Here is a 57671-nt window from a genome sequence, read left to right as displayed (position 1 = left end):
CTCGTTCAGTAGGTGGATTTGAAAAGGTAGCACCGTATGCATCTATTAACGATGGGTTATTTGACCTATTAGTACTGAAAAAAGGTTCTATCGCTGATTTAATTAAAGCAGCAACACAAGCACAACGTGGTGAACATATTAATAATCCAAAAGTGTTATATACACAAGCGAACCGAATTAAAGTACATTCACCAGATAAACTAATGATTAATTTAGATGGTGAGTATGGTGGAGATGCACCGATGGAATTCGAAAATATATATCATTGTTTAGAACTATTTGTTCCTGAACATCAAGAGGATGCCCTGTAAAGGCATCCTTTTTTACTTTGTTAAAATGAATTGTAAATTGGGAGTTAGTTTGATTTTTATGGTATTTTTACAATTCTTTTATTTTACATCCATATTTTATTGATAAACTGGAGGAGATAAGAAACGAGAGGTAGGATGCTATGGAGAAGGTAAAAGCAATATTATTTGATAAAGATGGGACATTAATGGATTTTCATTCAATATGGATAAAAGTAGCTGAAGAACTTGTAGCTGAATGTATAAGTTTATATCATTTACCAAGTACAATAGGGCAGACCTTATTAGAAGAGATTGGTGTAGAGGGAGCATTTGTTAATCCGAGGAGTGCAATAGCTGCTGGAACAAGCCTTGATGTAGCGAAGGGGCTTTGTAATTATATTGAGTCTGCTAGAGAAGAAGAGATGCACCATTGGGTAAGTGAGAAGTTATTTTCCCTTATGTATGAGCATCGTTCGCATATGAAAATGACAGCAGATTTACCGAAAGTGTTACAGGCATTAAAAGATAAAGGATTTATATTAGGGGTTGTCACGGCAGATGATTTCGCACCAACAGAATTATTTTTAAAACAATATAAGTTGGAGAACTTTTTTGATTATATTATAGCCTCGGATACATTCCCTGCGCAAAAACCAGATAAAAAGATTATAGAAGTGTTTTGTGAGAAATTTAATTTAGAATCATGTGAGGTTGCGGTTGTTGGAGATACGCCAACTGATTTACATTTAGCCAAAAATGGCGATTGCTATGCAATTGGGGTGCTATCTGGTACGGGAGACCGTCCAACATTAGAACCACTTGCTGATTTAGTGTTAGATTCTGTTGGAGAGTTTATTTCTCAATCGGGTGAGTTTTTCTGGGAGAAAGAAAAGTCTAATGTGTAAGGAAAATAAGTCTATAAAGACTCTTAATGAGTCTTTATAGACTTATTTTTTATGCCTGGATACAAAGAATATAGGATAAATGCTAGAAAAGAAAGTTGGCATACATTTTGCAATAAAAAGAGAAAACAATGTAAAGAAAAGGATGGGGTACGCAATGAACACAAAAAAATTTGCTAAAGTAAATGAACAAATTCCAGGACCGAAAGCGGCATCTTTATTAGAACGCCGTCAAAATATAGTACCAAAAGGAGTAAGTAACGGCATCCCAACGTTTGTACAATCTGCCAATGGTGCTCTTGTAACGGATGTTGATGGTAATCAGTACATTGATTTTGCAGGAGCAATTGGGACAATTAACGTAGGGCATTGTCATCCAACGGTTAAAGAAGCGCTCCATAAACAAGTCGATCAATACATTCATACTGGATTTAATGTCATGATGTATGAGCCATATATTGAATTAGCGGAAAAGCTTGCGGCATTGGCACCGGGAAGTTTCGATAAGCAAGTCCTCTTTTTAAATAGTGGTGCAGAAGCAGTTGAGAACGCGGTGAAGATCGCTCGTAAATATACGAAGAGACCTGGTATTATCGCATTTTCTAAAGGTTTCCACGGGCGTACATTAATGACAATGACGATGACAAGTAAAGTGAAGCCATATAAATTTGGGTTTGGTCCCTTTGCTCCAGAAGTATATAAAGCGCCATTTCCATACGAATACCGTCGCCCAGAGGGATTAACGGAAGAGCAGTATGATGATTTTATTATTGAAGAGTTTAAGAACTTCTTCATATCGGAAGTAGCACCAGAAACAATCGCAGCTGTTGTAATGGAACCTGTTCAAGGGGAAGGTGGATTTATCGTCCCAAGTAAGAAATTTGTTCAAGAAGTACGCCGCATTTGTTCAGAGAACGGCATTTTATTTGTAGCGGATGAAATACAAACAGGCTTTAGTCGTACAGGAAAATATTTTGCAATTGATCACTATGATGTCGTTCCAGATTTAATTACAGTGTCTAAATCATTAGGGGCTGGTGTACCGATAAGTGGTGTCATTGGACGTAAAGAAATTATGAATGAATCTGCACCAGGTGAACTTGGTGGAACGTATGCAGGAAGTCCATTAGGATGTGCGGCAGCATTAGCAGTACTGGATGTAATAGAAAAAGAGAATTTAAATGATAGAGCGATAGAATTAGGAAAAGTCGTAATGAACCGATTCGAAGAGATGAAAAATAAATATCATTGCATTGGTGATGTGCGTGGGTTAGGAGCAATGTGTGCATTTGAGGTCGTTCAAGACCGTAAGACGAAAGCACCTGACAAAACGTTAACGGCTAATCTATGTGCAGAAGCAAATAAGCGTGGGTTACTGTTATTATCAGCAGGAACATATGGAAATGTTATCCGTGTGTTAATGCCTTTAGTTATTACAGATGAGCAACTTGAAGAAGGTTTAACAATAATTGAAGAATCATTGCAAGCTTGTTATGAGCAAACAAACATAGCTCGTGTTTAAAAACTGAAGGATAAATAGCAAACATTCTAGCTGACTCTATATTAAATACAGAAAATTCACTTTATAATAAAGGTAGTGAAGTGGATCGATGGATTTGAAGTTAGGGGTGGCTAGGATGGTTGCAGAAAAGGAACGAGTTTTAATGGATTTAAAAGATGTATTTGAATATGCGTTTGACGAAATTTTTGTTACAGATGAGCAGGGAATCGTTGTGCGTGTAAATAGTACATGTGAAAGGCACTACCAACTAGCTGCCGAAGAGTTAGTGGGTAAGCATGTAAAAGAACTACAAAAGGATGGAATCTTTTATCCATCAGCGACATTAGAAGTGATTGAAAAAAAGAGGCCAATTGAACTCGTTCAAACTACAAAATCAGGAGAGTATTTACACGTTCGTACAAGGCCTGTTTTTGATGATGAGGGAAATTTAAGAAGAGTGATTAGTTATTCTCGGGACCTTACTGAACTCTATCAATTACGTCAAAAGGTAGAGGAAATGGATAATCAGCTAAAAACATATAAAAAAGAATTAAGAGAAACATATGAGCATGAAGGACTTATTTTTAAAAGTCTAGCTATGCAAAAAATAGTCAATACAATTAAAAAAGTATCTGTAGTGGATAGTACTGTTCTCGTTTTAGGCGAAACTGGAGTTGGGAAAAGTCGATTAGTACGCCATTTACATGAAGTGAGTCACCGTAAGAATGAAAGTTTCTATGAAATTAATTGTGCGGCATTGCCAACTAATTTAATTGAATCAGAGCTTTTTGGATATTCAGGTGGATCTTTTACAGGTGCGAATCGTGAAGGGAAAAAGGGACTATTAGAATCCGCGCATAAAGGAACTCTTTTTTTAGATGAAATCGGTGAAATGCCGATTGAAATTCAAGCGAAGCTTTTGCAAGTATTGCAAGAAAAAACATTTCGTCCTATAGGCGGAAGAGAATTAAAAAAAGTGGATGTTCGAATTGTGGCAGCAACAAATAGAGATTTAAGTGAGATGGTGAAACAAGGAACATTTCGGAAAGATTTATACTATCGTTTGAATGTCATTCCAATTGCAATTCCCCCGCTTAGGGAAAGGACAGAAGATATTTTACCGCTTATTTATCATTACTTGCAGCACTTTAATAAAAAATACGGACGTGATGTGAAACTAGCGCCGAGTACGTTACAAATGTTTGTTGGATATCCGTGGGAAGGAAACAATAGAGAAATAGAGAATGTAATTGAGAGAATTGTTATTACTGTCGATGATGTTGTAACGGTAGAGGATTTGCCACTCTCTATGCAAGAGGCTGCAGTTGAACAATCGGGGCAAAGCCTTTATAAAATGCTGGAAGAGGTAGAGAGAAATATTATTCTTAAAGCGTATAAAACGTATGGATCAAGTTATAAAGTAGCTGAGTTTTTGCAAATTAGTCAATCTGCTGCTACTAGGAAAATTAAGAAGTTCATAGAGGAGGAAGAAAACATTGGATAAAAAGGCGACTTTCGTAAGTATAGATAGAAAGGCGATGTATATAAATGGTGAGTGGATTACACTACAAGAACAAATTGAAGTAAATAATCCTGCGACGAAGGAAATATTTGCAACTGTACCAAAAGGCGGAGTAACAGAGGCAAAGCAAGCTGTTGATGCTGCACATGAAGCTTTTAAAACGTGGTCTAAGTTAACGGCAGCAGATCGTGCAACGAAGTTAAAAAAGTGGTTCATGCTTATTGATAAAAATAAAGAAGAGATCGCAGCGATTATGACGAAGGAACAAGGAAAGCCGTTTGCAGAAGCGCTTGGTGAAGTAAATTATGCAAATAGTTTTGTTGAATGGTATGCAGAAGAAGGGAAACGTGTGTATGGTGAAATGATTCCTGCTTCTCATCCGAATAAGCGCATTTTAGTTATGAAGCAACCAGTTGGCGTTATGGCAGCTATTACACCTTGGAACTTCCCAGCTGCTATGATTACGAGAAAGGTAGCCCCAGCGCTTGCAGCAGGCTGTACAGCCGTTGTGAAACCGGCAAGTCAAACGCCGCTAACTGCATTAAAATTAGCTGAATTAGCTCATGAAGCGGATATTCCAAAGGGTGTAATTAATATCGTAACAGGTAGTGCAAAAGCAATTGCTGATACATGGATGGAAGATAGTCGCGTTCGAAAAGTGTCCTTTACAGGGTCAACGGAAATTGGGAAAGAGTTAATGGCTAGTGCGGCGCAAACGATGAAAAAAGTTTCACTTGAGTTAGGTGGTCACGCTCCGTTTATCGTAATGAATGATGCAGATTTAGATAAAGCAGTAGAAGCGGTGATTGGTTCGAAATTCCGTAACGCAGGACAAACGTGTATATGTACAAACCGAGTATTCGTTCAAGAAGAAGTATACGAAGTATTTGTAGAGAAGTTCCAAAGGGCAGTAGGGCAGTTGAAAGTAGGAGACGGTTTCGGTGACGGAACGACTGTCGGACCACTTATTGATGAGAATGCAGTTTCAAAAGTACAAGAACATATTGAAGATGCTATTCAAAAAGGTGGAACCGTTTTATATGGTGGTGAAAAGGTCGCAGAGTTAGAGGGACATTTCATTCAACCGACTGTAATTGGGTTGGCAAATGATACGATGCTTTGTATGAATGAAGAAACATTTGGGCCAGTGGCACCAGTTGCGAAATTTAAAACAGTTGATGAAGTAATCGAACGTGCAAATAATACACCATACGGTTTAGCTGCGTATATTTTCACGAAAGACATTAGCCAAGCATTCCAAATTAGTGAAGCGTTAGAGTACGGTATTATCGGTCTAAATGACGGTCTTCCATCAGTTGCACAAGCACCATTCGGTGGCTTTAAAGAAAGTGGTATCGGCCGTGAAGGAGGCCATTTCGGCATCGGGGAATATTTAGAAATTAAATATATTTCATTAGGACTATAAGTAGTATACTAGAATCTCTATAAGGTAACAGAGAAGGAGATTCTAGTATGGTATATTGGCTATTATTACTTGTTACAATTATTTTTGAAGTAGCTGGAACAATCGCAATGAAACTATCGAATGGTTTAACAAAGCTCGTTCCAAGTGTACTGATTTTCGTGTTTTATGGAATTTGTTTCAGCGTGTTCGCCATCGTTGTGAAAAAGATCCATTTAAGTATTGCTTATGCTATTTGGTCTGGCGTTGGAACATTACTTATTACAATCATTAGTGTTTATTTTTTTAAAGAGCATATTAGTTTATTCCAAGCATTTTGTATTCTTTTTATTGTTTTGGGTGTCATTGGGCTTAAGGTTTCATCGGCATCATGAAAGCTATCTTTTGTAGAAGATAGCTTTTTTCTATTTGTGCAGTTAGCAATTAATACGACAAAATATGACAAAAAAGCGTAAAGCATTTTGTTATAATACATATGAAATATTGTCTTATGTGGAGGAAAGAGTATGTTAAAAAAGGTAAGTCAAATTGTTTTAATTTTTGGCATAGCTTTTAGTTTAAGTGCTTGCACTGAGACTAAAGATAGTAATGAAAGTAAACAAGAAGATGTTCAAGATAAAGTGTATAAAATAGGGGAGACAGTAGACGTAGATGGTTTGCAAGTAACTATCGATTCAGTTAAATTAGGATATCCGGATTATGATGAGGATAAAAAGAAAGAGGAGATTTTGGGGATTATTTTCAAAGTAGAAAATAATAGTAAAAAGGAAATACCTTTTGCATTTTATGAATTTGAGATTACCGATAAGAAAGGTACAAGATTTAAAGAATATAATAACCCTGATAGCTTTATTAGTAAAAAGTTAGCACCAGATGAAAAAATTCAAGATATCATGCTATTTGACGTAGCGAAAGAAAATACGTATATCGCTACGTATAGACCGGAGTTTACGCGTGAAAATAGAACGATAAAATTTGAATTGAAACCAAATAAATAAAGAAACACATTGGATTATCCAATGTGTTTCTTTATGGTAATAGATTTAAAACGCCCAGTTACCTTTACGGAAGATAGGCTCATGTCTGCCATCAGCAGTAATACCGTCAATATCAAGCTCAGCTGATCCAATCATAAAGTCGTTGTGTGTGATACTAGCGTTTGCGCCGTTTTCAGCAAGTTCTTCTTTAGACATTGTTTTTCCGCCAACTAAGTTAAATGCGTAAGCATTTCCAATCGCAAGGTGGCAAGATGCATTTTCGTCAAATAGTGTATTGTAGAATAAAACATTTGTGTTTGAAATTGGTGAGTCATGAGGTACTAAAGCTACTTCCCCTAAGAAGTGAGAACCTTCATCTGTTTCTACTAAATGTTTTAAAGCTTCTTCACCAGCTTCAGCTTTATAGTCTACGATACGTCCGTTTTCAAATGTTAACGTGAAATTATCGATAATATTACCTGCAAATACTAACGGTTTTGTACTAGAAACTTGGCCGTTTACACCTGTTTTAAGTGGCATTGTAAATACTTCTTCAGTTGGAATATTAGCCATAAATGGTACGTTCTTTTCATTTAAGCTACCAGCACCAGCCCATACATGTTTTTCTGGAAGTTCGATTGTTAAATCTGTTCCAGGACCTGTATAGTGAAGAGCTTTATAATGCTTTTCGTTTAAGTAATCCACTTTTGTATGTAATGTTTCATCATGTTCTTTCCATGCTTCTACAGGGTTTTCTAAATCAGCACGAGTAGCTTTGAAAATAGCATCCCATAACTTTGCTTCTTGTTCTTCTGGCGCTACGTCAGGGAATACTTTCGCAGCCCATTCTTTCGTAGGAACAGAAATTACACACCAACTTACTTTATCTGCTTGTACGTAATCACGGTATACTTTCATTGCTTCTCCAGCTACTTTATGAGCTGTTGCGATACGCGATGGTTCTACACCTTTTAATAAATCAGGGTTTTCTGCATAGATAGACATAAATGCAGCGCCTTCTTTTGCTAATTCTTCACGAGCATGTGCTTTCCAAGATGGAAATTCAGCGAAAGCTTCTTCAGGAGCTAGATCGAATTTTAAGCGTGTTAACGTCTCATCATTCCAATCTACATATACGTGTTTTGCACCAGATTTATATGCTTTTTCTGTAACGAGGCGTACAAATTGTACAGCTTCAAGAGGTGCACTAATTGATAAAGTTTGTCCAGGTTGAATATTAACACCAACATTAACTGCAAGAGCAGCATATTTCTCTAACGTTTGTTCAAATGACATATGTATAATCTCCTTTAATTTGAAAGATTTCTTACTATATATAATACAAGAAAATTCTAAAAATATATATAAATATAAAGTAAAAAGAGAGCTCAAAATGTATTGAGCTCTTATATTTACTTAATTGAAGAAGCAAACTGCTCTACAGTCGTTGTATGGTGTATACGAACGCGCTTCATCTTTAACAATTCATCAGGTTCACCCTTCGTAATGAATTGGCCAGGCTTTGTCGTCGTCGCAAATTGATAATACTTCTTCGTTTCTGTAACAACCTTATCATCTACATGACCGAATGGATAAGCAATCGCGATAACAGGCTTACCTGTTATTTTTTCTAGCTTTTCTTTTGAACCTTTTAACTCTTCCTCATAGTTTGTAATTTTCGGTAAGTCTGCATGTGTTGCAGTATGAGATTGCACCGAGAAAATGCCGGAATCAACCATTTCTTTTATTTCAGAAGTAGACAATGCTCCTTCTACATCAACGTTATCAACAATCATATATTCTGTTGCTGCCGGTTTAAAAGTATCATCTTTTAGCTTTTGTAAAATGCGAAATGCATTCATATTATTTTTCATACCGTCATCAAATGTAACGAAAATCGGCTTATTTACTTTATTTATATCGCCCCAGCGTTCAAAGGTTAACAGCGTATAACCATTGTCCTTTAAATATTTCATTTGTGCTTCAAAGTTAGCTGGTGATACGAATAAGTCTTTAATGCCTTGACCATGATAATCATCAATTGCGTGATACATAAGAACAGGAACCTTTTGTTCGAAAGTAATAGTAGATTTCGTAAGCGGGATTGTTTTCCCATCTTCTTTCATTCCTGTTGCTTCAATTTGGAACTCACCGCGTTTTCCTTCAAATTCTTTTATGTCAAAAGGAATTGTAAATTGTTTCTCCTTTTCTTTAGAAGAAAAAGATTTAGCACGTTCCTTTCCATCAGCTGTGCGCCAAATTTTATATTGTACTTCATTTAAAGAATCTTTTAAGTCTGTAATATGAATACTTGTGTTTGTAGATTCGTGTGTGATGGGAGTATAAGAAATTTTACCTTGTTCGTGTAGAGTCTCTTTTTGTATAGCTACTTCTTGAACCTTTTTCTCTTTTTTAGGTTCTTGGCTTACATTGCTAGTATTGCAGCCTGCTAGAATGGCAGACGTACATAAAGCAATTGCTGCGTATTTTCTCATAAAAATCACCTTCTATTGTGTAGTATGTTGCATATTGACATTAAAATCCCCACCGCTATAAGAGTGGTGGGGATATACCCTTGTTCATCATATCATTTGAAGAAAATGAGGGGAATATGATTTTTAGGAGGCTATTAAGGTAATAGATTAGTGACTTTGAATAGATGTATTTTTTTGTTTCTTATTAGAATTAATAATAATATAACCGACTACAAAGATAAGAGGAATAATGAAGACATAGATAGGCATTCCCCATACATAATAGCTTTTCAGCGTTAAGACTAGTAAATGTAAGAAATCGAAAAGGGCGTGAATTTTCATAAGGTCCTCCAATGTTTTTTACAAATTATAACATTTAATACTTGTTATTTGTATAATTTGGAAAGTGATTTAAGCTAATTTTAAAGTAAGAAGAAGACTTATTAATATGCAATTTTGCATACAGATATGGATTTTATTAAAATATAAAGATTTTATACTATAATAAAAACCGCTATAAAACTAAGTAAGAACAATGTATGGAGTGGAGAATAGAAATGAAATATAAAAAAATAATATATATCTTTTTCATATCACTATTTATAGTTGGTTGCCAAAGTGAAGTGAGTAAAGCGAATAGTGTGGAAGAGTATATTCCATCGCATCTTATGAATGCGGAAGTGACGGCGGATATTATGACACTAGAGATGGAACCAGATACTCTTAAAAAGGTAGGGAGTATTGGTCAAAGAATGAGAGAGCATCTAGCGAGTAATATGGAATGGTATTTAAAATATGTAGAAGAACATGCAGAGAAAAAAAGTTTTCCATATCACCCTAATTTCGGTGTTACAAAAGAAGAGTATGAGTTTGTACTAAATGCAATTGATCAAAGTAAATTGGTTAATACAAAAGATGGAAAGCTGAAATTTAAGAAAAAAAATGATCATGAAGTAGAGATTTTTTCAAGTGAAAGTATAAAGCTCCTTAAATATGTAGTTATTAATACGAAGAAGAATACAGTAAAAACATCTCTAGGCGAATGTGAATATTTTGGAGAAATACTGGCGTCACCAGAACAGAAGTTAACTGGTCCTTGGCACGGAAAACAATGGATGTTAAAAAAAGATGATTTAATATATATATTTTCTTTAGGGAAAATGGAAGCAGAAAATAAATCAATTATTGATATTTCGGTGAAAGGTAAATATAAGGGGGAAATTATTAATAAGGAAGAGGCATTAGAGTTTTCTTCAGTTTCTTAAATGATGATAATAAAAAAATCACCTTGCTGTCTAAGCAAAGGTGATTTTTTATTAAATAAACAATCCAGCGATTGTCGCAGATAAAATAGAAGCAAGTGTTGATGCAAATAGCATTTTCCAACCAAATTTAGAAACAACGCTTCCTTGTTTTTCAGAAAGGGCACGGATTGTACCAACGATTGCACCAATTTGGCTAATACTTGCGAAGCTAATTAAGAATACTGTAACGATTCCAACTGTACGTGGAGCTAATGTTGTAGCTGTGTCTTTTAAATCAAGGATTGCTACAAACTCGTTTAAAACAATCTTCGTACCCATAATACCACCAGCTGGGATAATATCTTGAGTTGGAATACCCATTAAGAATGCGAATGGAGAAAGTACGTAACCGAAGATTTGTTGTAAAGTAACAGCATGTCCCATTGCGCCTGAAGCTGCACTAATTACGTAGTTTACAACTTCCATCACACCGATAAAGGCGATCATTAATGCGGCAACGATACCAGCTACTTTTAAACCATCAAGCGCACCGTTAATCATTGCGCCGATAAAGCTGTCCCCGAATAGAGTTCTATCAAATTTTTGAATCACTTCATCTTCTTTCTTCGTATCAACTGGTGTTAATAAAGAACAAACGATTAAGCTTGAGAATAAATTTAGCGGAAGAGCTGCTAGTACGTATTTTGCATCTAACATCATTACGTATGATGCTGTAACAGAAGCAGAAACGGAGCTCATCGCAGAACAACAAATAATAAACATACGGTTTTTATTGAAATGCTGTAAATCGTTTTTAATAACGATTAATGCTTCACTTGAACCGAAGAATACAGAGTTTACTGCGTGGAATGACTCAACGCGTGGTAAACCAGTAATTTTTGAAATTGCACCGCCGACAACGCGAACGATGAATGGTAAAACACCTAAATAACTAAAGATTGAAAGTAGTGCTGAGAAAAATACGATAATTAATAATACGTTTAAGAAAAAGACAAAATCTCTTTGAATTCCATTAAAGAGAAAATCGACACCTGTCGTACCAAGTTTAATTAGTTTGTTGAAAACTTTACTAATGAAAATAATGATTTGTTGACCAATCTTTGTAGCAAACATAAACCAACCGATTAAAATTTGGAAACCAATCATAATTGCAATTGCACGGAAGTTGATTTTACTTTTGTTGTTTGACAAAGCAAAACATAAACCTAACACGGCAATAATACCGATAATGCTCATTACATATTGCATGTAGTTGCCCCTTTCAGAAGTTCGTATAAAGTTTGTACATAAAACGCTCGTTATATTACTAAAAATAAAGGAATGAGGTTTTATGTCATACGTAAGATGTCTGACCTTTTAGAAAAATAAAAATAAAAAAAGACCCATATGGATTCACTTTCATCTATGAGAGAAAGCTAATCAATATGAGTCCTTTTTTGCGCATAGGCTAATATTCATTAGTTTTCCCCATAGTCCAGCAATTTAAGGTTGCCGGGTAGAAACTCTCGATCCATATTATCAAGTATATATGAGGTAACATCGTCCGTATTAAATTAGTAGTAGCGTAACATTAACAGAGAACTATCGTCAATAGCTTTTTTTCTTCCAATAGAAAAAGACTATATAAGTATGATAAAATGTAACGCAGTGTTATGAAAAAGAGAGGTCGGAAAATGAGTACTAAAATGACGCCACCAGTTGAGAAAAACGAGTTTATAGATGTAGTATTTGAAGATTTAACACATGATGGTGCCGGTGTTGCGAAAGTAAAGGGCTATCCTATTTTCGTTAAAAACGGATTACCAGGTGAAGAAGCGCAAATTAAAATTATTAAAGTGAAGAAAAACTTCGCATTTGGTCGTTTAATGAAGCTTCATACAGAAAGTCCATATCGTAAAGATGCAGAATGCCCAGTATATAATCAGTGCGGCGGTTGTCAGCTTCAGCACTTAACTTATGAAGGACAATTACAGGCGAAAGAAAAACAAGTACGTGACGTTATGCAGCGCATTGGAGGACTAGGTGATGTTCCTGTGCATCCTGTACTTGGCATGAAAAATCCGTGGGTATATCGCAATAAAGCACAAGTACCAATCGGAGAACGTGAAGGCGGACTTGTAGCTGGTTTCTATCGCCAAGGAACGCATGACATCATTAATATGGAATCATGCTTAATTCAGGCAGAAGAAAACGATACATTAATCCAAGAAGTAAAACGTATTTGTGAAAAGCACGGTATTACTGCATACAACGAAGAGCGTAATAAAGGAACACTTCGTCACGTAATGGCTCGTTACGGACAAGTAACAGGGGAAATTATGCTTGTCTTCATTACACGTACAGCAGAATTGCCGAACAAAAACGCAATCATTGAAGAAATTGCAGCGAAATTCCCAGAAGTAAAATCCATTGTTCAAAACGTAAATACGAAGCGTACGAATGTAATCTTCGGAGATAAAACGACAGTACTGTACGGATCAGAATATATTTATGACTTTATCGGTGACATTAAATTTGCGATTTCAGCACGTTCATTCTATCAAGTAAATCCAGAACAAACGAAAGTGCTATACGATAAAACGTTAGAATACGCAAAATTAAATGGTAACGAAACAGTAATTGATGCCTATTGCGGAATCGGATCAATCTCGTTATTCCTAGCGCAAAAAGCGAAAAAAGTGTACGGCGTTGAAATCGTCCCAGAAGCAATTGAAGACGCAAACCGAAATGCAACACTAAACAACATGACAAACGCTGAATTTGGGGTAGGAGAAGCAGAAGTAGTCATTCCAAAATGGTACAAAGAAGGCGTAATTGCTGACACAATGGTCGTAGACCCACCGCGTAAAGGCTGTGACGAAGCATTACTAAACACAATCATCGACATGAAGCCAAACCGCGTCGTATACGTATCATGTAACCCAGCAACATTAGCACGTGATTTAAAAGTACTAGAAGAAGGCGGATATAAAACACAGGAAGTACAACCTGTTGATATGTTCCCGCATACGACGCATGTGGAGTGTGTGGCTTGGCTTAAGTTAGTATAATAGGAAAGCAGTTGATATAGAAAAAATCTATACCACCTGCTTTTTGGTTTACAAAAATACCATTCATAAGCGATTTTAGTTAAAATAAATATTGCTGATTTTCACAAATTATAAATTGAGATTTTGAAATTGTATTCATAGTGAGAGGATTTGAATTTGAAATGATAGATAATTTTTGGCGTGAATTACCACGACCATTTTTCGTACTTGCACCAATGGAAGATGTGACAGACGTTGTTTTCCGTCACGTAGTAAGTGAAGCTGGTCGTCCGGACGTATTCTTCACAGAGTTTACAAACTCGGATAGCTATTGTCATCCAGAAGGTATGAAAAGTGTACGTGGCCGTTTAATTTTTACAGAAGATGAACAACCGATGGTGGCACATATTTGGGGAGACAATCCCGAATACTTCCGTCAAATGAGTATCGGTATGGCAGAGCTAGGATTTAAAGGCATCGATATTAACATGGGTTGCCCTGTACCGAACGTAGCATCAAGAGGAAAAGGTAGTGGTCTTATTCTACGTCCAGACGTTGCGGCAGAACTTATTCAAGCAGCAAAAGCGGGCGGACTACCTGTCAGCGTAAAAACACGACTGGGCTTTAAAGAGTTAAGCGAATGGGAAGATTGGTTAACGCATATTTTCAAACAAGATATTGCAAATCTTTCTATTCATTTACGCACAAGAGAAGAAATGAGCCAAGTAGATGCGCACTGGGAACTAATTCCGGAAATCAAAAAATTACGTGACCGCATTGCACCCAATACGTTAATAACAATCAATGGAGACATCCTTGATCGTAAAATGGGACTGGAACTTGCTGAAAAATACGGCATTGATGGCGTAATGATCGGACGAGGCATCTTCAAAAATCCATTTGCGTTTGAAAAAGAGCCAAGAGAGCATAGCAGTAAAGAACATCTAGATCTTTTAAGACTACAACTTGATTTACAAGATCAATATGCAGAAGTACTGCCACGCTCAATCACAGGGCTTCACCGCTTCTTCAAAATTTATGTGAAGGGCTTCCCAGGAGCTGCGGAATTGAGAAATCAATTGATGAGCACGAAGTCGACGGATGAGGTGCGTGCTTTGTTGGATAAGTTTGAGGATAGTGTTGGTGTGGCTCAGGATAGTGAGACGGTTTAACTTTTAAGCAGTTAAATCATTTCATATGTAGTGCATGACATGAGTGAGTTGAAAATAAGTGCAGAGCTGGAAAAGAACAGTGTATTTGAGAAATCAAAGCACTGTTTTTTTCTTTTAGTTAATGTTAAGAGAGAAATCTTTTTATAGGCATATAAAAAACATGTAAGAGCTCTGTAGATACAATGATAGAGAAAAGTTCGGGTAAGACTATAAAACATATCTTTAAAATGTTAAAGTATTAATTTAGCGGACAATAACTAAAAGGTTAGATTAAACATGATAATTTAAAGCAGGTTATAGCATAAACTTTAACCGCTGAATAAATAATCAACATTTCAGGAGGAAACCCAATGGCAATGAGCAACAACGATATATTAAAAAGAGTAAGATACGCTTTAGATATAAGAGATATAGATATGGTGGAAATCTTTAAACTTGGCGGGATGGAAGTAACGAAAGAAGATGTAGTTGATATGCTTACAAAAATAAAAAGAGAGCCTCAGCACGAGCCTGAAAACCCTGATGTAATCGAAGATGAGTACGTATTAACATGCGATATGATGATGTTAGAGGCGTTTTTAAATGGATTTATTACTTTAAAAAGAGGGAAGCAAGATCCAAAACCAGGGCAGCCTGCACCTGTACAGAGCAAGGAGAGTGCCAATAACCTTCTTCTAAAGAAAATGAAAATCGCACTATCTTTAACGAGTGAGGATGTACTTGATATATTAGATAGCGTGGGCGTTACGGTAACAAAAGGAGAGTTAGGCGCTCTGTTAAGAAAAAAAGGCCATAAAAATTACAAAGAGTGCGGCGATAAATACGCAAGGAATTTCATTAAAGGATTAGCTGTAAAGTATAGAGGATAATGAGTTCGTTAAAGCAGTAAATGATATAATAGGTAGAGTAGGACGTTTGTATCCTACTCTTTTTTATTTGTAAAAATACTATGCTAGGTGATGAAATGGTACATACATATTTAGGTGAGACAATTAATTTTCATATAACTTATAAGAAGAAAAAGTCCGTGCGTCTTTTTGTAGATTCATACGGAAATGTGGAAGTGCAAGCTCCGAAAGGAACACCTGTTGAATACTTAGTCCAGTTGCTAGAGGAGAAGTGGGATTGGATTCAGACAACACGTAAGGAAATGCAGGAGCGAGCGCATGGACCACAGGAAAAGGATTACGATCAAGGAGAGGGCTTTTTGTATTTAGGGAATACGTATCCGATACAGATTTCCCAAGATATAAGCATTGAGCAAGACAATGCAATTTTTGAAGGAGATAAGTTACATATTTATGTGAAAGAGCTTAAGGATGAGAAAATACAACAAGCTTTAAAACGATTTTATTATAAGCAGTGTAAAACTTTAGTAGAGAAGAGTATTAAAGCGTATCAAAGTAATTTCAAAACAAAACCACGTTCTATTCGTATTACAGATAGTAGTCGTACTTGGGGTACTTGCGATTCGAATTTACAACTAACATTCAATTGGAAGCTAGCAATGGCACCACAGCGAGTAATTGACTATGTAGTCGTTCATGAAATGTGTCATATGGTTCATTTAAATCATGATCGCTCTTTTTGGCGTCTTGTCGGGAAGATAATGCCTGATTATAAGGAAATGGAGAATTGGTTAGCGTTATCTAGTTGGAAGATGACGGTTTAGGAAGGGATATCGATTTTTGTCTGTAAATCGATATTTCTTGTCGAATCGTTGATATATTGTGAGTTTTGATAGATATATTTTAAAAATCGTTGATATAATTTCATTTACTACAGGATTGTTCAACAAATCGAAAAGAGAAGAGGTCACAGCAGACATCTCCTCTTTTCGAGTATATAGATTAGCGTCCAAACATCACAACAAAATCCCCATCCACTTTCTCCATCTCAAACCCACGATACCCCTCCGAAAGCAAAGCCTGCTGTCCACTAGCATCACTCATTAGAATACTTTGAACATCTGTCCAATCGTTTTCCTTATCTCTGCGCAATTCCTTCACAAAAACATACCGCAGACTACCACCATACTTCTCCTTCAGCGCAGCAATCTCCATCCCTTGCGTAAACTTATCCTTCAAGCTCGGAATGTTAAAAGGAGCAACGGTGCAGCATACGTAATCATATTTGCTTTCTTCTTTTTGCAATTCTTCCATAATGACTTTTGCTAATATTTTTTGCATACCATTTCCTCGGTAGTTCGGATGAACGTTTGAGATTTCTTGATAGATGACGCGGTGTAGTTCACTTTCTGGCAAACCAATATCAAGTCCTAAATGTTCTTCGTCGATAGGAGGGACGAGTAGGGCACGAAATGCGATGAGTTCGTTTTCGATAAAAGCACCGATCATCATGCCGTTTCCTTCTAGAATGTATTGAAATTCTTCTTGTGAGAGTGGTTGTAAACGACTTTTATCTTCTAATGCTTTAACTACGATGTTTTGTAGTGATAAAATTTGTTCGATGTGCTCTAGTGATAGTAATGTAACGTGAAATGATTCGTTATTTTGTTTTAATGTTCCTTCGTATAGAACCGTCATATGATAGTCCTCCTTTAGCGTACAACGTCTTGAAAGACGGTTAGTTCTTGTAGTGTATCTTCGTTTATTTCAATGCCGAGTCCGGGCTTTTCGTTTAAGCGAATGAATGGTACATCATAATGTAAGTTTCCGATGTCTTTTGTGAATTTTAATGGTCCTGTTAGCTCTACGCTCGTAATGATTTTCTTTGAGAAAGCGACATGAAATCCTGCGGAAGAGGCAACAGATGATTCGACCATTGATCCCACTTGGCATTCAATGCCTGCCATTTCTGCTTGATGAGCGAGCTTTACAGCTGGATATATGCCGCCGCATTTCATTAGTTTTATATTTACTTTATCAGCAGCTTCTAATTTAATAATTTGGCGCATTTCACGAGAACTTTTTAATCCTTCATCAATCATAAGCGGGAGGTCTGTTTTAGAACGAATATGAGCCATGGCATCAATAGCGTCCGCGATAACAGGTTGTTCAATCCAGTCAATGTTTAAATGTCCTAATGAACGCAGTGCTGTTAATGTGTTTGCGCTATTTTTCCAGCCTTGGTTTACATCAACGCGAATAGCAATGTCATTTCCTACACGTTCTCGTACAGCTTCAATACGTTTCACATCTTCTTTTACATTCGTACCAACTTTCATTTTGAAAGATTGGTAACCTTTTTGAATCATAGAAGCAGCTTCTTCAGCCATATCTTCAGGATCGGCAATACTTAAAACGTGAGTGACAGGGAATTCTTCATGATAGCGCCCGCCAATTAATTGATATACAGGTTGATTTAGTTTTTTGCCCATTATATCAAAACAAGCAATATCAATTGCGGCCTTCGCTGTTGGAACACCGTAAATTGTATTGTCCATCATGTCGTGTATTTTTTCGATATTCATTGGATTTTGTCCGATTAGGCCCAGGGTTAGCGTATGTTTTAAAGTATGGAAAGTACTTTCCCATGATTCACCTGTGACGTGATCATCAGCAACGCCTTCACCGTAACCGATAATACCTTCATCTGTTTCCATTTTGACGATAATAGAGGGCATATCAGAATAAGAGCCATAACTAATAACAAACGGATTGCGAAGCGGTAAACGAATTGCGTAAAGATGAATAGCTGTAATTTTCATTGAATAGAAACCCCTTCCTGTTTACAATAGTTTTATACATTTGATATAGTTGACGTTAAATAGTCGTTAATTAATGATAAGGAGTTAGAGAAAATGATGATAAAAATTGCAGTTGTCGGTTCAAAGGAGTTTATGGAGAACCTTTTTCCTATTGCTCAAAAATTAGAGGGAATAGAAATTGATCCATATATTTACCTTCATTCGGCGGAATCTTCTGAACTATTAAAGTGTCTAAAGCCTTGTGATGTCATCTTTTTCTCAGGTGCTTTACCTTATTATATGGCAAAAGAAATAAGAGAACAATTACGAATTCCAAGTACATACTTACAGCAAGACGAGACAACTGTCGCATCTTCAATTCTTTCTATCATGTATCATCAAAGTATTCAACCACATAACATTTCCATCGATTTAGTAGACCGCTCGTTTATTACAAATGTGTTCCATGATATCGGTATAAAAGAAAGTCCGCAAGTGTTGGATTATGAAAATATGCTGTGGAGTAAAGATGAGATAAATAGAGTTATCGATTTTCATGTAGCTAAATATCAATCTGGAGAAGCTCATTTAGCTTTAACTAGTATTCACGCTGTTTACGACGAGCTTCAAAAAATAGGTGTTCCTTCAGAGCGCATGATTGATCCAACACAATCCATTATATATGGGCTAAACGATGCAAAAATAAAAGCTGAGTTAGCAAAAAGCTATTCAGCTACTGTTGGTGCTTGTATTATTTCTTCCTTAGAATTACGAGCGAGTTTGCTTGAAAAACTAGATGTCATTTCAAAAGAACTACGTGGTTCATTTAAACAAGTGGATGAAATGACATGCATTTTGTATACAACTCGTGGTGATATCGAATCAATTATTAAAACAAATGCAATAGATAACTTGTTTGCGAGCGTAGAAGGAACGATAGCTATTGGATTTGGTTATGGGAAAACCGTGAAAGAAGCGGAGCAAAATGCAAAAATTGCTCAAAGTTTTGCAAAGAACAATCCAATAGATCGTTGTTTTTATATACTAACAAGTGATAAAGATTTGTTTGGGCCGTTCCCGAAAGAACAGAGAGTACAAAGTTTGAAAAATGATAATCCGGAACTAATGAAAATAGCGAAGGAAACGAAGCTTAGTCCGGCGAACTTGTCAAAAATCATTCAATTTAGTCAATCGCATCCGTCATTGAAGTTTACAGCAGCTGACCTTTCTGAGTACTTACAAGTGACTCGAAGATCGACAGAAAGGTTGTTAAAGAAATTAGTTGATTACGGGTATGCTCATATTTGCGGCGAGGAAATGCCCTATCAACAAGGGCGACCTCGCGCACTATATGAACTGAATTTACCGCTATTTTTAAGCTTCTAGTTGAGCTTTTTGTTTCTTTAGCAGTTCTGCTTTTTCAATGTCTGATAGTTTTACAATTGTGAAACCTGTTATACCATAAATGATTGAGATAATAGGTACGATGAAATTCAAAATAGCATAAGGGGCATATTCAAATGCACCTACGCCAAGTGTAGCGAGAATAAATACACCGCACGTATTCCAAGGAACGAAGACAGAAGTTAATGTTCCGCCATCTTCTAATGCTCTGGATAAGTTTTTTGAATGTAGTCCTTTTTCTGTGTAGGCATTTGCGTACATTCTTGAAGGGACAACAATTGAAATATATTGTTCAGAGCAAGTAAGGTTTGTTGCAAAACAAGATGCGATAGTAGAAGCGATAAGCCCTTTTGCTGATTTCGCTAACTTTAAAATTTGATTTACAATTGAGCGAAGAATACCTGTATGTTCTAATACTCCTCCGAAAGTCATAGCGACAATTGTCATAGAGACTGTATTCATCATCGAATCTAAGCCACCGCGGTTAAATAGTTCGTCTACTAGCTTGTTTCCAGTGTCTATAACAAATCCAGCTTGGAGTGCACCGACAGATGCTGAGACAGAACCACCTTGAATAAAGACTTGTGATAAAAATCCTAAAATAATACCGACGAGAATCGCTGGTATAGCAGGGACCTTTTTAGCGACCAATACCATAACGACTACGGGTATAATGAGTAGGAAAGGTGAGATAACAAAGTTTTGTTGCAATACTTGTAACGTTTGATCGATGCTCTTCGCATCAATATTGTTAGCGCCGAAGCTTCTTCCTAAGAGAGCATAGACGATAAGAGTAATAATTAAACCTGGAACTGTAGTAAATAACATGTGACGAATGTGTGCGAATAAATCTGTATTTGTTAATCCTGCGGCTAAGTTAGTTGTGTCTGAAAGCGGTGACATTTTATCGCCAAAATAAGAGCCTGAAATAATGGCACCAGCAACCATTGGAGCTGGGATTCCCATACTTAGGCCAATTCCCATTCCAGCAACACCAATTGTCCCCATTGTAGACCAAGAGCTACCAATTGCTAATGCAACGATAGAACAAATGACGGTAATGGAAACTAAAAATAGTGATGGAGTTAAAAGTTTTAAACCGTAATAAATCATCGTTGCGACGATTCCACCGCCAATCCAAGCACCAATTGTTAAGCCAACAAGAATAATAATGACGATAGCAGGTAATGCAAGACGAATCCCTTTATACATTGCTTCTTCAAGATCATTCCATTTGTAACCGTAACGCCAAGCGACAATAGAAGCAACGGTTGTACCGATAATAAGTGGAACGTGAGGGCTTTGTTTTAATACAACAATTGTAACCATCATAACTGCAACGGTAATGATAATAGGGATAATCGCTATTCCAAAAGGTATTTCTTTTTTCATAAAGTTCCTCCTTGTTACGTATTTTTGTTTGTATTTTTAGAATTGTCGTAAAATAGACGTTTATTAGGTTATGATAACTAAAAGTTTATGTAAGCGTCAACATAAAAAACAGAAAATAAGGAATGTTCTAGTTGTTTGTTTAGTTTGTAATATAAGTGCAGAGTAAGATTTTTAAGTGTTTAAAAATAAATAATTGACTTTTTTCTTAAAATTCAATATGTTCATAAAAACATCTGTTTTTCATAAGTATAATTAACCCGAATCGTTTGTAATGTGGGAAGGAGACTGGAACGTTGAAAACATTAGAGCTACAAGAGCGCTTAACGGAGATTTTTCAGCATTTACACGAAAACCCTGAAGTAAGTTGGAAAGAATATGAAACGACAGCGTATATTACTGACTTTTTAAAAGAAGAAGGAATTTCATATAGAACATTTGATGATTGTCCAGGTGTAATTGCTGAGATTGGAGGCGGGAATCCAGTTATTGCGATTCGTGCTGATATGGATGCACTTTGGCAAGAAGTAAATGGAGAATTTAAAGCGAACCATTCATGTGGCCATGATGCTCATATGACCATTGTAATGGGACTTATTTTACAATTGAAAAATATGAGATGGAAAAGTGGTACGGTTAGATTTATTTTTCAGCCGGCAGAAGAGAAGGGGAATGGTGCTTTAAAGATGGTGGAGAAAGGTGCTGTAGATGATGCTGATTTCTTATTTGGCGTCCATCTAAGACCAATTGAAGAACTATCTTTGAAACAAGCAGCCTCATCTATTCGCCATGGAGCAGCAGGATTTTTAGAGGGTATGATTCATGGGGAGGATGCACACGGGGCAAGACCACACCAAGGTGTGAATGCAATTGATGTCATTTCCATGATTAATATCGGTTTGAAAAATATTTGGCTGCCACCGCAAAGTTCTTATTCAGTAAAAATGACGAGATGCCAAGCTGGTGGTGATAATTTAAATATTATTCCGGGAAATGGTCATTTCAGTTTAGATGTAAGAGCAGAGAGTAATATACTATTAGAAGAATTAAAGAAAAAGATTGAGCATGTAATAGAATCAGCTGCATCGATGGGGTCGAAAACTTCATACGAATGGATGGATCTTGCACCAGGAGCAGAGGTTTCCGAAGAAGCAGAGCGCTTTATGCGTAAAGGTATTCTCGAAGTGTATGGGGAAGAGAGATGCACAGGGCCTCTCTATACGACAGGAAGCGATGATTTCCATTACTATACAGTGAAAAGACCACATTTAAAAGCTGTCATGCTTGGACTAGGAGCAGACCTACAACCTGGATTACACCATCCGTATATGAGGTTTGATCATAGTTGTATTATGGATGGGGTAGAAATATTGAAACAAACTGTATTGAAAGTGTTAGAAGACAGGGGCTAAAGAGCTCCTGTTTTTTTGTCGTGAATTGTCGGTAAATCGATATATTTGAAAAATCGTTGATATATTTGGAGTTATGATAGATATATTGAGAAAATCGTTGATATATTTGAAGTTACGATAGATATATTAAGAAAATCGTTAATATAATTTCACGTATCTATTAATTTGATGAAAAATGAGCCTCCAGTACATGGTGTATAATAATAAGTACCATTTTTTAATAGGAGAAAACGAATGAACGAACAATATTACGATGCAGTTTTACATATAAAAACAGTCGGTGAGCAAAAAGGATTTAACAAATCTATGCATTATCACCGTTATGAACCGACGCCGTATAGCGGATTAGATGAGTTACTGAATCAATATGAAATAAAAAGTAGTGACCGAATTGTAGACTTTGGGTGCGGAAAAGGGCGATTAAACTTTTATATGCATCATAAATGTGGTGCATCAGCAGTTGGAATTGAAATGAATGAAGAGTTTTATAAAGAAGCGATCGATAATCGAGATCGTTATGTCCGAAAGGCACGAAACAGTAAGGGGAAAATTCAATTCCAATGTTGTTTAGCGCAGGAATATGAGATTGATCCACATGATAATAGGTTTTATTTCTTTAATCCGTTTTCTGTGCAAGTGTTTATGAATGTAGTAAATAACATTTTGTTTTCAGTAGAAAACACGGGGAGAGAAGTGGATATTATTTTATATTATCCTTCTGAGGACTATATTTTCTTCTTAGAAAATCAGACTGCGTTTGAGCTGAAGAAAGAAGTTAGATTGCCAGGTGCTTATGAGAAGAATGGGAATGAGAGGTTTTTAGTTTATACATTAGGGTAATAAAAAACAGGTGCCAAGGCACCTGTTTTTATTAGTTACGGATTAAGTAATCAAATGCACCTAAAGCTGCGTTTGCACCTGAACCCATAGAGATGATAATTTGTTTGTACGGATTATTTGTACAGTCACCTGCAGCAAACACTCCTGGTACGTTTGTAGCACCGTACTTGTCTGTTACGATTTCACCGCGAACGCGTTCAACTGTTTCGCCTAACCAGTCTGTGTTTGGCACAAGACCGATTTGTACGAATACACCTTGTAATTCAACGTGATGAACTTCTTCAGTTTCACGATCGATGTAAGAAATACCGTTTACTTTATCAGTACCAGTGATTTCTTTCGTTTGAACGTTTTTCAGAACAGTTACGTTTGGTAAGCTGTTAAGACGCTCTTGTAATACAGCATCAGCTTTTAATTCTGGCATGAATTCAAGAACAGTTACGTGCTTAACGATACCTGCTAAGTCGATAGCTGCTTCAATACCAGAGTTACCACCGCCGATAACTGCTACGTCTTTGCCAGTGAATAATGGACCGTCACAGTGTGGGCAGTATGCTACACCTTTATTTTTGAACTCAGCTTCACCTGGTACGCCAACATTACGCCAGCGAGCACCTGTAGAAACGATTACGCTCTTACTTTTCAGAATAGCACCGTTTTCAAGTTCCACTTCAATAAGTTCTTTTTTCTCTAAACGTTTGGCACGTTGTAGATTCATTACATCGATGTCGTATTCTTTTACGTGCTCTTCAAGGCTTGCTACTAGCTTAGGACCTTCAGTCTTTTTTACGCTGATGAAGTTCTCAATGCCCATAGTATCCATTACTTGACCACCGAAGCGCTCAGCAACGATACCAGTGCGGATGCCTTTACGTGCTGCGTAAATTGCTGCACTTGCACCAGCAGGGCCGCCACCAACAACAAGAACATCGTATGGATCTTTATCAGAAAGCTCTGATGCATCTGGACCGTTACCCATTTTCGCTAAAATTTCTTCAAGTGTCATACGACCGCTTCCGAAAGATTCGCCGTTTAGGTAAACAGTTGGTACTGCCATGATGTCTTTACTTTCTACTTCCTCTTTGAATGCAGCGCCATCAATCATAGTATGTGTAATACTAGAGTTAAGAACGCTCATTGCGTTAAGAGCTTGTACAACATCAGGACAGTTATGACAACTTAGGCTGATATAAGATTCAAAATGATATTCGCCTTGAATGTTTTTAATTTGATCGATTAATTTTTGTTCAATCTTTGGAGCGCGTCCACTTACTTGTAGTAAAGCTAACACTAGTGATGTAAATTCGTGTCCTAATGGAATACCAGCGAATACGACACCAGTGTCTTCATCAGGGCGGTTTACGCTAAAGCTTGGTGTTCTCTCTAATTCAACTTTTTCTACTGTAATCTTAGATGACATAGTAGCTAATTCGTCTACTAGAGCTAACATATCTTTAGATACGTTATCATCTCCTGCGCTTACTTTAAGTAAAATATCGTTCTCCATTAACTGAAGGTATTGGGATAGTTGTGTTTTTATATCTGCATCTAGTATCATTTTGATCGAACTCCTTAGATTTTGCCTACAAGGTCAAGGCTTGGTTTAAGTGTTGCAGAACCCTCTTGCCATTTAGCTGGGCAAACTTCACCTGGGTTGTTACGTACGTATTGAGCAGCTTTAATTTTGTTAACAAGAATGCTTGCGTCACGGCCGATACCGTCAGCATTGATTTCCATAGATTGGATAACGCCGTCTGGATCGATGATGAATGTACCACGAGCAGCAAGACCTTCTTCTTCCATTAAAACGTTGAAGTTTGTAGTGATTGTGCGAGTTGGGTCACCAATCATGATGTACTCGATTTTGCCGATAGTTTCTGAGCTATCATGCCATGCTTTGTGAGTGAAGTGAGTGTCTGTAGATACAGAGTATACTTCAACGCCTAAGTCTTTTAGAGTTGCGTATTGGTTTTGTAAGTCTTCAAGTTCAGTTGGGCAAACGAATGTGAAGTCAGCTGGGTAGAAACAAACTACACTCCATTTTCCTTTTAAACTTTCGTCAGTAACTTGGATAAATTCTCCATTATGGTAAGCATTAGCTTTAAACGGTTTTACTTCTGTGCCGATTAATAACATGTTAAAATTCCTCCTAAATGTTGGTTTTGAGCATCAAAAAATAGTGTGCTCATAAAATATATTTTTTAATTAACTATAATAATTCTAATTCGATATTAATTATCATATAGAAGTGGTTATTTTGTCAAGAGAATAAACCAACTTTATACCAATTTAATTAATATTTATTCTCAATTAAGACTAACAGGGAATGGAAAGGTAACTTTAAGTTTATAAATTTTCAATGATTGTTTGAAAGAGTAGTGTGTATGTTAGAGATAGTGTGTAAGTTTAATTTCTTAGGAAGGAAATATTTCTTAGAGGTTGTGGTTTTGAAAAGGAACTGCTTACTTCTATTTTACAAAGAATTTTGTGATAAATAAAATAAAATGAATCGGAAATTTTTTGAACAATTTTTGTCATCTCAAATATATAATTAGGAAGTATATTACGATGATAGTTAGAAACATTGACTCAAAGTGCTAACAAGATATAATAAAATCTAGATATAACTTTCAAAAAGAAGAATACATATTTATAAGATGAAAAAATTCAACCTATTATTTTTTATAGCTTTTAGAAAACGCTTACAGTTAGTATGGAGGGGAAACCATGTCTAAGTTCAAGAAGTATTTTTTAATGGAAGCTAACGATGTGATTGCATATGTGAAAGAGAAATTATCTAAGTTTGAACATGCAAAGGGGTTACAGTGTAAAGAAATAGGTGATGGCAATTTAAATTATGTGTTCCGCGTTTGGGATGAAAAAGAGAACATGTCTGTCATCGTAAAGCAAGCTGGGGATACAGCGCGCATTTCAGATGAGTTTAAGTTGTCGACAAATCGTATTCGTATAGAATCAGATGTTTTGCAGTTAGAGGATGAGTTAGCACCTGGACTTGTTCCTAAGGTGTATTTATTTGATAGTGTGATGAATTGTTGCGTAATGGAAGATTTATCGGATCATACAATATTACGTACAGCACTTATAAATCATCAAATATTTCCGCAGCTTGCTGACGACTTAACTACTTTTATGGTAAATACACTTTTATTAACATCGGATGTTGTAATGAATCATAAAGAGAAGAAGGAACTTGTGAAGAATTTTATAAATCCTGAATTATGTGAGATTACAGAAGACCTCGTATACGCTGAGCCATTTACAAATCATAATAAGCGTAATGAGCTGTTTCCGTTAAATGAAGGATGGATTAGGGAGCATATTTATAGTGATAAAGAGCTTCGTATGGAAGTAGCGAAACGTAAATTTTCTTTTATGACAAATGCACAGGCGCTTATTCATGGTGATTTACATACTGGTTCTGTTTTTGTAAGAGAGGATTCTACAAAGGTTATTGATCCTGAGTTTGCTTTTTATGGACCTATGGGATATGACGTTGGGAATGTAATGGCGAATTTAATGTTTGCTTGGGTGAATGCAGATGCAACGATGCCATCTGGAGCTGAGAAAGATACGTATATGGATTGGTTACAAACTACGATGGTAGAGGTAATTGATTTATTTAAGAAGAAGTTTTTAGATGCTTGGGATATTCATGTGACCGAGATTATGGCGAAAGAAGAAGGCTTTAACGAAGTCTATTTACAATCTGTATTAGAGGATACAGCTGCAGTGACAGGTCTGGAATTAATCCGCCGTATTGTTGGATTAGCGAAAGTAAAAGATATTACTTGTATTGAGAATGAGGAAGCACGTGCTAGAGCGGAGCGAATTTGTCTTCAAGTAGCAAAGAGTTTTATTTTACGAGCGAATCAATATAGAACGGGCACAAGTTTTGTAGAAACATTAAAAGAACAGTCAATGCACTACGCGAAGTAAGGGGAGAAGATGATGGAAGAGCAATTAATACCCATTCAGTGGAAAGATGATTCTTTAGTTTTGTTAGATCAAACATTATTACCGAATGAGGTTGTCTATGAATCTTTCAAGACAGCTGAAAGCGTGTGGGATGCCATTCAAGTAATGAAAGTAAGAGGAGCGCCAGCGATTGGTGTTTCGGCAGCGTATGGTGTGTATTTAGGTGCTAAGGAAGTTACTCAAAGTACGATAGAAGACTTTATAGCAGAAGTCAAAAAGGTGTGTGCATATTTGGCAACATCAAGGCCGACAGCAGTAAATCTATTTTGGGCACTTGAAAGAATGGAGGCAATCGCGGCGGAGAACTTACATTTATCAATTGCTCAGTTGAAAGATAGATTACTAGAAGAGGCAAAAGAAATTCATAGAGAAGATGAGGAAATTAACCGTCAAATCGGGGAACATGCATTAACGTTATTCCATGATGGAATGGGAGTATTAACACATTGTAATGCTGGTGCGTTAGCGACGACTAAGTATGGTACTGCGACAGCTCCAATGTACTTAGCGAAAGAAAAAGGATGGGACTTAAAAATCTATTCAGATGAAACTCGTCCTAGGTTACAAGGTTCAACGTTAACAGCATTAGAACTGCAGCGAGCGGGCATTGATGTTACTGTTATTACGGATAATATGGCAGCTATGGTCATGTCACAAGGGAAGATTGATGTGGTAATTGTTGGATGCGACCGTGTGGCAGCAAATGGTGATGTAGCAAATAAAATTGGCACATTAGGCTTATCTATTTTAGCGAAATACTACAACATTCCGTTTTATGTAGCAGCACCAACACCAACAATTGATTTAAAAACACCGACAGGAAAAGAAATCCCAATCGAGGAAAGAGATGGTTCTGAAGTGATTAATCGCTTCGGACAATATTCTGCTCCGAAAGAAAGTAAAGTATATAATCCAGCATTTGATGTTACGCCACATGAAAATGTAACAGCGATTATTACAGAAAAAGGAATTGTCAAGGCACCATTTACGGAAAACTTAAAAAAGCTATTTTAGTAAGTAGATAGATACAAAGTCAGTCATCATAAGCTTCATACTTAGGGGGATGTATATGTTATTACAAAAAGAAAGAGAAGAAATTGTAGCATACGGAAAGAAAATGATTTCTAGCGGTTTAACAAAGGGGACAGGCGGTAATATTAGTATTTTCAATCGTGAACAAGGTCTTGTTGCGATTAGCCCAAGTGGTTTAGAGTATTATGAAACAAAGCCTGAAGATGTAGTTATATTAAACCTAGATGGTGAAGTAGTAGAAGGAGAGAGAAAACCATCAAGTGAATTAGATATGCACCTTATTTACTATAGGAAGCGTGAAGATATAAATGCGCTTGTGCATACACATTCTCCTTACGCAAAGACGATTGCGTCATTAGGATGGGAGCTTCCTGCTGTGTCATATTTAATTGCTTTTGCAGGTCCGAATGTCCGCTGTGCGCCCTATGAAACATTTGGTACGAAGCAATTAGCGGATGCTGCTTTTGAAGGCATGATTGATCGTCGTGCTGTGCTACTTGCAAATCACGGTTTAATTGCTGGTGCAAATAATATAAAAATGGCGTTTACTGTTGCAGAAGAGATTGAGTTTTGTGCTCAAATTTATTATCAAACGAAAAGCGTTGGAGAACCGAAGCTATTGCCAGAAGATGAGATGGAGAATTTGGCGAAGAAGTTTGAAGGGTATGGGCAGCAGTAGAATGAAACGAAAACACCCTCAAGAAAAGATCTTGAGGGTGTTTTTTACGCCTTCTTAAGCAACAAATACATAAAGTAAGGAGCCCCAATTAAAGCAACGACAATACCTGCTGGAATGCCATTAGGATCAACGATATTTCGTCCAATTGTATCTGCTAATAATAATAGCCATCCGCCGATTAAAAGGGCGATAGGCATGAAGATTTGATGTCTTGGACCTACTAAAGATTTCGCGATATGAGGAGCCATTAATCCGATAAAGCTAATTCCTCCTGTTACGGAAACAGCTGCAGCTGCAAGTGCAACGGCTGCAACTAATAAGTACCTGCGTTCTTTTTCAATTTCAATTCCAACGCCGATTGCGACTGGTTCGTTTAATGCTAAAATGTTTAATCGATTTGCTTTATAGAAAATAAATGGAATGAATACGATTAACCATGGGAGCATTGCTAAAACAAAGATCCAGTCATCTCCCCAAATATTTCCGGCAATCCATTTTGAAATAAAGTCTACTTTCATACGATCTGCGGATGAGATAAGGACAATCATCGTTCCAGATAGTGCAAATGCAAAACCGATACCGGTTAATGTTAATCGGATTGGCTGAAGTCCAGTTGATTTACTATATGAAAATACGTAAATTAGAACAGCTGTCAGAAATGCTCCGATAAATCCAACTACAGGTAGTAAGTAAAGAAATGAACCTACATCTATTGGAAAGTATAAAAAGAAAATAGCAACAGCAACACCGGCCCCAGAGTTGATTCCGAGAATACCAGGTTCAGCTAAATCATTTCGAGTAATTCCTTGGAATATAGCCCCTGATAAAGCGAGAGCCATACCAGCTAATAATGTAATGACGATTCTAGGTAGTCTTAAAGAGTATAAAACGAACTCCTCTTTAAAAGTCCCTTTCCCCATTAAGGTTGGGAGTAGTCGATCATAAGATAAAGATGCTGAACCAAGCCCCATTCCAACTACAATGGTTGTGATGATTATTATAAGTAAAGCGAGTATAATAAGACGCTGTTTTCTTAAAATAGATTGCATCATGAGAATGTTTTTCCCCCTTTACGTACAATGAATAGGAAGAATGGTAACCCTACAATCGCAACAATTGCCGCAACTGGTGTTTCGTATGGAGCGTTAATAGTACGTCCGATTGTATCTGCAAGTAGCATAAAGGAAGCTCCAGCAATTGCTGACATTGGTATAACAAATCGGTAATCTGGACCGACAATTGGGCGTACCATGTGAGGTACCATTAAGCCGATAAATGCCATATTTCCAACAAGTGCTACAGATGCACCTGCAAGTAAGATAATAATGATAAATAAAATAGTTTTAATAACAATAATTTTTTGACCTAGTCCAATAGCCACTTCCTCACTGAAACTAAGAACTGTCAATTTTTTTGCTAGTAAGATAGCGATAAAGATACTAATTGAAATGACTGGAATAATAATTTTTAATTGGCTCCAAGTTGTTCCAATTACGCCCCCAGCAGTCCAAAGTGATACATCTTGTGAAATTTTAAAGTAAATGCCGATTCCTTCTGAAATTGCAAGTAGAAATGCGGAAACTGCAGCGCCCGCTAATACAATTCGAAGAGGAGAAAGGCCGCCTTTTTTTACCATACCAATTCCAAATACCATAATTGCGCCAATCGCAGCACCGATAAAGCAAGCTAATGTTAAGTAAAGATAGCTGATGGAAGGGTTGAAAGCAAGTGTCAGTGCAAGCGCAGCATTCGCTCCACCAGATAGCCCTAATAATCCAGGATCTGCAAGTGGATTTCGTGTTAATCCTTGCATAATTGCTCCAGAAACGGCTAATCCAGCTCCTACAAAAATAGCAGCAACTTCACGTGGTAAACGTATTTCTCGAATAATAGATATTTTGTCTCCTTTAGCGGAGGAAGTGAGTGCTAACCATACATCTTTTATCGAAGTATCTGCAGCACCTAATACCATTGCAACGATAAAAATAAGAAAGAATGCAATTAAGCTTAAAATTAGTTTGTATGTAAAAGCTATAGAACGTGGATTTTCATGATCTTTTGTCATTCGTTTCACATCTTTTCTGTTCATAGAATAAAGGAAGAGGAATTCTTAAATTAAGAATTCCTCATGTTTGTATTATTTACCAAGAAAGTTCTTCTTGAAGAAGTCTAGTTGGAAATCTAATGTAAGTGGATCATTGAAATAGAATTCCATCATGTTTGCTTCATATACGCGATTATTTTTTACTGCTGGGATGTTTTTATATGATTCTGTCTCTTGGAATGAGTTATCAGTATCTTTATTTTTACTTACGATTAAGTAATCACCAGCAAATTCAGGTAATACCTCAGTAGATAATGCGTAATAACCTTCTTTTAATGCTTTTTCTTTTACTTTTTCAGGCATTTTTAATTTCATTTCTTGGTACAGAATTTCTGTTCCGCGGCCCCAGTTCTCGCCGTATACATAAAGCTGTTTGTTGAAGTTTTCTACAACAGAAACTGTAGCATCTTCACCGATTTTTGCTTTAATTTCTTTACCAGCTTCTTGTGCACGTTTCTTGAAGTCATCAACCCAAGTTTTTGCTTCTTTTTCTTTGTTTAATAACTTACCGATTTCTAAATGCTGTGTTAAGTAATCAACTTTTCCGTAAGTGTATGTTACAGTAGGAGCGATTTTCTTTAACTTATCGACATTTTTAATATTTGATAAACCGATGATTAAATCTGGATTTAGTTCAGCGATTTTTTCAACATTTTCATCTGATACTTCAGCAACATCTTTAAGTTTGCTATCAAAACGTGGGTTTTGTTTAGACCATGAATCTACCCCAACAAGATTTACACCTAATGACATTACGTTACCAGCGAATGATGATAATACAACAACGCGTTTTGGATTTGCAGGAACTTCTACTTTACCATTTTCAGATTGGTATGTAATTTTTTCTGATTTACTACCTTTTGCATCGTTCTTTTTGTCTGTAGAGCTATTGCTACAAGCGCTCATAACAAGAACGAAAAGAACTGTTAGTGAAATAAATAACTTTTTCATCGTCTTTCTCCTTTAACATAGATGATATGTGTATACAATAATTTGTTTAACTGTAATCTTTTTGAAAGAGTAGTGGTAAAGCAAAATAATTTATTAAAAATCTTGAATATGAGATTTTATAATATAGTATTAACCATATTAATGAAAGAAGATGTAATCTCAAATTTGCTAATTATTAACAAAATGATAATGATTATCACTATTGATTCTTTAAATAATATAATTTTATATAGGTGTATTGTCAATAGTAATTTTGATTGTAAATTTTGCGGAAACAGGTTATATTTTATTGAGAATGATAATCAATGATTAGTAGCTGAGGAGTGAGCACGAATGAATCGAGAAGAATTGTTTGATGTAACCGTGATAGGTGGAGGACCTGCAGGGCTTTATTCAGCTTTTTATAGTGGACTCAGAGAAATGAGAACGAAAATAATAGAATTTCAACCACATTTAGGTGGAAAAATACATGTGTATCCGGAAAAAATGATTTGGGATGTAGGAGGACTATTGCCAGTTACAGGTGATAAGTTAATTGAACAACTTGTACAGCAAGGGTTAACATTTAAGCCAGAAGTTGTATTAGATACAAAAGTGGAATCAATTATTCGTAATCAAGATGGTACTTTTACATTAAAAACAAGTACTGGGGAAGAACACTTTTCAAAAACAGTTATCGTCGCAACAGGAAGTGGTATATTGAAACCGCAAAAGTTATCTATTGAAGGTGCTGAGCGATTTGAAGTATCGAATTTAAATTATACAGTTAAATCTTTAAAGCGTTTCAAAGGTAAAACAGTTATTATTTCCGGTGGAGGCAATTCTGCTGTTGATTGGGCAAATGAATTGGAACCAATTGCGAAAAAAGTGTATGTAACGTATAGAAAAGAAGAATTATCTGGTCATGAAGCACAAGTAAAACAACTTATGAATAGCTCAGCGGAGTGTTTCTTTAATACATCGATTACAAAATTAATTGCTGGTGATAATCATGAAGCGATCGAATATGTAGAATTAACAAATCATGAAACAGGTGAGATTTCTCATTTACCTATTGATGAAGTTATTATTAATCATGGATATGAACGCGACATTACATTATTGGAAAATAGTGAGTTAGACGTTGCAATTATAGATAATTATTATATTGCAGGTAATGCAAATAGTGAGTCTTCAGTAGATGGATTATATGCTGCTGGAGATATTTTAAAGCACGAAGGGAAACTACACTTAATTGCAGGTGCATTCCAAGATGCTGGAAATGCTGTGAATAAAGCAAAGCAATTTATCCAACCAGATGCAAGTGAGTACGGAATGGTTTCTTCTCATAATGAAGTATTTAAGAAGAGAAATCGCGAACTGATTAAGCAGATGATGAAATAATAAGGAACAAGTATACCCCCACATACTTCTCTATTCAAATGGATGAGAGATGTACGTGGGGGATTTCCTGTTTACTATATTTTCAATCATTATAATGACACCGGTTTCATCAGTTCATATCATATGAACATTTTATTGGTAAAGCATCCTAGAAAACAATTTAGCTATGTTTTGCTTACGCAGAACATGGCTAAATTACGCTGTCCCTTTAGCGCGTTCATTAGGAAATGGCATATTTAGTATAGAAGCAATATACTGTTTTCCATGCATTCGAGCTAATGATTCTAATATTTGGCGAACACGTTTTGTAAGATGACCTTGTTTTTTGATGGCTTCACAATATGCGTCATAGAAAGCATATTTAGCCCAAAGGAAATCATCTTGTTGGAATAAGAAATGATTTTTGTACCATTCACCAATTGTATGATAACAATTGTTTTCATGTATTGCTGTGCTTTGAGAAAGAAAACGATCAGATAAAGATACATTCAAATGAGAAATTGTGTTTTCTGTTTCAACTTGTAGTGTTTTTTCTAACATTGTAATGATGTGACGAGTAGCCATATGTTAACTCTCCTTTGTGTAAATGGGTAATACCATTCTATATTTAAAAAATTCTTACTATATAATACTATACAATATATGGAATGCATCTACCTGCTTTTTGAACTGCATTTACAAAATCTTTTTTATTTGTTTACAAAAATAAAGTAAGATACAGTATAGATGAAAAAATAATAAAGGAATGAACGCATTGTATATAACAGTAGAAGAGACTGCGGAGTATTTGAATTTACCAAAATCGTATATTGAAGAGTTAATTCAGCAAAAGAAAATTCGTGCGCTATTCGATGGAGAGCAATATTTAGTAAATAAAGAACAATTTAATACACATTTAGAACAAATGGAGAAATATAAGCAATTAGTGGAAGAAATATTGAACGAACCAATTCCAGAAGATATGGATGTTAAAGACGAAGATTAAACTATGGGAAATCCCTTATGAAGATATGCAGAAATGTATCTTCATAAGGGATTTTTTGTTTGAAGATATCAAAAATATAAGGAGTTCTTAGCCTTTCTTCAAATTTTGATAGGTAGTAGTCTACCATGTTAAAAGCATATTTTTTTCTAGCTAGGACAAACATAGAGAACGTAACCTGTACAGATACATATACTATCAGTGCAAAAGCTTATAAATTAATGGAAGGGGTTTTCTCGTGAGTATATTTCATTGTGATTTTTTGAAAGACTTAATTTGATCTTTTGTGAGAGTAAACAGGGGTGGTCCAGAATCTCAAAAAGGAACAATAATATCAGTATGTCCGGACTACTTCGTATTGCAGAATGAAAAAGGTGAACTGTATTACTATCAACTTAGTCATCTAAAAAGTATTACAAAAAATGCGAAAGACTGTGGATCAAGTGATTGCGAATGGGAAGATTGCGAATGTGCAGAAGACTTTGAAGCACTACTGCAAACTTTCAAATATTGCTGGGTGAAAATTAATCGCGGTGGTCCAGAGAAAGTGGAAGGCATTTTACAAGATGTTTCTTGTGACTTTGTGACAGTAATTGCAAAAGAAGAAGTTATATTAATTGCAATAAAGCATATTAAAAGCGTTAACTATAATGCATTAGCATGCGGAGAGAGCGATGAGAGCGACGATAGTAGCAGTAAAGAAAGTAGTAGCAATAATTCAGGTCGCGCTCGTGCCCAAAGACAATCAAGTAGAGGAAGATAATAAGAAAGGGGGATACAAAATTGGAGAACGTATTATGCTGTGACCAAATTAAATGTTTAGTTGGTGAGACTGTAAAAGTAAACCTTCGTGGACCAGAAAGTCGAGTAGGTGAGCTCGTATCGTTAGGCAAAGATTATCTAACGTTACAATTACCTCATGGTGAATTAGTGTATTACCAGTTAAAACATGTGAAGAGTCTAGTTAAGAAAGTGAAGGAAAGTAAATGTGGCGATTGCTATAGTTCATGTTTCTGCTCTGATGAGGATACTTTTTTAGATATATTAAAAGACTTGAAGTATAAGTGGGTAAAAATTAATCGTGGCGGTCCAGAGTGTGTGGAAGGTTTATTAAGTGAGGTACACCATGACTGTATTACACTAGTAAACTGTGATGAAGTTATTTATGTAATTAAGTCTCATATTAAGAGTGTGAGCCAAGTAGTTAAATGTAAAAAGAATGAAGATGAATAATGTTTAATAAATAAGAGGGGCATTATGAGGGAAAGAGAAGAACAATTTCTTATTTCGATAGTATGAAAAGGAATTACTTACTATTAAAACAGAACTTTGCCCTGATTATTTTTTTAGAAATGGAAGACAGGTAAGAAGAAATTCATAGGAAGGAGGATATAGATGAATGAGTTAAACAAAAGTATTGGAGAAAATATATATGTTAAATTAATCGGTGAAAAAAGGTTTAAAGGTGTATTAATAGATGTAGGAAATGATATCATTGTTCTTTACAATGGACAAGACTATGTATATATATCTTTATATCATGTACAATACTATAAATTTTTAAGACCATATGACGAAGAAATATTAAAACCAGATGTTGATTCTGTAATTAAGAGAGAATCCCCTTCCATTTCTTTGAGAAAAGTATTAAGTACTTCTAAAGGAATTTTTACAGAAGTTTATGTAGCAGGAAGTGCTCCAATACATGGTTATGTTACAAGTGTGATGAATGATTATATTGTTTTTTATAGTCCGGTTTATAAAACGGTATATATATCTTTAAAACATTTAAAATGGTTAATTCCGTATAAAGAAAACCAAGTGCCGCATGACCTCAATAAAAATGAACTCCCCGTAAATCCGTTAAATATTACGTTAGCTCGAACGTTTGAAGAACAACTTATTAAAATGTCTGGCAAAATCATGGTGTTCGATTTAGGTGAGGAATCTAATAAGATCGGAAAGATGGCGAAGATTGATGAAGGGCATATTGAAATATTAAAAGCACGTGATGCGAAAATGTATGTAAATATTCAACATGTAAAATCTGTCCATTGTCCGTAAGCTAGTTGAAAGGGCTGGCTTTTTCTTTTATATGCAGAAGAAAAGGTCGAGCCTATTTGTTTAGCTCGATTTGAATATGAGGGGAAAAATGAATTGAATATAAATATATTATGGTGTGATTTTTTAAAAAAATTTTGTACTAATTTATAAAGAAATGTGTACGAGCTATCTTTTTATGTATTCAATTTATTTTTTGAGAAGGAGCTGCTCAACTAATTTATTAAAGGAGTTTTGTTGGTGGAGCAGTTTCTAAATCCGTTATCGATTACATTACTTGGTAGTGCTGGTGGAGCAGCAAAAGCAGTTTTAGCAATTTTAAATCAAGCGATAGCAAATGAAAAAGATCCAATTTATGAAGTATTAAAGAATGCCAAATTTCATTTGGTGGATATAAAACAAAAAGATAGGACTTATTATGATGAGTTGTTTTCGAATTTGAAAGGTCAATTATATTTATATGAGATAAACCTTCAAAATGTAGTGGAATTTAAAGAACATTTAAAAGAAAAAAGTACGAGTGTTGTGATTGATGTTTCAGGGGCAGATACAATTAGAGTATTAAGCTGCTGTAATGAATTAGGAATTTGCTATATTAATTCAGCCTTGGAAAATGAAGCAGTAGATCAGGACGACAGCTTAATCGGCTTTCAGCTTACGGAAAGATATACAAGGTTTGAGAAGGAGAAAGAGAAATTTACAAATACAAAAGCGATTATAGGTTCAGGTATGAATCCAGGTGTTGTTCAATGGATGGTTGTTGAGCTTATGAAGGAACGACCAAATGAAAGGCCAAGAGCATGTTATATTGTAGAACATGACACATCATTTTTGAATGATACAGCACTTATAAAGCCACATACACTTTATGCTTCATGGGCAGTAGAGCGATTTTTAGATGAAGCGATCTGGAGTTATCCGATGTATATGAGTCATCATCGTCCTCTTTACTTTTATGAAGATGTATATTCTTCAGAGTATAAAGTGAAGTTAGGAGAAAAAGAATTCTATGGTTGTTTAATGCCACATGAGGAAGTATTAATTTTAGGGAAAAACTTTAATATGGAAGTTGGTTTTCTTTACCGAATTAATGAGTATACAACAAATATAATTAGACAGAACTTAGATCAAGTAGAAGATTTATGGAACTGGAATCGTAAAGTGTTTAATCCAGCGGAAGAAGAGGTTGCTGGAGAGGACTTGGTGGGTGTGTTACTCGTTTATGAAAATAGTGAGACATATATGTATAATGTGATGAATAGTAGCAAAGTTTTTCGTAAATATAAAACGAATGCAACGTATTTTCAGGTAGGGTGCGGGATTTATGCGGGCCTGTCCAGTTTACTTTTAGATCAATTTGAACAAGGTGCTTATTACGTCGAGGAGTTGTTATTAAATACAGAAAGTAAGTACGGTGAGTATTTAAATTTATATATGAAGGATTTTGTAATGGGGCATAATAATTTTACGGATGGATTGTTACATGACAGGGTAAGATGGATGTAAGTTGTTACTAAAAGGAAGGAGAGATCTCCTTCCTTTTAGTATTATAAGGTTAAATATTGCCCTGAAAGCAATTTCATACTTATACTTTAAGGAGAATAACAATGAAAGTTTTTTGTATCGATCAAGGGGAGTTTTTATATGAATAAATACAAGAGCTTGATTTATGAAGAAAGAAGAGCCTTAAAGGTATTTATATTATTATTCTATATTATATTCTTTTTATATGACGCTATATATTATTTTGTATATCCTGCTATGAATATTAGTGGAACAGCGGTAGGTTGGCCAGAAGGTAGTCTTGGGATAGGTGTGCCTATATTTGTAATGGCATTATTACCTATTTCTATATATCTTCAAAAAAGAGGATATGTATATTCTGTAAAATATTTATTTTTATTTGGGTACATGTTTATCAATCTTGTTAATAATTTAATGATTTATTTGCGAACGGATAGACCTTTTGAACATGGCAGTATGGTAGAAATGTTATTAATTTTATTTGCCCCAGTTTTCGTGAATAAAAAATACTTTTATTTAGTGTCCTTTAGTGTAATTGGAAAGTACGTATTTTTCACATTGCTATTACAAGATTTAAAAGTGATAATTCCACTTGTTTTATGTGTATTTTATTTCATTATTTCACATTCTTTATTAAAACGATTTCAATCTTATGTAAGAACAGTGGTTGAAATGATGAACAATATGAAAGAGACGGAAAATTTAGCTGTGATTGGGACTATGTCTACAACAATTGCCCATGAAATTCGAAATCCGTTAACAGCGTTAAAAGGATTTACGCAAATGCAAAAAGAAAGAAATCCAACTGATACGATGAGCTACGACATTATGCTACAAGAAATTGAAAGAGTCAATGGATTTGTTAGTGAATTAATGTTGTTAGGAAAACCAAAGCCAACAAATTATGAAAGGTGTAATATACGAGACATCCTTCTATATGTTGTGCATCTAATGGAAAGTTATGCAATGCAATATAGAGTTAAATGTTATTTACAAGTAGATGGGAATTTACCAACTATAAACGGTAATGATAAGCAATTAAAACAAGTATTATTAAATATCATTAAAAATGGAATAGAATCAATGCCAGAGGGTGGAGAAATCCATATCCGTGCATATCAAAAAACGCAAGGATATTTGTGTATTTCTGTTGAAGACCAAGGATTTGGTATAGAGAATGAGAAGTTAGAAAAAATCGGCAAGGCGTTTTACACAACAAAGGAAACTGGTACAGGACTTGGATTAATGATTACATATAAAATTATTAAGGAACATCAAGGGAGTATCACAATCCAAAGTAGTATAGGAGTAGGAACAAAAGTAGAAATTTTTCTGCCGACCGTTTAATGTATTGGGAGAAAAGATTTTTCAGAAAAGTGTTCTTGTTGTGTAAATATAAACATTTTATAAAATGTTTCAAGAAGGGTTTTTTTTATAAAATACTTCGTTTATAATGGAGGAAAATATCGACATGAGATTGATTGCTCATGTAGCGGTTCAGTAGTGTTATGAAAAGATAAGAAGGGGTGCACGCGCATCCTTTTTTCTATGCAGATATTATGAAAGAGGTGGTATGATGGAATTAACATTAAATTCGACTGTATGTTTACACACGATTCAATTTCGAAAAGAGCAAAAGAATTATATTGTAAAAGATACAATTACAGGAGAAAAATATGAAATGCCGCCACTTTGGATTGATGCATTGGCAATGATGCGTGACGGTTTTTTATTGGGGGAAATTGAGGAGAAATTAAAAGAAGAGTATCCATCCGAAGAAGTGAATATGTTAGCATTCACGAAGCAACTGTTAGAACTAGAACTTGTTGAAATGGTAGATGGGGAAGAAATAGCTTGTACAAAGAAGAAAGAGAAGGATTATTTAGCTTGGTTACGTCCCCATGTTGAGCAATTCTTTCTTAATTTAAATAAAAAAAATAGAAGCAAAGGTCAATGATGATCTTTGCTTTTTTGTATAGTTTGTTTAAAAAATTACAGCGAATGCTCTTGCGAAAGCACCGTCGCTATCTTTAATTTTTAAAGGTGCTGCTGAGAAGAAGAAACGTTTCGTGTGAATGGCATCTAAGTTTGTTAAGTTTTCGATTAAATAAATATTATTCCCAAGTAGTATGTGATGAATTGGTGATGTTTCTGTCGTTACCTCATCAGGAGAAATAAAATCTAAACCGACAGATTTTACTTTTAATTGTACTAGTTCCTCGGCTAATTCTTCAGAAAGATAAAAAGCTTCTTTCTCATACGCCTCTGTATTCCATTTAGTAGATAGATTGGAATGGAAAATAACAATATCTCCTTCTCTTATATCAGCATCGTGCAGTACTTCTTTAGGTAGTTTTCGTTCTTGTACATGAGTTACATCAATAAGAATCGCTTCGCCTACAAATTGATTTAGGGGTAATTGATCGATAGTCGTTGCGCCTGAAATAAAATGCGCAGGAGCATCACAATGCGTGCCAACATGAACGACAGAATGAAAATCTGTAACTTGATAGCCTGATTCTTCAACACTTGTAACAGCTTCTAGTTGTATTTTAGGTGTTCCAGGAAATTGAGACATATTATTTTCAAATGTTTGCGATAAATCAATTACTTTCATTTTACATACCTCCAATATATGTTTTTCAAATAATAAAAAGCTCACCCTTCAATATCAAGAAAGGTGAGCTTTACATGCTAGTTGAATTTTATCTTCCAAAATGCAATGCATTTTGCAGGAATTAGCACCTATTCAGTTTGTATAAACTGAGGTTGCTGGGCTTCAAAGGGCCGGTCCCTCTGCCTCTCTTGATAAAGAAGTATTTAATTTTAAAACCGGAATTTTCCGATAGTTAAATTGTAATTCATTTCCTTTTTGCGTGCAATACAAAATAGGTATTCACCCAAATAAAGCTACGCGCATATTGTAGCTTATGTAAATAGAATGCTGCGAAGGAGTGAGTGCAGTGACAGGAAATGTATTGAATTATTATGCTGGTGGTAATACAGCTAGGGGATTTCATAATTTATATGAAGAGAATTTAAAAGGGTTAGACAGATTATTTATCTTAAAGGGTGGTCCAGGAACGGGGAAATCTTCTTTAATAAAGGCAATCGGTCGTGAATGGGTTGAAAAAGGATATGATATTGAATTTTTACATTGTTCTTCTGACAATAAATCGGTTGATGGTGTAATTATCCCAAAATTAAAAGTAGGAATTGTTGATGGGACATCACCACATGTAATTGAGCCCAAAATGCCAGGAGTTGTTGAAGAGTATATAAATTTAGGAATTGCTTGGGATTCAGATAAACTAAGGAAGCAGAAGTTAGAAATTGAAAGATTTGTTTCAGAAGCAAGCAAAGCTTTTCAGTCTGCTTACGCATGTTTTAAAGAGGCATTGCTTATACATGATGAGTGGGAGAAGATATATATTGATAATATAGATTTTAATAAAGCAAATGAATTAACCGATCAGCTAATCCAGAAATTATTTGCAGATAAAAGCGGGAGACAATCGCTTGTAAAACATCGTTTTTTAGGAGCTGCTACACCGAAAGGAGCAGTTGATTTTGTTCCTAATTTAACAGAAGGGTTACCATATCGTTATTTTATAAAAGGGCGCCCAGGCTCTGGAAAATCAACGATGCTCAAAAAGTTAGCTAGGGCAGCTGAAGAAAAAGGGTTTGAAGTTGAAGTATATCATTGCGGATTTGATCCGAATAGTCTTGATATGGTTATCGTAAGAGAATTAGGCTTTGCAATTTTTGATAGCACTGCACCACATGAATATTTTCCAAGTCGCGAGGGTGATGAAATTATTGATATGTATGCCCTTATTGTTACCCCAGGGACGGATGAGAAATATGCGAAGGAAATTCGTGATGTTTCCATTCAATATAAAGCAAAAATGAATGAGGCGATGTCTTTCTTAGCAAAAGCAAAATCGGTTCGTGATAAATTAGAACGAATTTATATTGCTGCTATGGATTTTTCAGTAGTAGATGCATATAAAGAGGAGATTCAAAAAGAGTTTGAACGAATTGCTGCTACTGTAATCGAAAAGCAATAATAGAAGTTTCATTGGGCTGTCAGTAATTTCTGACAGTTTTTTTAGTATGTAGTAAAATTGATAGTGTATTGTCGAATTTCCAAGGAAATAATCAAAAAATGGAGATGTTATGAAATGAGAGAGAAAATCGAGTTGGAGTTAGAAAGAATTGAAAAAGAGAATGATGTGAAAATTTTATTTGCGGTGGAATCAGGGAGTCGTGCTTGGGGGTTTCCATCGAAAGATAGCGATTATGATGTTAGGTTTGTTTATATACATCCGGTAGAATGGTATTTATCAATTCATGACAAACGAGATGTAATTGAATATCCAATTAGTGATGATTTAGATATAAGTGGTTGGGATATTAGAAAGGCGTTGCAACTATTCGCGAAGTCGAACCCAGCTTTACTTGAGTGGATTCGATCACCAATTTTTTATTCGAAAAACTCTAATTTTCCAGAACTACTTCAACAGATGAGTGAGAAGAATTTTGATCCAAAAGCAACGATATATCATTATTTACATATGGCTTCGAAAAATTATCGTGAATTTTTGCAAGGTGAGAATGTAAAGCTGAAAAAGTACTTTTATGTATTACGTCCTATTTTAGCTTGTAAGTGGCTAGAAGAGAAAGCAACTTTACCACCTGTAGAATTTGACCGATTGATTACAGAATTATCATTAGAACGTAGCGTATTAGATGAAATTGAAAAGTTGTTAATAAAGAAAAAAGCAGGTACTGAATTAGATGTTGGATTGAAAATTAAGGTGTTGAATCAATTTTTAGAAGAACAAATTCATTACTATGGGCAATACGTGAAAGGTGTTGAAAAGGGGTTAGGGATCGATATTGAGATTTTAAATAAACTATTTCGAGACATGCTGTTTGAAGCATATGAAAAAGAGCACAAGTAAGTTTGTGCTCTTTTTATTTTGTAGGAATAAAGAAAACAGATATAGCTGCGATAAGACCTGCAAAGGAGAATAAGTAAAAATTCCATGATAAGTCATATTGCATTGTCATAATAATACCGACGAGAATAGGGCCAGCAATTGCACCAACTCGGCCAAGTCCAAGTCCCCAGCCTAAGGAAGTAGCTCGGATATGTGATGGGAAGTATTGGGTTACATATGCATTTAATATTTGAGTAATACCGACTGATCCAATTCCAGCAAGACCAATTAAAAGATAAATGATTGTAACAGATGGTTTAATTGTTAATAGTCCAATACATATAGCTGCCATAAGATAGGAGATGCTAATAACGATTTTAGCTCCTATACGATCCGCGATTGCTCCAGCAAATAATGCACCGATAGCGGCAGTAATATTTAGCATAAGTAGAAATGATAAACTAGATCCAAGAGGGTATCCTGCCTGTCGCATCATCTGAGGTAACCAAGTATTTAAACCGTATATTAAAAACATTCCCATTATATAAGTGATCCAAAAAAGTAGCGTTGCTTTTATGTATTCTTTTGAGAATAAAGTAAGAAATCCATTTTTCTTTCGTATATTAGACGGAGTTTGATAAGTTTCATTTTTCGCATAGAATACAATTTGAAAACGATTAAGGATTTGGTCCACTTCTTTTTGGCGATTACGTGATAATAAAAATTGAATGGATTCAGGTAAATAACGAATAATGAAAGGAATGAGGAGTAGTGGAATCATTCCGATGCCAAACATAGTTCTCCATCCGAAACTTTCTAACATAAACATAGACAAAATAGCGCCTAACACGATACCTAAAGGATAGCCAGTAAACATAAGAGCATAAATAAAAGATTGTCGTTTTTTTGGTGAATATTCAACAGTAAGTGCTGAAGCTGTTGGAATAACACCGCCTAATCCGATTCCTCCAATAAATCGAGATAAACCAAATAATTCGGGAGAAGGAGCAAGTGCAGCTAGTCCCATTGTGATAGAAAAAAGCGCTAAACAGCATATAAGCATCCATTTTCGTCCAATTAGATCTGTAATAGTTCCAACTAGAATAGCACCAATAAACATCCCAAATAAAGCATAGCTTGCAATTGTGCCAGCGTAAGCTGGTGAAAGTGCCCAGCTTTTGTCTTCTAGGAGCTTTGGAAGAACGGCACCGTAAATACCTAAATCATATCCATCAGCTAGAATGGCTAGCCAACAAATAAAAACAACAAGTTTTGTAATAGAGCTTGAAAAGATAGTTTCTGTAGATTCTAGATGAGGTGGAGCTGAAGGTTGCATAGTATTCCCCCCCTTTTATTTGTAGATGAATATATTATTTTATTTTATGTTAATATTTTCCTCCCTGTGTCGAAATTTATCTGAAAAGGTTTTATAATCAATAAAGAAGTTCAACAGGAAACCTGTTGAACTTCTTTATTGGTTTACTCATTATCAACTCGTTTTAACGGTTGATCTGCTGGACCTTCAATAACGTCTCCCTCAATTGAAAAGCGGGAACCGTGACAAGGACAATCCCAAGTACAATCACCATTATTCCATTCAACTTCGCAGCCGAGATGTGTACAAGTTGTATCGACGATATGTAATTTTCCTTCTTTGTCCTTATAAGCACCTGCCCGTTTACCGTTAACATGTACGACAGATCCTTCACCAACTTCGAGATCTTCTGGTTTACGTAATGCATTTTCAATCTTTCCTTCAATTAAATGTTTCGCAACATCAATGTTCTGGGAGAGGAACGTTTTTATATCTGGATTTGCATGGAAGCGTGATGGTGCATACAGTTCTTTATAGGGACTGTGGACTTTTAGGATGGAGTCCTTCAGTAGGTGAGCGGCAGCAGTTCCAGTTGTCATTCCCCATTTGCGATATCCAGTTGCAACAAATATATTTGGATTTCTTTCGTTAATATGTCCGATATAAGGAAGCTTATCTAGAGTGATTAAATCTTGTGCTGACCATCTATAAGGAACTTCGTCTATTCCAAAAGTTGCTTCAGCAAAAGAATAGAGTGCTTCATAATGAAGCATCGTATTTATTCCTTGCCCTGTTTTATGACTCTCTCCGCCAATCAAAATTAATTTTTCTCCATTGTTTGTTATATAGCGTAAGGAGCGCTTTGGATCATCAATACTTAAATACATGCCACCTGGATAATCCATTTTTGCTTTTATTGCAAGAGCATAGGAGCGTTCTGCGTACATTCGCGTAAAGAAAAAGCTATTTGCATCATAAAAAGGAAAATGTGAACAAGAGACGACATATTCACAAGTGATATGATGGCCCTCTTTTGTAATTATTTGTGGATAATCTCCCTTTTCCACATTCATAGCTGTTGTTTGTTCGTAGAGCTTTCCGCCCATCTCCACAAACTTTTCTAAAAGTGTTTTTAAATAAAGAAGGGGATGGAATTGTGCTTGATTTTTCATTACAAGCGCAGATTGTACTGGAATAGGAATCGATAGAGATTGAACATAATCACAAGGTATATTTAATTTTTGATAAGCTTCATATTCTTTCGATAAATTTCTTAATCCGTTATCAGTAGTTGTATATAAATATGAATCTTCATTTGAGAAATTACAGTCGATTTTATATGTTTGAACAGTTTCGTTTATGAATTGTAGAGCCTGATTATTTGATTCATAGTAAAGCCGGGCCTTTTCTACACCGAAATGATTTATTAATTCATCATAAATAAGATCATGTTGTGCTGTTACTTTCGCTGTTGTATGCCCAGTCGTCCCGTTTAAAATACGACCAGAATCAATTAAAACCACATCGATGCCTTCTTTTGCAAGTAAATAGGCAGTGGTAATACCTGTAATACCAGCACCGATAATAGCAACTTTCGTTTTTATATTTTCGGATAAACGAGGAAAAGTAGGAAACTCGGTAGATTCAATCCAATAAGATAGCGGCAGTTGTGGAAATGTATCATTTGTCATTGCGGAAACCTCCTGATTTTAGAACAATTTTCCTTTTAATATTTCCATATTATATGAAAATCATGTGTGTTGTTTTAGAAGAAGTCTATTTTTATTAAAAGAGGATATAAATTATTTTAATATAATTAATTAGGTAGGGCATTATGAAGAAGTAGGATTTATATAAAACTAAATTCAAGTGATTCTATTTGTTGATTACATAGAGAGTTATTGAATGAGATAGAGTCTATGGCGTTTAAGAAAATGTCTATATATAGTGGATAAAACCTTATGGAATCTATACATTTTCTTTAGTGAAATAAAGTATGATTATAAAAATATAACCACCTTTTATTACTAGGTCATAAAAGGTGTTGACAATATAGAAATTCTATTGTTATGATTCATCATGTGGAAAGGTTGATAGAGAGTAAAAAGAGAAATGTTTTTCATTGATAATAAAAGCGAAAAATAAGTGACGATAGAGTGAGTATATTTTCCTTATAATAGATGCTTTTTGGATCATCTAGTAAAATCAATCTGGAAACAAGAATTGATATATGTAAGTTGCGCAAGGCGCGGCATAAGAAAGGGGCAAAAGGATGAAGGAGCTTCATACGTTTGGGTGGTATGCAGCACGTGTATCACCACATTTGCCGAAAAAAGCATTTAAACCAGTGCCTACTCGTTTATTTGGTGGACTGGCTTATTTGCTTGTGGCATTGGCGGGGTTAATATCGATTGGTGTATTTGAATTGAATGTGTGGGCGAATCTAGGAATTGCGATTGTTCTTGGATTATGTTTTGCTTCACTTGGATTTTTAGGGCATGAAATTTTACATGGAACTGTTGTAAGAAAGGCATGGCTTCGTGACTTCTTAGGCGCGATTGCATTTATGCCATTATCAACAGGGCCAAAGCTTTGGAGAAAGTGGCATAATGCAACGCATCATGTTCATACACAGCATGAAGAGAATGATCCGGATGCATGGCCGACACTTGAGAAACTTAAGAAGAGTAAGTTTTTGAGTTGGGTATATCGTATGCCTTTACATGTACGTTCATTCTTTAGTTTTCTGTCACTAACAATTCAATTTACATTGCATTCGACTCGAATGTTCTTTCATTTTATAAAAGAGTTCAAGTCATCCAATCAAAAATCTGTATGGCTTCAACTTCTTTTGCCTTGGACAGTTTGGATTAGTTTATTGTTTATTATGGGACCTGGAAAATGGTTATTTGCATATGTCATTCCGTTGTTAATTGCTAACTTTATTGTAATGGCATATATCGCAACAAATCACCGCTTAAATCCAATTGTTCCAGTAAATGATCCGTTAGCAAACTGTTTGTCAGTAACAGTGCCGCGCTGGATAGACGTTTTACATTTCAATTTCTCATATCATACAGAACACCATCTGTTTCCTGCTATGAGTTCTAAATACTATCCGTTAGTAAAAGAGAAGATTAAAGAAATGTGGCCGGAACGCTATCATGAGATGCCGATGACAAAAGCTTTGGCAGCGCTATGGAATACACCACGTGTGTATTATCAAGGAAGTGAATTAGTGGATCCGCATAGAGAGCATTTCTATGGTTCTTTAGGAAATGGACTAGATCCTCATAATATTTCATATCGTGAGGAACATATAGAGGAAGACGAAAGTATTAAAAAAGTAAATCAGTAAAAATTAATATATTTTTGCAATGAAAAAGCAAGCCATCTCAGGCTTGCTTTTTCTTATAAAGAAACTTCCGTTTTGTTCTTTTTATGGACTTGGACGGAGTTAGTTTCTTTTCGTTGTAGTCGTTTTTCTAAAAGATTAACAAAGTAAGTAAATAGAAGAACAAGTACGAGATAGTATACACCAACGATTATGTAAGTATCTAATTGTTGGAAGTTACCTGCTGCAATTGATAAACCTGATCCCCATAATTCGGACAGTCCTACGTAAGCGACAAGTGAAGAGTCTTTTAATCCAATAATAAACTGGTTTCCTAGAGGAGGAAGAGACAGACGAAATGCTTGTGGTAATATAATCCGGCGCATAGCTAAAGGATAAGGCATACCTAAGGAGCGAGCGGCTTCCAATTGTCCTCGGTCGACGGATTGAATGGATCCTCGGAAGATTTCCGTAATATATGCACCGTTATGAATTGCTAAAGCGATTGCTCCTGCCCAAAAAGGGGAGAAAACAATGACAGATGTAATGCCAAAATAGAGAATTGCGATTTGAACGATTAAAGGTGTACCACGAATAATAGCAATATAGATATGAGCAATGCTATTTAAAACTTTGTTATTCGAGATTCGAAAGAAAGCAAATAATAATCCAATTAATGAACCGAGTACTAGGGAGGTTAATGTTAATTGTAATGTGACAATGGTAGCCTTTAAGAGTGTGGGATAGGTAGAGATAAAAATTTCAAACATGCGTTTCACCTCATATTGTATAGATTTTAGTAGAGAATGAAATGCCCCACATAAAATGAACATTTAATGAGTGGGGCACTGTTTATGAATCTTTTGAATGGCTAACTTACTTCGTTTTTTCCTCTTCACCAAGAATATTACGCCCGAACCATTTTTTACTGATCTTTTCATACGTACCATCTTTAATGATTTCATCTAACGCTTTATTTACTTTCTCAACCATTTCTTTATCATCTTTGCGAATAGCAATTCCCATTTCATCAAGATTTAATGGTTTTCCCGCTTCTTTTATATTCGATTTTCCTTCTTTTATCATACGTAGACCAACCATTTGATCCGTAATTACTGCGTCAACACGCCCAGGCTCTAAATCCATAAGAGCAGTAATGTCGCTGTCATATTCTGTAATTTGATCTGTATATTTTGCAACAAGATTTTTAAAGGTACTAGCTTTTACAACACCAATTTTCTTACCTTTTAAATCTTCTGGAGAAGAGATAGCAGTATTCTTTTTAGTCACAAAAATTTGAGCGCCAGAGCGATAGTACGGATTTGAGAAACTAACAGCTTTTAAGCGCTCCTCTGTAATTGCCATACTACCCAGTATTACATCATATTTCTTCGCTTGAAGACCTTGAATTAGCGTTTCCCATGGGTTTGTAACTGGCGTAGCCTTCATGTTCATCTTTTTAGCAAGAGCTTCACCGATTTCTATATCAAAGCCGACAAGTTTGCCGTCGTTTTCTTTATAATTAAAAGGTTTGTATAATCCACTCATTGCATAGCGAAATTCTTTTTCACCATTTGATGAAGTAGTAGAGCTTTCTTTGCTACAAGCTCCTAGTATGAAGGATGTACATAGTGTAATGCTCGCAACAATGGTTAATAGTTTTCTTTTCATAAAACCCCTCCTATATATTGATCATACGGATGATTTTAAGTATGTTATTGAAATATTTTATTTGGATGATTAGTTGTGCACCGTATGAATGTATTCCTTTTCGTTTGAAACAGAAGTTACATTATAAAACGTTGCGTAAAAATTGTTTTGCCCGTTCATGTGATGGAGCTGAAAAGAATTGTGCTGGCGGAGCATCTTCTACAATCTTTCCATCATCCATAAAGATGACGCGATCAGCTACATCTCTTGCGAAATTCATTTCATGAGTAACAATAACCATTGTCATCCCTTCTTCAGCAAGTTCTTTCATAACTTGCAATACTTCTCCAACAAGTTCAGGGTCTAAAGCTGAGGTAGGCTCATCAAATAGCATAATCTTAGGGTTCATTGCAAGAGCTCGTGCAATGGCAACGCGCTGTTTTTGGCCACCTGAAAGAAGATGAGGAGTTACATCCGCTTTATCCTGAAGGCCGACTTTTTGGAGAAATTGAGTTCCAATATCCTTTGCATTTGCTTTCTCTAATTTTTTTACGTGAATAGGTGCTTCTATGATGTTTTCTAGTGAGGTCATATGAGGAAAGAGGTTAAAGTGCTGAAAAACCATACCGACATTTTCACGGACTTTATTTAAATTTGAATGTTTTGGATCAATTCGCTCACCTTGTAAGTGAATTTCGCCTTCATCGTACATTTCTAAAAAGTTAAGACAGCGAAGTAATGTACTTTTACCAGAACCACTGGCACCAATTAAAACAACAACTTCTTTTTCTTTTACTTCTAAATCAATTCCTTTTAACACATCAAGTGAACCGAATGATTTTACTAGATTTCGAACTTGAATCATACAAAACCCCCAGTTAAAAATATATTTTACAAATGTTGCCCCTTATTTCTGTTATTAGTCATAAATTGTCAGAATCCTTTATTTTTTTCGTGCAATTTGATATTCAAAGAAATAATATTTTTAAAATCTCTATATCCTTCTATAATGAAAATATGGATAATAATATATAGGTAGTATTTATATTGCTTATAAAAAGGGGGAAAGGGAAGATGGAAAAAGAAAGGAAAACATTTTCTTTTGGATTACGTACACAACTTATGCTATTCACTACAGTTTTAGCTTTTATTACATATTCAACAAGTATATTTTTTATTTACGTGATATACGATTATTTTCAAAGTTATGTAAGTCAAACTGTATATAATATTATCGTTATGTTATTAGGGGTAGTATGGTCTGGAATTTTAGCATATGGAGCAGCCGTATTTTTAATTAAACCACTTCGCAAGTTAGAGGAAGCGGCAAGAAAAGCAGCTGAGGGTGATATTCGTGAAGATGTTCCATTACCGAAGACAGATGATGAAATTAAATCTTTAAGTGTTGCATTTAATATGATGTTAGGAAACTTAAGGGGCATGGTAAAAAATATTGATACAACATTTTCGTATACAAATAATCAAGTACAGCAGATTAGAAAACAAACAGGCGAAGCAACGAGACAAGCGCAAGGTGTATCTGAGACACTTGCAGAGATTTCTTCAGGCGCTGAGCAATCAGCGGCATCAATTCAAGCAATTGTTTCTGCTGTTGATACAACGACGTCTATTGCAAGTGAAGTAGAAGAAAAAGCGAAGCAGTCTGATACATTGTCTTCAGAAATGGTTGAAGCTTTAGGGCATAGTACTCGTGTTTTTACGTCTTTAATTCAAGGTATTCAAACATTGGCAAAAGAAAATGAAGATTCAATGCAAAATGTACAGAAGTTAGAAGAACGAATGAAACAAGTAGAACATATTGTGTCTGTTGTGAGTGCGATTGCTAGCCAAACGAATTTATTAGCACTAAATGCTTCTATTGAGGCAGCTCGCGCAGGAGAGCATGGAAGAGGTTTTGCGGTTGTTGCGGAAGAAGTACGTAAACTTGCTGATGAAAGTGATCATTCTGCAAGAAACATATCGCAGTTATTACGGAATATGCAAGATGAAGTACAACAAGTTGCAATGAAAATGACAGAACAAGTGAAAATAGCTAAAGAAGAGGCGAAACGTGGGGAAGCTACGGAATTAATTTTAAAAGAAATGTCATCAAGTGTTATGGAAGTAGCCGATGCAACTCAGCAAATTAGTAGTTATATGAATGAACAAGTGAGCCACATTCATCAAACAGGAGCACAAACAAAAGCTGTAGCAGCAATTGCTGAAGAAACGTCAGCTGGTTCGCAAGAAGTGGCGCGTGTGACGCTACAACAGTCTAAAAATATGATAGTAATCGATCAATTATTAAAGGATTTAGAGAAGCAAGCAACTGATTTGAAACAAACAATTGAACGATTTTCAATGTAAAAGGAAGAACAGAATGCTGTTCTTCTCTTTTTTATTTAGCTTGATTTAATATTTACAGTTAAACTATGAACGTTTCCGCAACATTCTTTTCTGTCCCTTTCGGATGAAAATTATAGCGAGCTATAATATTAAAAGGGGTGTCTTTTATGAAAAAAGAAAAAAGACAACGGTTAATTAAACAATTTGTAAAGGAGTATGAAATAGATAAGCAAGAAAGATTAGTAGAATTGTTAGCAAAAAAAGGTGTATTAGTAACACAAGCTACGGTTTCTCGCGATATTCGTGAGTTAAACTTAACGAAGGTACCTTCTCAAGAAGGATTAATGATATATAAAGTTTTCTCAGAAGAGCATTTACAAACTGATATAAAGTTAAAGAAAAAATTACGAGAAGTTGTTGTAAAAATTGATTGTGTAGATCAATTAATGGTTATTAAAACATTACCTGGTAATGCACATGTTATTGGTGTTTTATTTGATGAGTTAGATTGGAAAGAAAAAATAGGATGTATATGTGGAAATGATACATGCCTTATAATTTCACAGTCGAAATCAGATAGGGAGATTATAGAAGAAAGATTAAATTTAATTATTTAGATACAAAAATCCTGTTTTTAATAAAATTAAAACAGGATTTTTGTTTAAATAAGGAAGTTAAATATTCAACATATATGCGTAATATATGTATTTTTTATTGAGAAAGTGAGATAGTTTGTTATAAAAATACATATTCGTATGATTTTAAAAAAATAACTTGTTTAATATTTCACAATGATAATGTGGATGCTTTCACAAAGATGAAAGTGCAGAGCATTTATTATGTACTTGTAAGACATCAAACATATTTAAAAGGAGGTACAACAAATGAAACATCCGATACATGTTACTTCAGAAATTGGGGAATTACAAACGGTTTTATTAAAACGACCGGGTAAAGAAGTGGAAAACTTGACGCCAGATTATTTGCAGCAATTATTATTTGACGATATTCCATACTTACCAATTATTCAAAAAGAGCATGATTATTTTGCACAAACGTTACGCAATCGGGGTGTTGAAGTTCTTTATTTAGAAAAACTAGCCGCTGAGGCGTTAGTAGATAAAAAACTTCGAGAAGAATTTGTTGATCGTATTTTAAAAGAAGGACAGGCCGACGTAAATGTTGCACATCAAACTTTAAAAGAATATTTACTTTCCTTTTCAAATGAAGAATTAATTCAAAAAATTATGGGCGGTGTACGGAAAAACGAAATTGAAACAAGTAAGAAGACACATTTATATGAATTAATGGAAGATCACTATCCGTTTTACTTAGATCCAATGCCTAATTTATATTTTACTCGTGATCCAGCAGCTAGCGTGGGCGATGGCTTAACGATAAATAAGATGAGAGAACCAGCGCGTAGACGTGAATCATTGTTCATGGAGTACATCATTAAATATCATCCAAGATTCGCAAAACATACTGTACCAATCTGGTTAGATCGTGATTATAAATTTCCAATTGAAGGTGGCGACGAGCTAATTTTAAATGAAGAAACAATTGCGATTGGAGTATCTGCTCGTACTTCAGCTAAAGCAATTGAACGTTTAGCTAAAAATCTCTTTAGCCGACAAAATAAAATTAAGAAAGTGTTAGCAATAGAAATTCCAAAATGCCGAGCATTTATGCATCTAGATACAGTATTTACAATGGTTGATTATGACAAGTTTACAATTCACCCAGCCATTCAAGGGCCAAAAGGGAATATGAATATTTATATTTTAGAAAAAGGATCAGATGAGGAAACTCTTAAAATTACACATCGTACTTCTTTAATGGAAGCATTAAAAGAGGTATTAGGCTTAAGTGAATTAGTTCTTATTCCATGTGGAGGAGGAGATGTAATTGCTTCTGCTCGTGAACAATGGAATGATGGCTCGAACACATTAGCAATCGCGCCAGGTGTAGTTGTTACATATGATCGCAACTATGTATCCAATACGTTATTACGGGAACATGGTATAGAAGTGATTGAGGTGCTAAGTTCGGAATTATCTCGTGGTCGTGGGGGTCCACGTTGCATGAGTATGCCAATTGTTCGTAAAGATATTTAGTATAAATAACGGAGAAAGTAGGGATGAAGTATGTTAATGACTAGACCAAATTTAAAAGGAAGAAGCTTTCTAGCAGAAAAAGATTTTACACAAGAAGAATTGTTATATTTTCTAGATTTGGCAGCAGAATTAAAAGAGAAAAAGAAAAATGGTATCCCGCATCATTATTTAGAAGGTAAAAATGTAGCGCTCTTATTTGAAAAAACTTCTACTCGTACGCGTTGTGCATTTACAGTAGCATGTACAGATTTAGGGGCAAATCCTGAATATTTAGGGAAAGGTGATATTCAACTTGGGAAAAAAGAATCTGTAGAGGATACAGCAAAAGTGTTAGGGCGTATGTTTGACGGAATTGAGTTTCGTGGATTTAGTCATGAAACTGTAGAATCTTTAGCACAAAATTCTGGTGTGCCGGTTTGGAATGGATTAACAGACATGTGGCATCCAACACAAACACTAGCAGATTTATTAACAATTAGAGAACATATAGGAAAATTAAAAAATGTGAAGCTCGTTTATGTTGGAGATGGACGAAATAATGTTGCTAATAGTTTACTAGTTGGTGGAGCAATCATTGGAATGGATGTACGTATTTGTACACCGGAATCTTTATGGCCTGCACAAGAAGTAATTGATTTAGCAAAAAAATATAACGAACAGGTAATGATAACAAGTAATGTGGAAGAAGCTGTTGCGAATGCAGATGTAATTTATACAGATGTATGGGTGTCTATGGGGGAAGAAGAAAAATTTGCTGAACGTGTGGAGTTATTGAAACCTTATCAAGTAAATATGAAAATGATTAAAGAAACAGGGAATGAAAACGTGATTTTCTTACATTGTTTACCTGCATTTCATGATGTTGAAACGATGTATGGCGAAGAAGTTTATGAGAAATATGGGTTGAAAGAAATGGAGGTAACTGACGAAGTATTCCGCAGTAAACATTCAAAAGTATTTGATCAAGCTGAAAATAGAATGCATACAATTAAAGCGGTTATGGCAGCTACTTTAGGAAACATGGAGTAAAGAAGAAAGGGAGTTTTCCTTTCTTCTTTCTCCTCCTTTAGACACTATCATTCACTATTGCTTTTGTATTGTTATTGCAATTAAAGAGAGGTGAGTGGAATGGGTGAAGATAAGAAACTAGGATTGTTTACATTAACGGCTCTTGTAGTAGGGTCTATGATTGGTGGTGGAGCATTTAATTTAGCAAGTGATATGGCAAAAGGTGCTGGTGCGGGACCTATTATTATTGGTTGGGTTATAACAGGAATTGGAATGATTGCACTCGGATTATCTTTTCAAAATCTCACTGTAAAACGACCAGATTTAGATGGTGGTATTTTTAGCTATGCAAAAGCAGGGTTTGGTAATTTTATGGGATTTAATAGTGCGTGGGGATACTGGCTATCTGCTTGGCTTGGGAATGTAGCTTACGGTACATTATTGTTCTCTTCATTAGGATATTTCTTCCCGATCTTTGAAGGCGGGCAAAATGTAGCGTCTATTATTGGTGCAAGTGTATTATTATGGTGTGTTCACATGTTAATTTTACGTGGAGTTCAATCAGCAGCCCTTGTGAATTTAGTAACTACAATCGCAAAATTAGTACCTGTATTTGTATTTATTGTCATAGGAATCTTCGCGTTTCATATTGATACGTTCTTAGATGGATTTTGGGGGCAAACTGGTTCTTTTTCATGGGGAGCAGTTGGCAGCCAAGTTAAAAGTACAATGCTTGTAACTTTATGGGTATTTATTGGGGTAGAAGGGGCTGTTGTTTTATCCAGTCGAGCAAAAAATAGAAGTGATGTAGGGAAAGCAACCGTTATTGGCTTAATTGGTACACTCGTCATTTACATTTTAATCACATTATTGTCTCTTGGACTTATGCAGCAAGTAGATATTGCAGGTTTGAAAAATCCGGCTATGGCTTATTTATTTGAAAGTGTTGTTGGAAAATGGGGTGCTATCTTTATTAATTTAGGTTTGGTCATCTCTGTATTAGGTGCTTGGTTAGGTTGGACTTTGCTCGCTTCTGAAATTCCATATTTAGCGGCTAAAGATGGAGTATTTCCAAAATGGTTCGCAAAAGAAAATAAAAATAAGGCTCCAGTAAATTCATTATGGATAACAAATGGTTTAATACAAATATTCTTGTTAACATTCGTCGTTTCTGATCAGGCGTATAACTTTGCATTCTCTTTAGCATCTTCAGCTATTTTAATCCCATATGCTTTTTCAGCATTTTATCAACTGAAGCATAGCTTAAAGTCTGAAGAAGCAGATCGAAATAAAAATATAATAATTGGCTTGATAGCAAGTATTTATGGCGTGTGGTTAGTTTATGCAGCCGGTTTAGAGTATTTATTATTAACAATGACTTTATATGCGCCAGGTATTTTTATTTTTTACAATGTTCAAAAGCAAAAGAGTTCGAAGCAAATATTTACTCGAGTGGAATTAGCATCATCCGTAGTAATTGGTGCTTTAGCATTCTTTGCGATTTATGGATTAATTACAGGCAGTATTACTTTATAAAGCGCTGTGAAAGCGAAATCAACTGGAGGGCTGGAATATGGTACGAAGAAAAATTGTAGTTGCACTAGGGGGAAATGCGATACAGTCTGGAGAAGCTACTGCGGGAGCGCAGCAAGAAGCGTTGGAAAAAACGGCGGAACAACTTGTGAAAATAATGGAAAATGATGTGGATATAGTAATTGCGCATGGAAATGGCCCACAAGTGGGGAATATTTTATTACAGCAAAAAGCTGCAGAAACGGAAAAGACACCTGCAATGCCATTAGATACTTGTGGGGCAATGAGCCAAGGGATGATTGGATATTGGATGGAAAATGCGATTGAAAAGGCATTGAAAAAGCGGAATATAAATAAAGACGTAGCAACGGTTATAACACGCGTTGTTGTGGATAAAAAAGATGAGGCATTTAGAAATCCAACTAAACCAATTGGTCCTTTTTATACAGAAGAAGAGGCCAGAAGATTAATGGATGAAACAAAAGCAGTGTTTAAAGAAGATGCTGGTAGAGGATGGAGACGTGTTGTTCCATCACCGAAGCCTGTAAGTATTCATGAACATAAAGTTATTAATTCTTTGGTCGAAGATGGAAACATAGTGATAGCTGTTGGCGGAGGTGGAATTCCAGTAATTGATTCTGAAGAAGGGTTAGAAGGAACTGAAGCGGTTATCGATAAAGATTTCGCTGCGCAGAAATTAGCAGAATTAGTAGATGCTGATACGCTCGTTATTTTGACTGCAGTTGATCATGTGTATGTAAATTATAATCAACCGAATCAAAAAAAATTAGAGCATGTCACAGTGAATCAATTAGAAGAATATATTGAAGAACAACAATTTGCTGCGGGAAGCATGCTTCCAAAAATTGAAGCTGCTATTAATTTTGTTAATACAAATCCAAAAAGAAAAACGATTATTACGTCTTTAGAAAAAGTATATGAAGCACTAGAAGAAAAAGCTGGTACTATTATTTCAAAACAGAATGTATGCATGTATGTTTAAATTATTATGTACGCTACTTAGTAGTAAAAAAGAATGGAGTTAGTAACTTCATTCTTTTTATTTATTAATATTTTTTGTGCTCATTGTTCATAAAGTTTTCATGATGAAATCTGAATATATAAGTTAATTATGATAAAATTCAAATTGAATACGCTTTCTTGATTTTTCGCTCCAACATACAGCAAGAGAGAGGGAATTTTATGAATAGACGGAACGTAGTGAAAGACTTAAAGCAGTTCGAATTATTTGCTCATTTAACAGAAAAAAAATTGAAAGGGTTAACAGAGTTTGTTTATTGGCGAACTTATAAAAAAGGTCAATTTTTATTTTTAGAAGGGGATTCAAGGGAAAGAATTTACTTCATGTTAGATGGTTTTGTAAAGTTAGAGCGGGTTAATCAAAATGGGAACTTATTATACGATGACTATGTAAAGCGGTATTCTATTTTTCCTTATGGT

Annotated in this window: 54 protein-coding genes, 2 pseudogenes and 2 riboswitches (2 of these 58 cut by a window edge); of the genes and pseudogenes, 37 read left to right on the top strand and 19 right to left on the bottom strand. The window is 35.4% G+C overall.

The window, feature by feature from the left end:
- The 7 genes from ACTFRH_RS23135 to ACTFRH_RS23105 all read left to right on the top strand — a co-directional run.
- Positions 1-311: the end of a diacylglycerol kinase gene (locus tag ACTFRH_RS23135; protein WP_000977679.1), read on the top strand. 595 nt of this gene lie to the left of the window's left edge; the window shows 311 of its 906 coding nt (coding positions 596-906); its start codon lies beyond the left edge, outside the window; it ends in the stop codon at positions 309-311.
- A gap of 140 nt (positions 312-451) precedes the next feature.
- Entirely contained in the window at positions 452-1195 is a 744-nt protein-coding gene (locus ACTFRH_RS23130; RefSeq protein WP_000416660.1) for an HAD family hydrolase, read from the top strand.
- A gap of 154 nt (positions 1196-1349) precedes the next feature.
- Positions 1350-2714 carry a 4-aminobutyrate--2-oxoglutarate transaminase gene (gene gabT, locus ACTFRH_RS23125; RefSeq protein WP_002163831.1) on the top strand — a complete coding sequence of 455 codons (1365 nt, stop codon included), beginning with the start codon at positions 1350-1352 and terminating at the stop codon, positions 2712-2714.
- A gap of 115 nt (positions 2715-2829) precedes the next feature.
- Positions 2830-4197 (top strand): sigma-54 interaction domain-containing protein, encoded by a 1368-nt coding sequence (locus ACTFRH_RS23120; RefSeq protein ID WP_000225148.1) that lies wholly within the window; start codon positions 2830-2832, stop codon positions 4195-4197.
- Entirely contained in the window at positions 4190-5641 is a 1452-nt protein-coding gene (gabD, locus tag ACTFRH_RS23115; RefSeq protein WP_000358141.1) for an NADP-dependent succinate-semialdehyde dehydrogenase, read from the top strand. Before ACTFRH_RS23120 ends, gabD begins: the two co-directional genes overlap by 8 nt.
- Before the next feature lie 47 nt (positions 5642-5688).
- Positions 5689-6012, top strand: a complete 324-nt coding sequence (locus ACTFRH_RS23110; protein ID WP_000263262.1) for a DMT family transporter — start codon at positions 5689-5691, stop codon at positions 6010-6012.
- Positions 6013-6144: 132 nt separating this feature from the next.
- Positions 6145-6636 carry a DUF4352 domain-containing protein gene (locus ACTFRH_RS23105; RefSeq protein WP_000915104.1) on the top strand — a complete coding sequence of 164 codons (492 nt, stop codon included), beginning with the start codon at positions 6145-6147 and terminating at the stop codon, positions 6634-6636.
- Between the two features lie 45 nt (positions 6637-6681).
- Here ACTFRH_RS23105 and ACTFRH_RS23100 read toward each other — a convergent pair whose 3' ends face one another.
- From ACTFRH_RS23100 to ACTFRH_RS23090, 3 genes are all read right to left on the bottom strand, one after another.
- On the bottom strand, positions 6682-7911 hold the full coding sequence (locus tag ACTFRH_RS23100) for an aminopeptidase (RefSeq protein ID WP_000007357.1): 1230 nt from the start codon (positions 7909-7911) through the stop codon (positions 6682-6684).
- Between the two features lie 116 nt (positions 7912-8027).
- On the bottom strand, positions 8028-9110 hold the full coding sequence (locus tag ACTFRH_RS23095) for a polysaccharide deacetylase family protein (protein ID WP_001233733.1): 1083 nt from the start codon (positions 9108-9110) through the stop codon (positions 8028-8030).
- Positions 9111-9257: 147 nt separating this feature from the next.
- The gene (locus tag ACTFRH_RS23090) at positions 9258-9431 is read right to left on the bottom strand and encodes a hypothetical protein (protein WP_000690673.1); all 174 of its coding nucleotides are present in this window, start codon (positions 9429-9431) and stop codon (positions 9258-9260) included.
- A gap of 215 nt (positions 9432-9646) precedes the next feature.
- On the opposite strand from ACTFRH_RS23090, the gene ACTFRH_RS23085 reads away from it, so the two are divergent.
- Positions 9647-10354: a hypothetical protein gene (locus ACTFRH_RS23085; RefSeq protein ID WP_000875609.1), complete on the top strand. Its 708-nt coding sequence runs from the start codon at positions 9647-9649 to the stop codon at positions 10352-10354.
- Between the two features lie 51 nt (positions 10355-10405).
- Here ACTFRH_RS23085 and ACTFRH_RS23080 read toward each other — a convergent pair whose 3' ends face one another.
- Positions 10406-11602: a NupC/NupG family nucleoside CNT transporter gene (locus ACTFRH_RS23080; protein ID WP_001200485.1), complete on the bottom strand. Its 1197-nt coding sequence runs from the start codon at positions 11600-11602 to the stop codon at positions 10406-10408.
- A 202-nt stretch (positions 11603-11804) separates the two neighbouring features.
- Positions 11805-11906, bottom strand: a riboswitch (purine riboswitch).
- A 121-nt stretch (positions 11907-12027) separates the two neighbouring features.
- Here ACTFRH_RS23080 and rlmD point away from each other — a divergent pair.
- The 4 genes from rlmD to ACTFRH_RS23060 all read left to right on the top strand — a co-directional run bounded on the left by rlmD (position 12028) and on the right by ACTFRH_RS23060 (position 16227).
- Positions 12028-13404: a 23S rRNA (uracil(1939)-C(5))-methyltransferase RlmD gene (rlmD, locus tag ACTFRH_RS23075; protein ID WP_000105040.1), complete on the top strand. Its 1377-nt coding sequence runs from the start codon at positions 12028-12030 to the stop codon at positions 13402-13404.
- 161 nt (positions 13405-13565) lie between these two features.
- Positions 13566-14555, top strand: a complete 990-nt coding sequence (locus ACTFRH_RS23070) for a tRNA dihydrouridine synthase (protein WP_000566708.1) — start codon at positions 13566-13568, stop codon at positions 14553-14555.
- 350 nt (positions 14556-14905) lie between these two features.
- Positions 14906-15424 (top strand): DUF1456 family protein, encoded by a 519-nt coding sequence (locus tag ACTFRH_RS23065; RefSeq protein WP_001251741.1) that lies wholly within the window; start codon positions 14906-14908, stop codon positions 15422-15424.
- A 95-nt stretch (positions 15425-15519) separates the two neighbouring features.
- Entirely contained in the window at positions 15520-16227 is a 708-nt protein-coding gene (locus tag ACTFRH_RS23060) for a M48 family metallopeptidase (protein ID WP_000233768.1), read from the top strand.
- A 178-nt stretch (positions 16228-16405) separates the two neighbouring features.
- Here ACTFRH_RS23060 and ACTFRH_RS23055 read toward each other — a convergent pair whose 3' ends face one another.
- Together ACTFRH_RS23055 and ACTFRH_RS23050 are read right to left on the bottom strand one after the other, a co-directional pair.
- Positions 16406-17101, bottom strand: a complete 696-nt coding sequence (locus tag ACTFRH_RS23055; protein WP_000217562.1) for a GNAT family N-acetyltransferase — start codon at positions 17099-17101, stop codon at positions 16406-16408.
- A 14-nt stretch (positions 17102-17115) separates the two neighbouring features.
- The gene (locus ACTFRH_RS23050) at positions 17116-18225 is read right to left on the bottom strand and encodes a mandelate racemase/muconate lactonizing enzyme family protein (protein WP_000704484.1); all 1110 of its coding nucleotides are present in this window, start codon (positions 18223-18225) and stop codon (positions 17116-17118) included.
- Positions 18226-18318: 93 nt separating this feature from the next.
- Here ACTFRH_RS23050 and ACTFRH_RS23045 point away from each other — a divergent pair, with 93 nt between their 5' ends.
- Positions 18319-19590: a transcriptional regulator gene (locus ACTFRH_RS23045; RefSeq protein ID WP_440048832.1), complete on the top strand. Its 1272-nt coding sequence runs from the start codon at positions 18319-18321 to the stop codon at positions 19588-19590.
- On the opposite strand, the gene nhaC is transcribed toward ACTFRH_RS23045, so the two are convergent.
- Positions 19579-21000, bottom strand: coding sequence for a Na+/H+ antiporter NhaC (nhaC, locus tag ACTFRH_RS23040; protein WP_000711511.1), 1422 nt, complete (start codon positions 20998-21000; stop codon positions 19579-19581). The two genes, ACTFRH_RS23045 and nhaC, sit on opposite strands and share 12 nt — an antisense overlap.
- Positions 21001-21293: 293 nt before the next feature.
- Here nhaC and ACTFRH_RS23035 point away from each other — a divergent pair, with 293 nt between their 5' ends.
- Together ACTFRH_RS23035 and ACTFRH_RS23030 are read left to right on the top strand one after the other, a co-directional pair.
- Positions 21294-22409: a M20 peptidase aminoacylase family protein gene (locus ACTFRH_RS23035; protein ID WP_000853517.1), complete on the top strand. Its 1116-nt coding sequence runs from the start codon at positions 21294-21296 to the stop codon at positions 22407-22409.
- A 234-nt stretch (positions 22410-22643) separates the two neighbouring features.
- Positions 22644-23249, top strand: a complete 606-nt coding sequence (locus ACTFRH_RS23030; protein ID WP_001005612.1) for an SAM-dependent methyltransferase — start codon at positions 22644-22646, stop codon at positions 23247-23249.
- 31 nt (positions 23250-23280) lie between these two features.
- Here ACTFRH_RS23030 and ahpF read toward each other — a convergent pair whose 3' ends face one another.
- Positions 23281-24807 (bottom strand): alkyl hydroperoxide reductase subunit F, encoded by a 1527-nt coding sequence (gene ahpF / locus ACTFRH_RS23025; RefSeq protein WP_000599498.1) that lies wholly within the window; start codon positions 24805-24807, stop codon positions 23281-23283.
- Between the two features lie 14 nt (positions 24808-24821).
- Positions 24822-25385, bottom strand: a complete 564-nt coding sequence (gene ahpC, locus ACTFRH_RS23020; RefSeq protein ID WP_000924420.1) for an alkyl hydroperoxide reductase subunit C — start codon at positions 25383-25385, stop codon at positions 24822-24824.
- 591 nt (positions 25386-25976) lie between these two features.
- On the opposite strand from ahpC, the gene mtnK reads away from it, so the two are divergent.
- The 3 genes from mtnK to ACTFRH_RS23005 are packed head-to-tail and all read left to right on the top strand — an operon-like array spanning position 25977 to position 28956.
- A complete protein-coding gene (gene mtnK, locus ACTFRH_RS23015) occupies positions 25977-27206 on the top strand; it encodes an S-methyl-5-thioribose kinase (RefSeq protein ID WP_000032825.1) in 1230 nt (409 codons plus the stop codon).
- Between the two features lie 12 nt (positions 27207-27218).
- Positions 27219-28259, top strand: a complete 1041-nt coding sequence (gene mtnA / locus ACTFRH_RS23010) for an S-methyl-5-thioribose-1-phosphate isomerase (RefSeq protein WP_000392499.1) — start codon at positions 27219-27221, stop codon at positions 28257-28259.
- 55 nt (positions 28260-28314) lie between these two features.
- A complete protein-coding gene (locus ACTFRH_RS23005) occupies positions 28315-28956 on the top strand; it encodes an L-fuculose-phosphate aldolase (RefSeq protein WP_000926555.1) in 642 nt (213 codons plus the stop codon).
- 44 nt (positions 28957-29000) lie between these two features.
- Here the strand turns inward: ACTFRH_RS23005 and ACTFRH_RS23000 are convergent, their stop codons facing one another.
- The 3 genes from ACTFRH_RS23000 to ACTFRH_RS22990 are packed head-to-tail and all read right to left on the bottom strand — an operon-like array spanning position 29001 to position 32011.
- On the bottom strand, positions 29001-30008 hold the full coding sequence (locus ACTFRH_RS23000; RefSeq protein WP_000983739.1) for a FecCD family ABC transporter permease: 1008 nt from the start codon (positions 30006-30008) through the stop codon (positions 29001-29003).
- Positions 30005-31045, bottom strand: a complete 1041-nt coding sequence (locus tag ACTFRH_RS22995; RefSeq protein ID WP_002163833.1) for a FecCD family ABC transporter permease — start codon at positions 31043-31045, stop codon at positions 30005-30007. The genes ACTFRH_RS23000 and ACTFRH_RS22995 overlap by 4 nt, the downstream gene beginning before the upstream one ends.
- 48 nt (positions 31046-31093) lie before the next feature.
- Positions 31094-32011, bottom strand: coding sequence for an iron-hydroxamate ABC transporter substrate-binding protein (locus ACTFRH_RS22990; protein WP_000732595.1), 918 nt, complete (start codon positions 32009-32011; stop codon positions 31094-31096).
- Between the two features lie 333 nt (positions 32012-32344).
- On the opposite strand from ACTFRH_RS22990, the gene ACTFRH_RS22985 reads away from it, so the two are divergent.
- Entirely contained in the window at positions 32345-33394 is a 1050-nt protein-coding gene (locus ACTFRH_RS22985) for an NAD(P)/FAD-dependent oxidoreductase (protein ID WP_001078297.1), read from the top strand.
- Between the two features lie 195 nt (positions 33395-33589).
- Here ACTFRH_RS22985 and ACTFRH_RS22980 read toward each other — a convergent pair whose 3' ends face one another.
- Positions 33590-33958 (bottom strand): hypothetical protein, encoded by a 369-nt coding sequence (locus ACTFRH_RS22980; protein WP_000235475.1) that lies wholly within the window; start codon positions 33956-33958, stop codon positions 33590-33592.
- A gap of 181 nt (positions 33959-34139) precedes the next feature.
- Here ACTFRH_RS22980 and ACTFRH_RS22975 point away from each other — a divergent pair, with 181 nt between their 5' ends.
- The 7 genes from ACTFRH_RS22975 (at position 34140) to ACTFRH_RS22945 (ending at position 39918) form a co-directional block, all read left to right on the top strand.
- Positions 34140-34379, top strand: coding sequence for a helix-turn-helix domain-containing protein (locus ACTFRH_RS22975; protein ID WP_001998970.1), 240 nt, complete (start codon positions 34140-34142; stop codon positions 34377-34379).
- Between the two features lie 283 nt (positions 34380-34662).
- On the top strand, positions 34663-35139 hold the full coding sequence (locus ACTFRH_RS22970) for a hypothetical protein (protein WP_003299846.1): 477 nt from the start codon (positions 34663-34665) through the stop codon (positions 35137-35139).
- 20 nt (positions 35140-35159) lie between these two features.
- A complete protein-coding gene (locus ACTFRH_RS22965) occupies positions 35160-35609 on the top strand; it encodes a hypothetical protein (RefSeq protein WP_000432506.1) in 450 nt (149 codons plus the stop codon).
- Between the two features lie 162 nt (positions 35610-35771).
- On the top strand, positions 35772-36440 hold the full coding sequence (locus tag ACTFRH_RS22960; protein ID WP_440048833.1) for a DUF2642 domain-containing protein: 669 nt from the start codon (positions 35772-35774) through the stop codon (positions 36438-36440).
- A gap of 237 nt (positions 36441-36677) precedes the next feature.
- The gene (locus ACTFRH_RS22955; RefSeq protein ID WP_000434668.1) at positions 36678-37943 is read left to right on the top strand and encodes a hypothetical protein; all 1266 of its coding nucleotides are present in this window, start codon (positions 36678-36680) and stop codon (positions 37941-37943) included.
- 138 nt (positions 37944-38081) lie between these two features.
- Positions 38082-39308 (top strand): ATP-binding protein, encoded by a 1227-nt coding sequence (locus ACTFRH_RS22950; protein ID WP_001046111.1) that lies wholly within the window; start codon positions 38082-38084, stop codon positions 39306-39308.
- Positions 39309-39537: 229 nt separating this feature from the next.
- Positions 39538-39918 carry a hypothetical protein gene (locus ACTFRH_RS22945; RefSeq protein ID WP_000424114.1) on the top strand — a complete coding sequence of 127 codons (381 nt, stop codon included), beginning with the start codon at positions 39538-39540 and terminating at the stop codon, positions 39916-39918.
- 27 nt (positions 39919-39945) lie between these two features.
- Here the strand turns inward: ACTFRH_RS22945 and ACTFRH_RS22940 are convergent, their stop codons facing one another.
- Positions 39946-40578, bottom strand: coding sequence for a cyclase family protein (locus ACTFRH_RS22940; RefSeq protein ID WP_000862984.1), 633 nt, complete (start codon positions 40576-40578; stop codon positions 39946-39948).
- Between the two features lie 85 nt (positions 40579-40663).
- A riboswitch (SAM riboswitch) is annotated at positions 40664-40776 on the bottom strand.
- Positions 40777-40924: 148 nt separating this feature from the next.
- Between ACTFRH_RS22940 and ACTFRH_RS22935 the strand changes: the two genes are divergently transcribed.
- Both ACTFRH_RS22935 and ACTFRH_RS22930 read left to right on the top strand, forming a co-directional pair.
- Complete coding sequence (locus ACTFRH_RS22935) at positions 40925-42031, top strand: PRK06851 family protein (protein ID WP_000147469.1); 1107 nt, start codon at positions 40925-40927, stop codon at positions 42029-42031.
- Positions 42032-42145: 114 nt separating this feature from the next.
- A complete protein-coding gene (locus tag ACTFRH_RS22930) occupies positions 42146-42928 on the top strand; it encodes a nucleotidyltransferase domain-containing protein (RefSeq protein ID WP_001208239.1) in 783 nt (260 codons plus the stop codon).
- Positions 42929-42941: 13 nt separating this feature from the next.
- Here the strand turns inward: ACTFRH_RS22930 and ACTFRH_RS22925 are convergent, their stop codons facing one another.
- The gene (locus ACTFRH_RS22925; RefSeq protein WP_001183097.1) at positions 42942-44243 is read right to left on the bottom strand and encodes an MFS transporter; all 1302 of its coding nucleotides are present in this window, start codon (positions 44241-44243) and stop codon (positions 42942-42944) included.
- A 143-nt stretch (positions 44244-44386) separates the two neighbouring features.
- Positions 44387-45913: an FAD-dependent oxidoreductase gene (locus ACTFRH_RS22920; protein ID WP_000180401.1), complete on the bottom strand. Its 1527-nt coding sequence runs from the start codon at positions 45911-45913 to the stop codon at positions 44387-44389.
- A gap of 581 nt (positions 45914-46494) precedes the next feature.
- Between ACTFRH_RS22920 and ACTFRH_RS22915 the strand changes: the two genes are divergently transcribed.
- Positions 46495-47580: a fatty acid desaturase family protein gene (locus ACTFRH_RS22915; protein ID WP_000661213.1), complete on the top strand. Its 1086-nt coding sequence runs from the start codon at positions 46495-46497 to the stop codon at positions 47578-47580.
- 53 nt (positions 47581-47633) lie between these two features.
- Here the strand turns inward: ACTFRH_RS22915 and ACTFRH_RS22910 are convergent, their stop codons facing one another.
- The 3 genes from ACTFRH_RS22910 to ACTFRH_RS22900 form a co-directional block, all read right to left on the bottom strand.
- Positions 47634-48389: an amino acid ABC transporter permease gene (locus ACTFRH_RS22910; RefSeq protein WP_003299858.1), complete on the bottom strand. Its 756-nt coding sequence runs from the start codon at positions 48387-48389 to the stop codon at positions 47634-47636.
- Between the two features lie 43 nt (positions 48390-48432).
- The gene (locus ACTFRH_RS22905) at positions 48433-49227 is read right to left on the bottom strand and encodes an ABC transporter substrate-binding protein (protein WP_000823750.1); all 795 of its coding nucleotides are present in this window, start codon (positions 49225-49227) and stop codon (positions 48433-48435) included.
- A 121-nt stretch (positions 49228-49348) separates the two neighbouring features.
- A complete protein-coding gene (locus ACTFRH_RS22900; protein WP_000616922.1) occupies positions 49349-50071 on the bottom strand; it encodes an amino acid ABC transporter ATP-binding protein in 723 nt (240 codons plus the stop codon).
- Between the two features lie 209 nt (positions 50072-50280).
- Between ACTFRH_RS22900 and ACTFRH_RS22895 the strand changes: the two are divergent.
- From ACTFRH_RS22895 to ACTFRH_RS22860, 8 genes and pseudogenes are all read left to right on the top strand, one after another.
- Positions 50281-50631: pseudogene (locus tag ACTFRH_RS22895) on the top strand (HAMP domain-containing protein); the annotation flags it as partial.
- A 369-nt stretch (positions 50632-51000) separates the two neighbouring features.
- Positions 51001-51573 (top strand): annotated as a pseudogene (locus tag ACTFRH_RS22890) (methyl-accepting chemotaxis protein); the annotation flags it as partial.
- A gap of 146 nt (positions 51574-51719) precedes the next feature.
- The gene (argR, locus tag ACTFRH_RS22885) at positions 51720-52169 is read left to right on the top strand and encodes an arginine repressor (RefSeq protein WP_000711829.1); all 450 of its coding nucleotides are present in this window, start codon (positions 51720-51722) and stop codon (positions 52167-52169) included.
- Between the two features lie 267 nt (positions 52170-52436).
- Positions 52437-53669 (top strand): arginine deiminase, encoded by a 1233-nt coding sequence (gene arcA / locus ACTFRH_RS22880; RefSeq protein WP_000682334.1) that lies wholly within the window; start codon positions 52437-52439, stop codon positions 53667-53669.
- A 30-nt stretch (positions 53670-53699) separates the two neighbouring features.
- The gene (gene argF, locus ACTFRH_RS22875; protein ID WP_000930301.1) at positions 53700-54698 is read left to right on the top strand and encodes an ornithine carbamoyltransferase; all 999 of its coding nucleotides are present in this window, start codon (positions 53700-53702) and stop codon (positions 54696-54698) included.
- Positions 54699-54797: 99 nt separating this feature from the next.
- Positions 54798-56213, top strand: a complete 1416-nt coding sequence (gene arcD / locus ACTFRH_RS22870; RefSeq protein ID WP_000503421.1) for an arginine-ornithine antiporter — start codon at positions 54798-54800, stop codon at positions 56211-56213.
- 37 nt (positions 56214-56250) lie between these two features.
- Complete coding sequence (arcC, locus tag ACTFRH_RS22865) at positions 56251-57213, top strand: carbamate kinase (protein ID WP_000252340.1); 963 nt, start codon at positions 56251-56253, stop codon at positions 57211-57213.
- A gap of 200 nt (positions 57214-57413) precedes the next feature.
- Positions 57414-57671, top strand: the start of a protein-coding gene (locus ACTFRH_RS22860; protein WP_001081904.1) for a Crp/Fnr family transcriptional regulator. The gene runs 432 nt beyond the window's last position; only the first 258 of its 690 coding nucleotides appear in the window; the start codon lies at positions 57414-57416; its stop codon lies off the right edge, out of view.

Origin of the sequence: Bacillus cereus group sp. MYBK216-1 (assembly GCF_051916495.1) — a bacterium.
In the GTDB taxonomy this organism is placed as follows: domain Bacteria; phylum Bacillota; class Bacilli; order Bacillales; family Bacillaceae_G; genus Bacillus_A; species Bacillus_A thuringiensis_K.
Note: the sequence above shows the minus strand (reverse complement) of the source record. Positions and strands in the feature narration are given on the sequence as shown.

Excerpts from the sequence above, each read along its gene's own strand:
- ACTFRH_RS23130 (WP_000416660.1), top strand. The coding sequence starts at position 452 with ATGGAGAAGGTAAAAGCAATATTATTTGATAAAGATGGGACATTAATG.
- gabT (WP_002163831.1), top strand. The coding sequence starts at position 1,350 with ATGAACACAAAAAAATTTGCTAAAGTAAATGAACAAATTCCAGGACCG.
- ACTFRH_RS23120 (WP_000225148.1), top strand. The coding sequence starts at position 2,830 with ATGGTTGCAGAAAAGGAACGAGTTTTAATGGATTTAAAAGATGTATTT.
- ACTFRH_RS23110 (WP_000263262.1), top strand. The coding sequence starts at position 5,689 with ATGGTATATTGGCTATTATTACTTGTTACAATTATTTTTGAAGTAGCT.
- ACTFRH_RS23105 (WP_000915104.1), top strand. The coding sequence starts at position 6,145 with ATGTTAAAAAAGGTAAGTCAAATTGTTTTAATTTTTGGCATAGCTTTT.
- ACTFRH_RS23100 (WP_000007357.1), bottom strand. The coding sequence starts at position 7,911 with ATGTCATTTGAACAAACGTTAGAGAAATATGCTGCTCTTGCAGTTAAT.
- ACTFRH_RS23095 (WP_001233733.1), bottom strand. The coding sequence starts at position 9,110 with ATGAGAAAATACGCAGCAATTGCTTTATGTACGTCTGCCATTCTAGCA.
- ACTFRH_RS23090 (WP_000690673.1), bottom strand. The coding sequence starts at position 9,431 with ATGAAAATTCACGCCCTTTTCGATTTCTTACATTTACTAGTCTTAACG.
- ACTFRH_RS23085 (WP_000875609.1), top strand. The coding sequence starts at position 9,647 with ATGAAATATAAAAAAATAATATATATCTTTTTCATATCACTATTTATA.
- ACTFRH_RS23080 (WP_001200485.1), bottom strand. The coding sequence starts at position 11,602 with ATGCAATATGTAATGAGCATTATCGGTATTATTGCCGTGTTAGGTTTA.
- rlmD (WP_000105040.1), top strand. The coding sequence starts at position 12,028 with ATGAGTACTAAAATGACGCCACCAGTTGAGAAAAACGAGTTTATAGAT.
- ACTFRH_RS23070 (WP_000566708.1), top strand. The coding sequence starts at position 13,566 with ATGATAGATAATTTTTGGCGTGAATTACCACGACCATTTTTCGTACTT.
- ACTFRH_RS23065 (WP_001251741.1), top strand. The coding sequence starts at position 14,906 with ATGGCAATGAGCAACAACGATATATTAAAAAGAGTAAGATACGCTTTA.
- ACTFRH_RS23060 (WP_000233768.1), top strand. The coding sequence starts at position 15,520 with ATGGTACATACATATTTAGGTGAGACAATTAATTTTCATATAACTTAT.
- ACTFRH_RS23055 (WP_000217562.1), bottom strand. The coding sequence starts at position 17,101 with ATGACGGTTCTATACGAAGGAACATTAAAACAAAATAACGAATCATTT.
- ACTFRH_RS23050 (WP_000704484.1), bottom strand. The coding sequence starts at position 18,225 with ATGAAAATTACAGCTATTCATCTTTACGCAATTCGTTTACCGCTTCGC.
- ACTFRH_RS23045 (WP_440048832.1), top strand. The coding sequence starts at position 18,319 with ATGATGATAAAAATTGCAGTTGTCGGTTCAAAGGAGTTTATGGAGAAC.
- nhaC (WP_000711511.1), bottom strand. The coding sequence starts at position 21,000 with ATGAAAAAAGAAATACCTTTTGGAATAGCGATTATCCCTATTATCATT.
- ACTFRH_RS23030 (WP_001005612.1), top strand. The coding sequence starts at position 22,644 with ATGAACGAACAATATTACGATGCAGTTTTACATATAAAAACAGTCGGT.
- ahpF (WP_000599498.1), bottom strand. The coding sequence starts at position 24,807 with ATGATACTAGATGCAGATATAAAAACACAACTATCCCAATACCTTCAG.
- ahpC (WP_000924420.1), bottom strand. The coding sequence starts at position 25,385 with ATGTTATTAATCGGCACAGAAGTAAAACCGTTTAAAGCTAATGCTTAC.
- mtnK (WP_000032825.1), top strand. The coding sequence starts at position 25,977 with ATGTCTAAGTTCAAGAAGTATTTTTTAATGGAAGCTAACGATGTGATT.
- mtnA (WP_000392499.1), top strand. The coding sequence starts at position 27,219 with ATGGAAGAGCAATTAATACCCATTCAGTGGAAAGATGATTCTTTAGTT.
- ACTFRH_RS23005 (WP_000926555.1), top strand. The coding sequence starts at position 28,315 with ATGTTATTACAAAAAGAAAGAGAAGAAATTGTAGCATACGGAAAGAAA.
- ACTFRH_RS23000 (WP_000983739.1), bottom strand. The coding sequence starts at position 30,008 with ATGATGCAATCTATTTTAAGAAAACAGCGTCTTATTATACTCGCTTTA.
- ACTFRH_RS22995 (WP_002163833.1), bottom strand. The coding sequence starts at position 31,045 with ATGAACAGAAAAGATGTGAAACGAATGACAAAAGATCATGAAAATCCA.
- ACTFRH_RS22990 (WP_000732595.1), bottom strand. The coding sequence starts at position 32,011 with ATGAAAAAGTTATTTATTTCACTAACAGTTCTTTTCGTTCTTGTTATG.
- ACTFRH_RS22985 (WP_001078297.1), top strand. The coding sequence starts at position 32,345 with ATGAATCGAGAAGAATTGTTTGATGTAACCGTGATAGGTGGAGGACCT.
- ACTFRH_RS22980 (WP_000235475.1), bottom strand. The coding sequence starts at position 33,958 with ATGGCTACTCGTCACATCATTACAATGTTAGAAAAAACACTACAAGTT.
- ACTFRH_RS22975 (WP_001998970.1), top strand. The coding sequence starts at position 34,140 with ATGAACGCATTGTATATAACAGTAGAAGAGACTGCGGAGTATTTGAAT.
- ACTFRH_RS22960 (WP_440048833.1), top strand. The coding sequence starts at position 35,772 with ATGAATGAGTTAAACAAAAGTATTGGAGAAAATATATATGTTAAATTA.
- ACTFRH_RS22950 (WP_001046111.1), top strand. The coding sequence starts at position 38,082 with ATGAATAAATACAAGAGCTTGATTTATGAAGAAAGAAGAGCCTTAAAG.
- ACTFRH_RS22945 (WP_000424114.1), top strand. The coding sequence starts at position 39,538 with ATGGAATTAACATTAAATTCGACTGTATGTTTACACACGATTCAATTT.
- ACTFRH_RS22940 (WP_000862984.1), bottom strand. The coding sequence starts at position 40,578 with ATGAAAGTAATTGATTTATCGCAAACATTTGAAAATAATATGTCTCAA.
- ACTFRH_RS22930 (WP_001208239.1), top strand. The coding sequence starts at position 42,146 with ATGAGAGAGAAAATCGAGTTGGAGTTAGAAAGAATTGAAAAAGAGAAT.
- ACTFRH_RS22925 (WP_001183097.1), bottom strand. The coding sequence starts at position 44,243 with ATGCAACCTTCAGCTCCACCTCATCTAGAATCTACAGAAACTATCTTT.
- ACTFRH_RS22920 (WP_000180401.1), bottom strand. The coding sequence starts at position 45,913 with ATGACAAATGATACATTTCCACAACTGCCGCTATCTTATTGGATTGAA.
- ACTFRH_RS22915 (WP_000661213.1), top strand. The coding sequence starts at position 46,495 with ATGAAGGAGCTTCATACGTTTGGGTGGTATGCAGCACGTGTATCACCA.
- ACTFRH_RS22910 (WP_003299858.1), bottom strand. The coding sequence starts at position 48,389 with ATGTTCATTTTATGTGGGGCATTTCATTCTCTACTAAAATCTATACAA.
- ACTFRH_RS22905 (WP_000823750.1), bottom strand. The coding sequence starts at position 49,227 with ATGAAAAGAAAACTATTAACCATTGTTGCGAGCATTACACTATGTACA.
- ACTFRH_RS22900 (WP_000616922.1), bottom strand. The coding sequence starts at position 50,071 with ATGATTCAAGTTCGAAATCTAGTAAAATCATTCGGTTCACTTGATGTG.
- argR (WP_000711829.1), top strand. The coding sequence starts at position 51,720 with ATGAAAAAAGAAAAAAGACAACGGTTAATTAAACAATTTGTAAAGGAG.
- arcA (WP_000682334.1), top strand. The coding sequence starts at position 52,437 with ATGAAACATCCGATACATGTTACTTCAGAAATTGGGGAATTACAAACG.
- argF (WP_000930301.1), top strand. The coding sequence starts at position 53,700 with ATGTTAATGACTAGACCAAATTTAAAAGGAAGAAGCTTTCTAGCAGAA.
- arcD (WP_000503421.1), top strand. The coding sequence starts at position 54,798 with ATGGGTGAAGATAAGAAACTAGGATTGTTTACATTAACGGCTCTTGTA.
- arcC (WP_000252340.1), top strand. The coding sequence starts at position 56,251 with ATGGTACGAAGAAAAATTGTAGTTGCACTAGGGGGAAATGCGATACAG.